The 56,174-nt window shown below is 71.9% G+C and carries 55 protein-coding genes (2 of these 55 only partly in view); 23 read left to right on the top strand and 32 right to left on the bottom strand.

The window, feature by feature from the left end; translation table 11 throughout:
- The 8 genes from ABIC30_RS03960 to ABIC30_RS03925 all read right to left on the bottom strand — a co-directional run.
- A protein-coding gene (locus ABIC30_RS03960) for an alpha/beta hydrolase (RefSeq protein ID WP_020091561.1) crosses the window boundary here: on the bottom strand, positions 1-756 show its 5' portion. It extends 69 nt beyond the left edge of the window; 756 of the gene's 825 nt are visible here — the first part of the coding sequence; its start codon is at positions 754-756; its stop codon lies beyond the left edge, outside the window.
- A gap of 64 nt (positions 757-820) precedes the next feature.
- Positions 821-2,104, bottom strand: a complete 1,284-nt coding sequence (locus ABIC30_RS03955) for a hypothetical protein (RefSeq protein ID WP_020091560.1) — start codon at positions 2,102-2,104, stop codon at positions 821-823.
- A complete protein-coding gene (locus tag ABIC30_RS03950; protein ID WP_354454127.1) occupies positions 2,101-3,885 on the bottom strand; it encodes an alpha/beta fold hydrolase in 1,785 nt (594 codons plus the stop codon). Before ABIC30_RS03950 ends, ABIC30_RS03955 begins: the two co-directional genes overlap by 4 nt.
- Complete coding sequence (locus tag ABIC30_RS03945) at positions 3,875-6,310, bottom strand: glycosyl hydrolase 2 galactose-binding domain-containing protein (RefSeq protein ID WP_354454125.1); 2,436 nt, start codon at positions 6,308-6,310, stop codon at positions 3,875-3,877. The genes ABIC30_RS03950 and ABIC30_RS03945 overlap by 11 nt, the downstream gene beginning before the upstream one ends.
- A gap of 8 nt (positions 6,311-6,318) precedes the next feature.
- Entirely contained in the window at positions 6,319-7,290 is a 972-nt protein-coding gene (locus tag ABIC30_RS03940) for a DUF1839 family protein (protein WP_020091557.1), read from the bottom strand.
- A gap of 4 nt (positions 7,291-7,294) precedes the next feature.
- Positions 7,295-8,251: an amino acid--[acyl-carrier-protein] ligase gene (locus tag ABIC30_RS03935; RefSeq protein WP_020091556.1), complete on the bottom strand. Its 957-nt coding sequence runs from the start codon at positions 8,249-8,251 to the stop codon at positions 7,295-7,297.
- Positions 8,251-9,414, bottom strand: coding sequence for an acyl-CoA dehydrogenase family protein (locus ABIC30_RS03930; RefSeq protein WP_020091555.1), 1,164 nt, complete (start codon positions 9,412-9,414; stop codon positions 8,251-8,253). The genes ABIC30_RS03935 and ABIC30_RS03930 overlap by 1 nt, the downstream gene beginning before the upstream one ends.
- The gene (locus tag ABIC30_RS03925) at positions 9,411-9,665 is read right to left on the bottom strand and encodes an acyl carrier protein (protein ID WP_354454122.1); all 255 of its coding nucleotides are present in this window, start codon (positions 9,663-9,665) and stop codon (positions 9,411-9,413) included. The genes ABIC30_RS03930 and ABIC30_RS03925 overlap by 4 nt, the downstream gene beginning before the upstream one ends.
- A 384-nt stretch (positions 9,666-10,049) precedes the next feature.
- Here ABIC30_RS03925 and ABIC30_RS03920 point away from each other — a divergent pair, with 384 nt between their 5' ends.
- The 9 genes from ABIC30_RS03920 (at position 10,050) to ABIC30_RS03880 (ending at position 22,652) form a co-directional block, all read left to right on the top strand.
- Complete coding sequence (locus ABIC30_RS03920) at positions 10,050-11,138, top strand: acyltransferase family protein (protein WP_020091553.1); 1,089 nt, start codon at positions 10,050-10,052, stop codon at positions 11,136-11,138.
- A gap of 309 nt (positions 11,139-11,447) precedes the next feature.
- On the top strand, positions 11,448-12,617 hold the full coding sequence (locus ABIC30_RS03915; protein ID WP_020091552.1) for a glycosyltransferase: 1,170 nt from the start codon (positions 11,448-11,450) through the stop codon (positions 12,615-12,617).
- Between the two features lie 11 nt (positions 12,618-12,628).
- The gene (locus ABIC30_RS03910; protein ID WP_020091551.1) at positions 12,629-14,824 is read left to right on the top strand and encodes a GumC family protein; all 2,196 of its coding nucleotides are present in this window, start codon (positions 12,629-12,631) and stop codon (positions 14,822-14,824) included.
- Positions 14,821-16,047, top strand: a complete 1,227-nt coding sequence (locus tag ABIC30_RS03905; protein WP_331327092.1) for a glycosyltransferase — start codon at positions 14,821-14,823, stop codon at positions 16,045-16,047. Before ABIC30_RS03910 ends, ABIC30_RS03905 begins: the two co-directional genes overlap by 4 nt.
- Positions 16,048-16,091: 44 nt before the next feature.
- A complete protein-coding gene (locus ABIC30_RS03900; protein ID WP_020091549.1) occupies positions 16,092-17,228 on the top strand; it encodes a glycosyltransferase family 4 protein in 1,137 nt (378 codons plus the stop codon).
- Complete coding sequence (locus ABIC30_RS03895; RefSeq protein WP_020091548.1) at positions 17,209-18,465, top strand: glycosyltransferase family 4 protein; 1,257 nt, start codon at positions 17,209-17,211, stop codon at positions 18,463-18,465. The genes ABIC30_RS03900 and ABIC30_RS03895 overlap by 20 nt, the downstream gene beginning before the upstream one ends.
- 110 nt (positions 18,466-18,575) lie before the next feature.
- A complete protein-coding gene (locus ABIC30_RS03890) occupies positions 18,576-19,799 on the top strand; it encodes a glycosyltransferase family 4 protein (protein WP_026604684.1) in 1,224 nt (407 codons plus the stop codon).
- The gene (locus ABIC30_RS03885) at positions 19,796-21,307 is read left to right on the top strand and encodes a lipopolysaccharide biosynthesis protein (protein WP_020091546.1); all 1,512 of its coding nucleotides are present in this window, start codon (positions 19,796-19,798) and stop codon (positions 21,305-21,307) included. The genes ABIC30_RS03890 and ABIC30_RS03885 overlap by 4 nt, the downstream gene beginning before the upstream one ends.
- Before the next feature lie 100 nt (positions 21,308-21,407).
- On the top strand, positions 21,408-22,652 hold the full coding sequence (locus ABIC30_RS03880; RefSeq protein WP_020091545.1) for an O-antigen ligase family protein: 1,245 nt from the start codon (positions 21,408-21,410) through the stop codon (positions 22,650-22,652).
- Between the two features lie 38 nt (positions 22,653-22,690).
- On the opposite strand, the gene ABIC30_RS03875 is transcribed toward ABIC30_RS03880, so the two are convergent.
- The 8 genes from ABIC30_RS03875 to mdcA form a co-directional block, all read right to left on the bottom strand.
- A complete protein-coding gene (locus tag ABIC30_RS03875) occupies positions 22,691-24,172 on the bottom strand; it encodes an aldehyde dehydrogenase (RefSeq protein WP_020091544.1) in 1,482 nt (493 codons plus the stop codon).
- 68 nt (positions 24,173-24,240) lie between these two features.
- Positions 24,241-25,224 carry a GDP-mannose 4,6-dehydratase gene (gmd, locus tag ABIC30_RS03870; RefSeq protein WP_020091543.1) on the bottom strand — a complete coding sequence of 328 codons (984 nt, stop codon included), beginning with the start codon at positions 25,222-25,224 and terminating at the stop codon, positions 24,241-24,243.
- 176 nt (positions 25,225-25,400) lie between these two features.
- Positions 25,401-26,327, bottom strand: a complete 927-nt coding sequence (locus ABIC30_RS03865) for an acyltransferase domain-containing protein (protein WP_020091542.1) — start codon at positions 26,325-26,327, stop codon at positions 25,401-25,403.
- Positions 26,324-26,983, bottom strand: a complete 660-nt coding sequence (gene mdcG / locus ABIC30_RS03860) for a malonate decarboxylase holo-[acyl-carrier-protein] synthase (protein WP_020091541.1) — start codon at positions 26,981-26,983, stop codon at positions 26,324-26,326. Before mdcG ends, ABIC30_RS03865 begins: the two co-directional genes overlap by 4 nt.
- Complete coding sequence (gene mdcE, locus ABIC30_RS03855; RefSeq protein WP_020091540.1) at positions 26,976-27,692, bottom strand: biotin-independent malonate decarboxylase subunit gamma; 717 nt, start codon at positions 27,690-27,692, stop codon at positions 26,976-26,978. Before mdcE ends, mdcG begins: the two co-directional genes overlap by 8 nt.
- Positions 27,679-28,608 carry a biotin-independent malonate decarboxylase subunit beta gene (locus ABIC30_RS03850; RefSeq protein WP_020091539.1) on the bottom strand — a complete coding sequence of 310 codons (930 nt, stop codon included), beginning with the start codon at positions 28,606-28,608 and terminating at the stop codon, positions 27,679-27,681. Before ABIC30_RS03850 ends, mdcE begins: the two co-directional genes overlap by 14 nt.
- A gap of 2 nt (positions 28,609-28,610) precedes the next feature.
- Positions 28,611-28,919, bottom strand: coding sequence for a malonate decarboxylase acyl carrier protein (gene mdcC, locus ABIC30_RS03845; protein ID WP_042671880.1), 309 nt, complete (start codon positions 28,917-28,919; stop codon positions 28,611-28,613).
- Between the two features lie 38 nt (positions 28,920-28,957).
- On the bottom strand, positions 28,958-30,604 hold the full coding sequence (gene mdcA, locus ABIC30_RS03840) for a malonate decarboxylase subunit alpha (protein ID WP_020091537.1): 1,647 nt from the start codon (positions 30,602-30,604) through the stop codon (positions 28,958-28,960).
- A 227-nt stretch (positions 30,605-30,831) separates the two neighbouring features.
- Here mdcA and madL point away from each other — a divergent pair, with 227 nt between their 5' ends.
- The 3 genes from madL (at position 30,832) to ABIC30_RS03825 (ending at position 32,836) form a co-directional block, all read left to right on the top strand.
- On the top strand, positions 30,832-31,263 hold the full coding sequence (gene madL / locus ABIC30_RS03835; protein WP_042671878.1) for a malonate transporter subunit MadL: 432 nt from the start codon (positions 30,832-30,834) through the stop codon (positions 31,261-31,263).
- A gap of 17 nt (positions 31,264-31,280) precedes the next feature.
- A complete protein-coding gene (gene madM, locus ABIC30_RS03830) occupies positions 31,281-32,045 on the top strand; it encodes a malonate transporter subunit MadM (protein ID WP_026604683.1) in 765 nt (254 codons plus the stop codon).
- Between the two features lie 122 nt (positions 32,046-32,167).
- Positions 32,168-32,836, top strand: coding sequence for a GntR family transcriptional regulator (locus ABIC30_RS03825; RefSeq protein WP_020091534.1), 669 nt, complete (start codon positions 32,168-32,170; stop codon positions 32,834-32,836).
- Positions 32,837-32,851: 15 nt separating this feature from the next.
- Here the strand turns inward: ABIC30_RS03825 and ABIC30_RS03820 are convergent, their stop codons facing one another.
- The gene (locus ABIC30_RS03820) at positions 32,852-33,736 is read right to left on the bottom strand and encodes an NmrA family NAD(P)-binding protein (RefSeq protein WP_020091533.1); all 885 of its coding nucleotides are present in this window, start codon (positions 33,734-33,736) and stop codon (positions 32,852-32,854) included.
- Positions 33,737-33,810: 74 nt separating this feature from the next.
- On the opposite strand from ABIC30_RS03820, the gene ABIC30_RS03815 reads away from it, so the two are divergent.
- Positions 33,811-34,245 (top strand): winged helix-turn-helix transcriptional regulator, encoded by a 435-nt coding sequence (locus tag ABIC30_RS03815; RefSeq protein WP_026604682.1) that lies wholly within the window; start codon positions 33,811-33,813, stop codon positions 34,243-34,245.
- Between the two features lie 72 nt (positions 34,246-34,317).
- Here ABIC30_RS03815 and ABIC30_RS03810 read toward each other — a convergent pair whose 3' ends face one another.
- Positions 34,318-34,689, bottom strand: coding sequence for a cell division protein ZapA (locus ABIC30_RS03810; protein ID WP_020091531.1), 372 nt, complete (start codon positions 34,687-34,689; stop codon positions 34,318-34,320).
- A gap of 42 nt (positions 34,690-34,731) precedes the next feature.
- Complete coding sequence (locus tag ABIC30_RS03805; protein WP_020091530.1) at positions 34,732-35,016, bottom strand: DUF4164 family protein; 285 nt, start codon at positions 35,014-35,016, stop codon at positions 34,732-34,734.
- Between the two features lie 450 nt (positions 35,017-35,466).
- On the opposite strand from ABIC30_RS03805, the gene gap reads away from it, so the two are divergent.
- The 6 genes from gap to ABIC30_RS03775 all read left to right on the top strand — a co-directional run bounded on the left by gap (position 35,467) and on the right by ABIC30_RS03775 (position 41,453).
- Complete coding sequence (gene gap, locus ABIC30_RS03800; protein WP_012317185.1) at positions 35,467-36,471, top strand: type I glyceraldehyde-3-phosphate dehydrogenase; 1,005 nt, start codon at positions 35,467-35,469, stop codon at positions 36,469-36,471.
- Between the two features lie 89 nt (positions 36,472-36,560).
- Entirely contained in the window at positions 36,561-37,055 is a 495-nt protein-coding gene (locus tag ABIC30_RS03795) for a hypothetical protein (protein ID WP_026604681.1), read from the top strand.
- 34 nt (positions 37,056-37,089) lie between these two features.
- Positions 37,090-38,292: a phosphoglycerate kinase gene (locus ABIC30_RS03790; RefSeq protein WP_020091528.1), complete on the top strand. Its 1,203-nt coding sequence runs from the start codon at positions 37,090-37,092 to the stop codon at positions 38,290-38,292.
- Between the two features lie 377 nt (positions 38,293-38,669).
- Positions 38,670-39,740, top strand: coding sequence for a class II fructose-bisphosphate aldolase (fba, locus tag ABIC30_RS03785; RefSeq protein ID WP_020091526.1), 1,071 nt, complete (start codon positions 38,670-38,672; stop codon positions 39,738-39,740).
- A gap of 19 nt (positions 39,741-39,759) precedes the next feature.
- Positions 39,760-40,404, top strand: coding sequence for a thiamine phosphate synthase (locus ABIC30_RS03780; RefSeq protein WP_354454109.1), 645 nt, complete (start codon positions 39,760-39,762; stop codon positions 40,402-40,404).
- A 17-nt stretch (positions 40,405-40,421) separates the two neighbouring features.
- The gene (locus ABIC30_RS03775; protein ID WP_354454107.1) at positions 40,422-41,453 is read left to right on the top strand and encodes a tetratricopeptide repeat protein; all 1,032 of its coding nucleotides are present in this window, start codon (positions 40,422-40,424) and stop codon (positions 41,451-41,453) included.
- A 4-nt stretch (positions 41,454-41,457) separates the two neighbouring features.
- Here the strand turns inward: ABIC30_RS03775 and ABIC30_RS03770 are convergent, their stop codons facing one another.
- The 9 genes from ABIC30_RS03770 to ABIC30_RS03730 form a co-directional block, all read right to left on the bottom strand.
- Positions 41,458-41,898 (bottom strand): cupin domain-containing protein, encoded by a 441-nt coding sequence (locus tag ABIC30_RS03770; RefSeq protein ID WP_354454105.1) that lies wholly within the window; start codon positions 41,896-41,898, stop codon positions 41,458-41,460.
- Positions 41,895-42,308 (bottom strand): carboxymuconolactone decarboxylase family protein, encoded by a 414-nt coding sequence (locus tag ABIC30_RS03765; RefSeq protein WP_354454103.1) that lies wholly within the window; start codon positions 42,306-42,308, stop codon positions 41,895-41,897. Before ABIC30_RS03765 ends, ABIC30_RS03770 begins: the two co-directional genes overlap by 4 nt.
- 28 nt (positions 42,309-42,336) lie before the next feature.
- Positions 42,337-42,762: a DUF779 domain-containing protein gene (locus ABIC30_RS03760; RefSeq protein ID WP_354454101.1), complete on the bottom strand. Its 426-nt coding sequence runs from the start codon at positions 42,760-42,762 to the stop codon at positions 42,337-42,339.
- A 162-nt stretch (positions 42,763-42,924) separates the two neighbouring features.
- Positions 42,925-44,448, bottom strand: a complete 1,524-nt coding sequence (gene adh, locus ABIC30_RS03755) for an aldehyde dehydrogenase (RefSeq protein WP_020091519.1) — start codon at positions 44,446-44,448, stop codon at positions 42,925-42,927.
- Between the two features lie 308 nt (positions 44,449-44,756).
- Positions 44,757-45,104 (bottom strand): DUF3325 domain-containing protein, encoded by a 348-nt coding sequence (locus tag ABIC30_RS03750; RefSeq protein ID WP_020091518.1) that lies wholly within the window; start codon positions 45,102-45,104, stop codon positions 44,757-44,759.
- Positions 45,101-46,594, bottom strand: a complete 1,494-nt coding sequence (locus ABIC30_RS03745) for a PepSY-associated TM helix domain-containing protein (RefSeq protein WP_354454098.1) — start codon at positions 46,592-46,594, stop codon at positions 45,101-45,103. The genes ABIC30_RS03750 and ABIC30_RS03745 overlap by 4 nt, the downstream gene beginning before the upstream one ends.
- Positions 46,595-46,620: 26 nt before the next feature.
- Positions 46,621-46,932, bottom strand: a complete 312-nt coding sequence (locus ABIC30_RS03740; RefSeq protein WP_091677930.1) for an iron transporter — start codon at positions 46,930-46,932, stop codon at positions 46,621-46,623.
- Positions 46,933-47,093: 161 nt separating this feature from the next.
- A complete protein-coding gene (locus ABIC30_RS03735) occupies positions 47,094-47,360 on the bottom strand; it encodes a hypothetical protein (protein ID WP_056521820.1) in 267 nt (88 codons plus the stop codon).
- A gap of 96 nt (positions 47,361-47,456) precedes the next feature.
- On the bottom strand, positions 47,457-48,242 hold the full coding sequence (locus ABIC30_RS03730) for a cold-shock protein (RefSeq protein WP_091978408.1): 786 nt from the start codon (positions 48,240-48,242) through the stop codon (positions 47,457-47,459).
- A gap of 314 nt (positions 48,243-48,556) precedes the next feature.
- Here ABIC30_RS03730 and ABIC30_RS03725 point away from each other — a divergent pair, with 314 nt between their 5' ends.
- The 4 genes from ABIC30_RS03725 (at position 48,557) to ABIC30_RS03710 (ending at position 51,732) form a co-directional block, all read left to right on the top strand.
- On the top strand, positions 48,557-49,030 hold the full coding sequence (locus tag ABIC30_RS03725; RefSeq protein WP_012317168.1) for a response regulator: 474 nt from the start codon (positions 48,557-48,559) through the stop codon (positions 49,028-49,030).
- Positions 49,031-49,140: 110 nt separating this feature from the next.
- Entirely contained in the window at positions 49,141-50,223 is a 1,083-nt protein-coding gene (locus tag ABIC30_RS03720; RefSeq protein ID WP_020091512.1) for a Ppx/GppA phosphatase family protein, read from the top strand.
- A gap of 10 nt (positions 50,224-50,233) precedes the next feature.
- The gene (locus tag ABIC30_RS03715; RefSeq protein WP_020091511.1) at positions 50,234-50,959 is read left to right on the top strand and encodes an RlmE family RNA methyltransferase; all 726 of its coding nucleotides are present in this window, start codon (positions 50,234-50,236) and stop codon (positions 50,957-50,959) included.
- Between the two features lie 11 nt (positions 50,960-50,970).
- Positions 50,971-51,732: a hypothetical protein gene (locus tag ABIC30_RS03710; protein ID WP_234081060.1), complete on the top strand. Its 762-nt coding sequence runs from the start codon at positions 50,971-50,973 to the stop codon at positions 51,730-51,732.
- A 69-nt stretch (positions 51,733-51,801) separates the two neighbouring features.
- Here the strand turns inward: ABIC30_RS03710 and ABIC30_RS03705 are convergent, their stop codons facing one another.
- The 4 genes from ABIC30_RS03705 to ptsP all read right to left on the bottom strand — a co-directional run.
- The gene (locus ABIC30_RS03705) at positions 51,802-52,854 is read right to left on the bottom strand and encodes a DUF4167 domain-containing protein (RefSeq protein WP_354454094.1); all 1,053 of its coding nucleotides are present in this window, start codon (positions 52,852-52,854) and stop codon (positions 51,802-51,804) included.
- Between the two features lie 420 nt (positions 52,855-53,274).
- Positions 53,275-54,174 (bottom strand): peptide chain release factor N(5)-glutamine methyltransferase, encoded by a 900-nt coding sequence (gene prmC, locus ABIC30_RS03700; protein WP_020091508.1) that lies wholly within the window; start codon positions 54,172-54,174, stop codon positions 53,275-53,277.
- A gap of 8 nt (positions 54,175-54,182) precedes the next feature.
- Positions 54,183-55,268: a peptide chain release factor 1 gene (gene prfA, locus ABIC30_RS03695; protein ID WP_020091507.1), complete on the bottom strand. Its 1,086-nt coding sequence runs from the start codon at positions 55,266-55,268 to the stop codon at positions 54,183-54,185.
- 221 nt (positions 55,269-55,489) lie between these two features.
- A protein-coding gene (gene ptsP / locus ABIC30_RS03690) for a phosphoenolpyruvate--protein phosphotransferase (RefSeq protein ID WP_020091506.1) crosses the window boundary here: on the bottom strand, positions 55,490-56,174 show its end. 1,577 nt of this gene lie beyond the right edge of the window; 685 of the gene's 2,262 nt are visible here — the last part of the coding sequence; its start codon lies off the right edge, out of view; its stop codon occupies positions 55,490-55,492.

Here is a 56,174-nt window from a genome sequence, read left to right as displayed (position 1 = left end):
CGGGAAGCTCATCGCGTGGACGATCTGCCCGTGCCCGAGACCCGGGTAGATCTTAATCGTCTCCCTGCCGTCGAAGCCGCGCAGCGCCCGGTCGAGCGACAGGGTTCCGGCGGGGTTGACGTCGAGATCCGCCGCGCCGGTGGCCAGCAGCATCGCCGGATGGGGATCGGCGGCGTGGTTGATCGGCTGCAGGGCCGGATCGCTGCCCGCGAACACCTGGCGATCCAGCGGATCGGTCAGCGCCGAAGTCGCGTAGGGTCCGGCCAGCCCGACGATCCCGGCGAGCTTGGCGGGACTGGAGCCGGCCCGCTGGAGCCAAGTCGCGTCGAGGCCCAGCATCGCGGCGGCCCAGGCCCCCGAGGAGTGCCCCACGACGGTGACGCGGGCGGGATCGCCGCCGTACTCGGCCGCGTGCGCGAGGGTCCAGGCGACGGCGGCGGCGTTGTCCGCGAGGATGTCCTGGAGGCTCGCCGCCGGCACGTGGCGGTACTCGGGGATGACCGCGACGACGCCCCGCCGCGCGAAGGCCGCGCCCACGTAGGCAACCTCGTCCTTCGATCCGGTCCGCCACCCGCCGCCGTACAGGAACACGGCGACCGGACGCGGCTTCCCGGCGGCTGGCCGGTAGATGTCGGCGCGGTGCGCGCTCCCGTCGGCATAGGGGACGCCCTTGTCCACGTGGACTTCGAGCGGCGCCAGCGCGTTCAGGACCGCGAGGGTCAGGCCGACGATCGTGTCACCCAGGTAGCTCAGCATGGATCAGGCCTCCGCGAGAATCGGAGATCGGGCGCGTCACGGAACGACTCCGTCGGCGGCGACCCTAGGTGAGCTCGACGACGCCGAGGCGGTCCGTGACCGGGACCGGCACCCGCCTGTCCGCGGGAAGCTCCACCACGCTCACGGCGCCGTCGTCGTCGAAGCGATGGAGGCGCACCCGCCGGGGCTGCCGTGACAGCCGGAGCTCGGCGGTCTGCGCCGGCAAGTCCGGCCGGGGTGCCCGGCTACGCCGGTCCCAGCCGTCGAGGCCGAGCCAGATCGGGACGAGCGTCGCCCCGTCCCGCCGCGCGAACCGTGCGGTGATGAGATCGGGAACGGGGCTGCCGAGCGTGACGTCGCGATCGGCCGGAACGGCGGCGATCTCCCCGGCGGGGGCGCCGAACAGCCGGACGAGGTTGCGCACCGCCGCGAAGGCGGGTGTGGGGCGACCGTCGTGGGCGAGAAGGCCGAAGCGGCTCTCGGGATCGGCGTCGCCGCGGTCGAAGCTGGAGATCAGCTCGTACAGGTAGGTCCGCCGCACGCTCTGGAGGTAGCTCCAGAGCAGCATCCGCGGGAGGTAGCGGGCGCGCAGTCCCGGCGAGATCGGCAGGTGGGCGCTGCCGGTGGCGAGCGCCGTGTGGTAGCCGTTCTCGGTCGCGATCACGGGCGCGTCGCCGAAGACCGGGCGCGCGGCCGCGACGAAGCGCGCGAGGCTGCCGCCGCCGTCGGTTTCCGGGTGCTCGGCCCCGGGATAGGCGTGGATGTTGGCGAGGTCGACGACCGCCGCGAGGTTCTGCGCCGCCGCGACGTTACCCTGGATGTAGCTCGGTCCGGCCACACGCACGGCCTCGGCCCGCGTGTCCGCCCGCACCGCGCGGAACAGGGCCGCCTGATGATCGGCCGAGAGCCGCGCGAGGCCCGGCCGCGCCGCGACCGGCGGCTCGTTGCCGCCCTCCGCCACGATGAGCCCGTCGCCGGCCCAGCCGGCGATCTCGGCGAAGCGCTCCGGCGGCACCCGCGGCCCCGGCGTGAGCCCGTCGTAGAAGATCAGGCTGAAACGGTAGCCCCGGTCGGCCAGATCGGCGATGCGCTCGAACTGCCCGGCCGGCTCGTCGCCGACGAGCACGATGTCGTCGCGCAGGTGCCGGATCCCGAGTTCGTCGAGCGCCTGGGCGCAGGCGGCGAAGCGGTCGACGTAGGGGGTGCCGCGATGGCCGAGATGCACGTTGACGCCGATCGAGTCGATCAGCGCCTCGCAGCGGTGCAGCGGCTCGGCCGCGGCGGCCCGCCCGGCCGCGAAGACGCCCGCCGCCAGGGCGAGGGCCGACCGGCGCGTGAGACGGGTCACGTCCGGCCCGCCAGGGTGAGACCGCTTCCCGGCGCGGCGGCCTTCGCCGCGACGGTGCGCGTCGCGTGGGCGCGGCGGACGGCGCGCAGGAGGTCCTGCAGCGCCTCCGCGACCCGGGCCTGGGCCTGGCGGGAACCGAAATTGTGGTCCACGCCCGGTACCACCGTCACGGGCGCTCCGACACGGCGGTCGGCCGGTCCGGGCGAGCGTCCCAGATGGCGGCGGACGGCCGCGAGGCCCGGATCGCCCGCGCTGAAGAGCAGGCGGATCTCCGCGCCCCGCCGACGGAGGGCCGCGACCCGCCGGGCGGGCGAGCCCCCGAGCGGACCGGGGCGGAGAGCCCGGCGCAGGCGGCGGATCCCGGCCTCGATGCCGCGCCGGGCGAGGACCGAGGCGATGGCGGCGATCCGGATCTCGCCGCGGATCAGCCGGCGCCAGGTCGCGCCCCGCTTGAGCAGGGCCGCGTAGGTGGACGCGCTTCCGAAGGTCTGCCGGATGACCTGGTCGAGGTCCTGATCCGGGTCCCAGTCGAAGCAGTAGAGGTTGAGCAGGAGCGCGCCGTCGATCCGGCGGTCCCGGCAGAGCGCGTGGAAGGCCGCGTAGGCGCCGCTGCACCCGCCCACCAGCAGGATCGGGCCGCCCGCGCCGGCGATCAGGTCGACCGCCGCCGCGACGTCGGCGAAGCCGTCCCCGGCGAAGAGGGGCTTGCGGCCGTCCGGCCGCTCGTCGCTGTCGCCGATGCCGCGCAGGTCGAACCGGACCGACGCGATCCCCTCCGCGGCGAGGCGCCGGGCGAGATCCGTGGTCTGGCGCCCCCATCCGGAATGCACGCTCATGCCCGTCGAGACGAACAGGATCGTCGGCGCCGCGCTTTCCGCCCGGTCGGGCCGGCAGCGGATGCCGATCAGGCCGCGCCCGAAGCGGACCGGCGCCTCCGCCCAGCCCGGTCCGGTCAGCCCGTTCCGGCGCCCGTCGATGGCGATGCCGCCGGGTCGCGGCCCGGCGGCCGCCATCCCGTCGGTCGCGAAGCCGATGACGCGGGCGAAATCCGCGGTCGGGACATCCGAGAAGATCGGATCGGCGACGAGCGCCGCGAGACCCGGGAACGCTCCCGTCGCCACGTCGCAGCCGAGAGCGCCGAGGTTCGCGGCCAGCGCCTTGGTCTCGGGTGCGAGGAGCAACGCGTGGCGGGCCGGCGCCCGCGCGAGCCGCGCGAGGTTCAGGTCGGCGAGATCGGTGAGGAACGCCGCCTCCATCCGGAAGCCGCCCACGGTGAGGCTGTCCGGCTCCTGCGCCGGGGCGGACCCGTCCGGCAGGCGGCCGATCGTCTGCGCCCGCAGCCGCATCTCGCGCAGATACGCGCGCCCGGTCGTGACCGGCGCCAGCAGGACGAGGCGGTCGACGGCCTCCGCCTCGCCGGCCAGAGCCGCGAAGGTCGCGCCGAGCCGCAGGCCGACGACGACGATCTCCGCGACGCCGGTCGTCGCGCGCAGGTACGCGATGGCCCCACGCACCGCAGCGACGCAGCCAGCGACCCGCGCCTCGTCCAGATCGGCCGAGTCGCCCTCGCCCGGATAGTCGAAGCGCAGCGTCGGGCAGCCCGCCGCGGCGAGGCCCTCGGCCAGGGAGCGCCAGGGCCGATGCGCGGCCATCTGCTCGAAGCCGTAGGCCCCACAGAGGACGACGCCCCGCGTCCCGGCCGCCGGATGAAGCCACCCGAACAGCCCGTCGAAGGTCACCGGCACCGACACCGCGGCCTCGGACCCGACTTCACCCGTCATGACCGAATTCCACGATCTCGTCGCTGTTGATGGCCCGCACGCGCCCGCGCGGGAGCCGGGCGGCCTCCGCGAAGGAGATGATCCGGCTCGACCTCGGGGCGAGGTGGAAGCCGCTGTCGGCCGGCCGTGCCCCCGGGGCCAGCACCTGGACGCCGCGGGCGAAGCGCTCGGTGCTGATCCGCAGACCCGGCCCCGCCTCGGTCGCGACAGCTTCGGCCCGGAGGCCGACGGTCGACCGGTCGAGCGGCCCCGCGCTCAGGACGTGGAAGCTGTCGGCGATCACGCGCCCGTCGGCGTCGGTCAGCCGCGCGTGCGCGAGATCGTGGATCCGGGGCCCGAAGCGGTAGCTGTCGGTGGCGTCGAAGAAGCGCCCGAGAAGGGTCGCGGAGGTGAACGTGAGCGCCGCCCGCGGGCCAACCACGAGATCGCGCTCGGCGCGCGCCGCGACGCGGCCCGCCACATCGCAGAAGATCAGGGACAGCGTCAGCGCCCGGGCCGTCGCCGTCTCGTTGAGGACGTGGACATGGAGGCCGTCGAGGCCCTCATCGGTCAGGAGGACTTGGACCGGGCGGAAGGCGCGCCTCAGCGCGTACCAGGCCGATTTCGGGCGCTGCGTCCAGTCGATCACGCCCCAGCCGGCTCCGGGCGCGAGGTCGCGCATCATCAGGACGAGGCCGCCGGCCGTCGGCGAGCGCGGCCGGCGCCACTCGGAGAAAGTCGCCTCCATGACCTCGGCCACCGCGGCGCGGCCGAGCTCGAGGTAGCGGTCCGGGTCCTCGGCGCGCAGGGACGCCGGATCGACGCCGTAGAGCGCGCCGACGTAGTGGTCGCGCACCGTCTCGAAGTCCCAATCGGTGCCGCGGTCCTGCGGGATGCCGGCCTGCCAGAGCGGGTCGGCCGGTCCGGTCGGGCCCAGCGTGCCGGGTTCGGGCGGGTTGGCGAAGGCGAGGCACTCGCTGGCGAACCCGACCTCGGCCCGGCGGGCATCTTCCAGGGGCCGTCGATAGGCGCCGACGCCGAAATAGTGCGTGCAACCCCCGCGCGGCGAGAACGGCAGGTCGCCGCCGGAGGGCGAGTTCGGCACGACGACGAGATCGGGCCGCCGCGCTGCCACCCGCTCCGCCAGCGTCTCCGCGCAGTAGGCGTCGGCCCAGACGGCGCGCGGCGCCCCGAGCATCGCCGCCTGCTGCCAGACCTCGCTGCCGCCGCAGACCACGCAGAGCGACGGCGCGGTCTGCGTGCGGTCGAGGAATCCGGTCAACTCGCGGTCGAGCGCGGCCGCGAAGGCCGGTTCGACGTGCGGGTAGTCGAAGTTGGCGAGCATCAGGTCCTGCCAGACCAGGATGCCGAGCTCGTCGCAGAGATCGTAGAAGTCCGGGGCCGGATAGAGCGTCGTCCCGGGCACGCGCAGCATGTTCATGCCGGCCTCGCGCGCCAGCTCGTGCGAGGCGCGGGTGCCGTCCGAGCCCAGCCCGACGAGGTCCGGCGGCGTCCAGACGGCGCCTCGGCAGAAGAGCGGCACGCCGTTCACGGCCAGCGCGAGCCCCTCCGCGAACGGTCGCGTGAGCGACAGGGTCCGGAAGCCGACGCGGCCCAGGTCGATTTGCGCCCCGTCGACGCGGACTTCGACCGGGTGGAGGTTCGGTGCGCCGTGGGTATGCGGCCACCAGGGCGCGATGCCGGGCAGCGCCAGCGCGCCCGCGAACAGGCCCGGCTCGACCTCCGCGAGCGGGGCTTCGCCGCCGCCGCATCGGAGGAGGACGATGCCGACCGGACCGTCGACCCGCAGGCGCACGGCCACCCGGCCGACGTCGCCGTCGAGGGTCGTACGCACATCCGCGGCGCTCGCGCGGGGGCGGACCGGCTCGACGGTTATCGGGCGGTAGGGCCCGACGAGGTCGATCTCGGGACACCAGCCCGGCATGAAGCCGAGGACGCTGGTGCGCACATGGCGCAGCGACCCGGGCGTGATCATCCGCGGCCGCCAGCGCCCGCGCTTGGCCGGGCGGTCGAGTTCCGCGCGGAGCGCGCGGAAGCACAGCGCGAGGTCGGAGGCGCCGCCGAGGTCCACGTCGACGACGTGCTCCTCGAACATTGCGCGGGCGCACAGGACTGGGACACCGTCGAGCCAGACCTCGGCGAGGGTGGCGAGGCCCCTGAAACGCAGCCGGGCCGGGCCAGAACCGGAGATGCGTGTCCGATACCAGACGTCGCGGTCGTGGATCGGCTCCGGCGCCGCCTCGCTCCAGCGTCCGGCGGCTCGAAGGGCGTCGGCGGCGGTGCCCGGAACCTCGGCAGCGATCCAGCCGGTGACCTCATCAAGATTGCCGGGACCCGCGCAGGCGCCCGCCGGCGTCGCGGCGAGTCGCCAGGGTCCGAACCGGACCTCCGGCGCGCGGTCGTCGACGCTGCGGATGCGGGCCACGACGCCTCTCAGCGGTCCAGCGCGCGGTCGAGATCCGCGAAGACGCGGTCGTAGGTCGCCGCGAGGCGGTCGAGGCGCGGCGCCAGGCCCTCGGCCGAGCGGCGATGGAACGCGCGGGCGAGCTGGAACTGGAAGGCCTTGGCCTCGCGGCTCAGGTCCGCGGCGGCCGCGGCGGCTGGCCCGAATCCGTCGGCCTCCCGGTCCTCGAGCCACGTGAGATGGCTGGCGAGCATCTCGAAGTTGCCGCCAAGCTGGCGCGTCGTGTTGAAGGCATAGGCGTGGAACACGCTGAGCGGCCGGACGACCAGCTCCGCGGCCGTCGCCGCGAGGGTGTCGCGGAACGCCAGGACGGGGTTGCGCCGGGGCGCCCGGGCGCGATGCCGGACGAGCAGTTCGCGCGCGACCGCCGGCAGATCCGCCGCGCCGAGCGACGGTGCGACGGTCTTCACGAACTCGGCGTAGGGCGGCAGCGTCGCCGGCCCGAAGATCCCGGCGTAATCCTTCCCGGCGAGGCGGAAGCGACCCGCATTGTGCAGGTAATCGAGCTCCTGCGCGGCCGGATCGAGGGCCAAGATCCCGATCGTGGTCTTGCCGTGCTCGCGTCCGTAGGTGGTCCCCTGGGTGTCCGGCAGGTAGATCGCGTCGACCTCGACCAGCACCGGCCGGCCGGCCGCGGCCTGGATCACGGCGTGGTTCTCGAGGCCGCCGTAGACCGCGAGTTCCAGCACCTCCAGACCGTAGAGGCGCTCGATATCACCGGTCGGCGGTTTGAAGAAGGTGAACTGGTCGCCCTCGAAATCCTGCCGCAGGGTGAAGCCCAGCATCGCCTCCGGCACGAGGCCGCGTCCGTGCAGGAGCTCGATCCAGAGGTCGACGTAGCAGTTCGTCTCCGGCCAGTCGCGGCCGGAATCGTGGAGCGGGTGCGGGACGTAGGGTCCCGCGGCTCTGAGACCCTCCGGCAGGCGCAGCGCGGCGGTCACCGCCTCAGCCCCACAGCTCGGCGCGCACGGCGGCCGGCCACGCGGCGAGATCGAGCCCGTGGTGGCGCAGGAGCGCCAGCGTGATCCGCTCCAGGCCGAAACCGACGCAGGCCGTGTGGGCGACCTCGCCGTCGGCCTGGCGCAGCTCCCAGGTGCTGCCGAAATGGTCCTGGTGATAGTTGAAGCTGAGGCAGGCCGTCGGCTTGTCGACGCTGTTGACCGGGACGTTCAGCTCGAACTTCAGTCCCTGCGCCCGCTGGTTGTTGGCGAGCATCCGGCCGGCGCGGCCGAAGAACGGGTCGTTGGCCGCGTCGATCGCGAGCGGGAGACCGAGGGCGCGGATCATGGCCGTGCCGCGCTCGAGCCAGGCTTCGCGGAAGGCCAGGACCTGCTCGGGGCTGCCCATGCGCACGTATTCGCGCATCCGGAACAGCTGCATCCGGGTCGGCTCGAGCGAGGGCTCGCGCCGGAAGCAGTAGGATTGCAGGTCGAACAGGCGGCCTTCGGCCGGCAGCGCGCCCCGCGCGGCGGCGACCGGGTAGACCGGGTAGCAGGCCGCGGGCGTCAGCACGATGTCGGTGGCCTCCTGCTGCCCGGTCCAGTCGGTCCCGGCTTCGAGGCAGGCGAGGATCTCGGCGTGGCCGCGCGCGTCGCCGCAGAAGCTGTGTACGGTGCCGGCGAGGTTCGGGAAGCCCTTCAGGTAGCCGCTGCGCTCGAAGGCCGGGCGGCTCATGGCCGGCGGGAAGCGCAGCACTTCGGCCTCCTCGGCGGCTCCGAGTCGCGTGATCATCCGGTCGAGGGCGTCGACGACGCTCTCGAATCCGCCGCTGCGGCCGTAGAGGCCGTCGACGCCGGTTCGGACGAGCAGGCCGTGGTCGAACAGGCGGTCGAGGAAGGTGGGACCGCCGGCCGGCTCGTCCTCGAGCACGACGTCGCCGGGGGGAGAGGAGATCGATTCCATCACGCGCTCATGAGCTGGCCGCTGCCCTTCTGCACGAGCAGGAGCTTGGCGGTGTTGGCGAGGATGCGGTCATTGCCGATCATCAGCGGCGCGGAGAGGACGTCGCGCAGCGGCCGGCCCAGGCTGAAGGGCGTGTCGTTGCGGTAGCCGGCGAGGCCGACGATCGCGAGCGCCCGCCGGACGATGTCGACCGCCATGTCGGAGACGGTGATCTTCAGGTTGTTGAGCATCACGCAGAAGCCGACGGAGCCGATCGTGTCGGCGTCGCCGTGCGCGTCCTCGAAGCGGCGCAGGGCCGACACGATGGTGCCGCGCATGGCCTGATGCGCGCTGGAGACCTCACCGAGGCGCGTCGCGGTCGGCGGCACCTGCCCGGGCCGGCGCCGCGCCTCGGCCTGCACGAAGGCGCGGGCGCGGTCGACCGCGTAGGTCGCGATCCCGTACCAGACGCTGCTCCACAGGAGGTGCGATGAGGCCAGCATCGACTGGGCGGCGATCTCCGCGAACGGCTTCGGGAGGATCTGCTCGACCGGGACATTCCGCGCCTCCAGGCGGAAGCCGTCGCTGCAGGTCCCGCGCATCCCGAGCGTGTCCCAGTCGCCCGTTCGCGCGAGGGAGATCTGGTCGGCCATCAGCGCGACGAGGACCTGATCGGACGTCGCGGCGTCCGGATGGCGCCGGGCTGTGGCGAGAATCAGGTCGGCGTGGGCGCCGTAGGAGATCACCGACGCGTCCTTGCCGAGGGCGAAGACCTCGCCGGTCGTCTCCACGGCGCAGAGGCTGTTGCGCAGGTCCCCGCCGATGCCCGCCTCCGTGGTCGAGGAGGCGACCAGCAGCTGCTCGCGCGCGATGCGCTCCATCAGGCGCCCGTGCCACGGGCTGTCGATGCCGTGGGTCACGAGGCTGGAGACCTTGATGTGGTGCATCGCGAAGACCATCGCGGCCGCGCTGCAGGCCTGCCCGAGCGTGCTGCACAGCTCGGCGATCTGCGTCAGCCCCGCCCCCTCCCCGCCGAACTGGCCCGGGATCTGGAGGCCGAGCAGCCGCTCGGACCTCATCGCGGCCACGGCCTCCTCGGGAAAGCGGCCTTCGCGGTCGACGGCGTCGGCGTGGTGCGCCGCCACCGCCGCGGCCCGCTCGGCGCGCGCGGCGAGCGTGCTCATGCGGCTTCCTGCTGGATGAGGGTGGAGACGGCCTCGCGGATCGCGCGGATCGACGAGAACGACTTGCGGTTCAGGAGCTCGTCGGGGAACTCGATGCTGAAGCGCTCCTCGAGGCCCAGCATCAGCTGGACGGAACCGAACGAGTCCAGCCCGAGATCGAACAGGCTGTCATCCTCGGAGAGCTGGGCGGCCTTCCCGGCGAAGGCTTCGTTCGCCCCGAGAATCTCACGGATGTCTTGAGCGATGTTCAAGGCGGAACTCCTTATTCCAGTTATCACGACGCTATTGAACGGATCGGCTCGGCGTCAAATTATCTATTGATTAATAGTAAATAGCGGTCCGTAGAGGGCGACACAGGGTTGCGCGCCGTGCAAACAGGAACCGGATGTGGCCGGCGGCTTACATTCGGCGGCGCGACCTTTACGATCACTTTCCAGCTCTTGCTTTCGTGATCGTCCGTCCAGAGATTTCGCGGATTTAGCAACTCATGCGTGTAAATGCCCCGCCTGATCTTAAATTCGAGACCCGGGCCATTTAGGACGTTTCCGGACTCGTCGTGACGCGGCGGGGCCATCTCGGCCATAAGGGCGCGACGTCGCCCTTCCCGGGCGGGCCCAGCGATCAGCCGGCGCGCGATGATCTACAACCTCCAAATCCTGCGCGCCGTCGCCTCGTACCTCGTCTTCCTCACGCATTTCGGCCTCTACATCGGCCCCGTGCTGCCGAGACCGGATCTGCTCGCCTTCGGCGCGAGCGGGGTCGACGTGTTCTTCGTGCTCTCCGGGTTCATCATGTTCGTGAGCACGAGCGGGCGCCGCGAGAGCCCGGGCGAGTTCCTGCTCCGCCGCGCGTCGCGCGTTGTCCCGGTCTACTGGCTCGTCACGCTCGCCCTGGCGCTCATCGCGCTGACGGGCCTGAAGCCCATCGGGATCGTGGAGATCCGGCCAGATTACGTCGTCCAGTCCCTGCTGTTCCTGCCGTTCTCCCGCGGCGGCTTCGTCGAGCCGCTCAACTCCGTGGGCTGGACACTCAATTACGAGATGTTCTTCTACGTGGTCTTCGCGGCGCTGCTCATGGTGCCGAGACCCGCCTTCCGGGCGTTCGGTGCGGCCGCGATCTTCCTGGCGCTGATCCTGCTCGGATTGCTGCCCGCGTCGAATCTCTACTGGGCGTACTACACGAAGCCGATCCTGATCGAGTTCGCCGCCGGCATCGGGCTGGGATACGCCTACCTGCGGCTCCGGGCGCCGGCCGCGGGCTTCCCGGTCCGGCGCGTGGCGTGCGCGGCCGTCGCGGCCGCTCTTGTGCTCATCCTCGGCGGCCAGATCGTGGCCGACGCGCTCGGCGTCAGCCCCGAGCTGTCCGGCTTCGCGCGCCCGCTGATCTGGGGGTCAGCGGCCGTCCTGATCGTCGGTGCGATGCTGCTGCTGGAGCGGGGCGGCATCGCCCTGAAGTCGCGCTGGCTGCTGTCGCAGGGCAATGCCAGCTATTCCTTCTACCTGGTCCACAACCTGCTGCTGCACAGCGCCGCCAAGATCGCGGCGCTCGTCGTCGCGCCCGGCTTCGCGCGCGCCGCCCTGATCTTCGCGATCGCGTTCCCGGCGGCGGTCGCCGCCGGCGAGTTGCTGTTCCGGTATGTCGAGACGCCGGTGATCGCGGCCCTGCGGCGCCGGCTCGACCGGCGGCCCTCGCCCGATCCCCTGCCCGTTCCGGCCGCTTCGTAGGCCGCGCAGCCGGGCCCCCGCCGCCGGTGTGCCGACCCGGCGCAGCGGGCACCCACGGGGAGTCATGCCGAAGATTGCAGGTCTGAGAACACCCTTCGCTTAACGTTAATTATTGGCAAAAATTAAGTTTACACGCCGCGTCTCTCGTCTAAACAGGCGCTATTTTCGACTGTTGCTGCGGCGGTGACCCCTTTTTTACAGATCACGCTGCTATTACCCTCTCGTGTGTGCCTTGGCCCGCTGTCACCGGCGGGACCGGCAGGACGTAATGCATGGTCCAGCGTCCGGCGCACCGACGAGGAAGCTGTGATGCGTGTCGCGATCGTTCACGACTGGTTGTACATCGTCGGTGGCGCCGAGCGTGTCCTCGAGCAGCTGCTGCGGATCTATCCGGACGCGGATGTCTTCGCGCTCTTCGACTTCCTGCCTGAAGCAGACCGGGCGCGGCTGGGCTACACCCAGGCGCATACGAGCTTCATCCAGCGCATGCCCTTCGCGCGGACGCGGCACCGCAACTACCTGCCGCTGATGCCGCTCGCGATCGAGCAGTTCGACCTGTCGGCCTACGATCTCGTCATCTCGAGCAGCTACGCGGTGGCGAAGGGCGTCCTCACCGGGCCCGACCAGCTCCACGTCTCCTACATCCACTCGCCCATGCGCTACGCCTGGGACATGCAGCACACCTACCTGCGGGAGAGCGGCTGCGACGCGGGCATGAAGAGCGTGCTCGCCCGGCTGATCCTGCACCGGATGCGCGTCTGGGATTTTCGCACGGCGGCCGGTCCCAACGCGATCGTGGCCAACTCCGCTTTCGTCGCCCGCCGCATCCACAAGGTCTACGGCCGCACCGCCGAGGTCATCCACCCGCCGATCACGCTGCCGATCCAGCAGTATGACGGGCCGCGCGGCAACCACTTCCTCGTGGCCAGCCGGCTCGTGCCGTACAAGAACGTCGAGGCGGTGATCCGCGCGTTCGCGCTGCTCCCCGACCTCGAACTCGTGGTGGCGGGCACCGGGCCCGATGCCGCGCGGCTGCGCGAGATCGCGGGGCCGAACGTGTCGTTCTCCGGCTTCGTGCCCGACGCGGAGCTGCGCCACCTCATGGCCACGGCCCGCGCCTTCATCTTCGCGGCCGAGGAGGATTTCGGGATCATCGTGGTCGAGGCCACGTCGGAGGGCACGCCGGTCCTCGCGTTGGGCCGCGGGGGCGCCCGCGAGACGGTCCAGACCCGCGGCCCGCAGCGCACCGGGATGTTCTTCGACACGCCCGAGCCCGTGGCGATCGCCGAGTGCGTCCAGCGCTTCCTGCTGCAGGAGAGCCACTTCACCCGCGAGGCCTGCTGGGCGCAGGCCGAGCTGTTCTCGGCCGAGCTGTTCCGCAGCCGGTTCTCGACCTTCGTCGACGACCAGATGGCGATGCACCGGGCCGCCTGCGAGACGCGCCCGCGGATCCTGCCGCGCCTCGAAGCCGTCGGCTGAGGACGCGCCGCATGTCCTTCCTGACTGTCGATCTGGCCGACCGGACGCCGGTTCGCGCCCTCGCCCAGGAGCCGGCGCGCGGCGGTCCGCTGGCCGCGGCCCTCGCCCGGATCTGGCATCGCCGCTACCTGTTCGCGGCGGTGTTCGCCACCGTCCTCGGCCTCGCCGTGACCGCCCTGCTGATGATCCAGCGGCAATACGTGGCGAGCGGCTCGGTCATCGTGGCCGAGGCGGAACCGGGCGCCAATAACGCCTCGATGGCCTGGATCCAGAAGATCGGCGACCCGGCCGACATCGAGAGCCAGATCCTGGTGATCCGCTCGCCGCGGCTCCTGCGCCTCGCGATCGACGACAACCTGGTCGCCGCGGTGCTGGCCGAGTGCCGCTACGCGGCCACAGGGGGGCATCCCGACCGGATCAGCGAGAAGAAGGACGCCGCCTGCACGAAGCTCACGACCGACCGCAACGCGCTCGTCGACTACCTGCAGAAGCGCTACACGGTCCTGAGCTCCGGTCGCTCGCGCATCATCACCATCGGCTACAAGTCGCCGCTGCCCGAGACGGCGCAGACGATGGCCAACGGCCTGATCAACGCCTTCTTGGATGACCAGCGCGAGGCGCAGGCCTCGAGCCGCAAGGCGGCGGCCGACTGGCTGCACACCGAGATCAGCCAGCTGGACGCCTCGATCCGGGCCGACGAGACCCGCATCCAGACCTTCCGGCGCCGCAAGGGCCTGCTGAAGGGCTCGCTCGCCCCGATCAGCGCGGAGCGGCTCACCAGCATCAGCCAGCAGCTCGCCGCGGCCGAGACCGCCAAGGCGGACGCGGCCGCGCGGCTCTCCGAGATCGAGGCCAAGGGTGCCCGCGGCGCCGACAGCGCCCCGGCCGTCCTGGCAAGCCCGACCATCGTCTCGCTGAAGCAGCAGCTCAGCGGCGTCAGCGCGCAGCTCGCCAACCAGAGCACCCTGCTGGGCGCGAACCACCCGGTGATCCGGGCGCTCGAGACCGAGCAGGCGAGCCTGCGCGCTCGGATCGAGCAGGAGATCGGCAACGTCGCCAAGGGCCTGCGCAAGTCCTACGAGGCTTCGAACGCCCTGGCCAAGTCGCTGCGCGCCCAGCTCGAGACGGCGAAGACCGACGCCGCCGCCGCCATGGACGACGAGGCGTCGATCGAGGGCATGGTGCGCAACGCCGAGATCAAGCGCACCCGCTACGCCGATCTGGTCAAGCGGGCGGGCGAGCTGGAGACCGAGCGGCGCATACTCACCGGCAGCACGCGGCTCGTCAGCCTCGCCGAGCTGCCGCAGGAGCCGTTCTCGCCCAAGGCCGTGCCGTTCCTGGCGGGCGGCATCGTGCTGGCGGGCGTGCTCGCGGCCGCCGCCGCGCTGCTGCGCGACTACACCGACCGGCGCGTGCGCACCTCGGCGCAGCTCATGGCCGGCACCGGCGCCCCGGTCTTCGCGCAGCTGCCGAGCCTGGAGCCCGCCGGCCTCGTCGGCCGCTTCTCCGAGCGGCAGCGCGAGCTCGACCTCGCGGAGGCCCTGGCGCGGGCGCGGGTCGACCCGGTGATGCAGAACGTCCTGCGCAACCTGCACGCCCATCTCGTGCTGGCGGGCGCCTGCAAGTCCCGCGTCATCCTGGTGACTTCGGCGAAGCCGCGGGAGGGCAAGTCGTTCACGGCCTTCGCGCTGGCCGGCATCGGCGCCGCGAGCGGCCGCCGGGTGCTGGTGGTCGAGTGCGACCTGCGGCGGCCGAACTTCGAGGCCTCCCTAGGACTCGGCCGCGGCCCCGGCCTCGGCGGCGTGCTCCGCGGCGAGATCGACCCGGCCGACGTGGTGGTCCAGGCCGGACGCTTCGACGTCATCCCCGCGGGAACGCCGACGGCCGACTCGACCGAGCTCCTGATGGGCGACCGGATGGCCGACTTCCTCAAGTGGAGCCGCCGCTACGACCTCGTCCTCTTGGACACCCCGCCGACCAGCCTCCTGATGGATGCGGCGATGCTGGCCCGCCACGTCGACGGCGTGCTCTGCTGCGCCCGCTACGGGCGCTCGCAGCTCTCCGATACGGTCGAGACCGTGGCGAACCTGCGCCGCGCCGGCGGACACGTCCTCGGGATCGCCATGACGATGGTCCGCCCGGGCATCCAGTCGACCTACGACGTGATGCCGCTGCCCGATCCCCGCACGGCCGCGAGCGCGCGATGACCGAAGTGCTCCCCGCCGACGCGCTCGCGAAGCGCGGCCTCCGGGACCGGGCGCAGGCCGCGCGGTCCGTCGTCGCCGCGCGGCCGCGGGTCCTGTTCGTGAGCCATACCGGAACGATGTCCGGTGCCGAGCTGGTGCTCCGCGACGCAGTCCGGCCTTGGGCGGGCTCCAGCGCCTTCCTGTTCGAGGACGGCGCGCTGACCGCGGCCCTCCGCGACGCGGGTCTGGAGATCCGTCTCGCGCGTCGCCAGTCCGCCCTGGCGGGCCTCCGGCGGGACGTGTCACCGCTGAGCGCGCTCCCGGTCCTGGGCCAGCTCGGCGCCCTGGCGCTGGAGATCGCCCGATCGGCCCGGTCCTGCGACGTGGTCTACGCCAACTCGCAGAAGGCCTTCCTGCTCTCGTCTCTGGCCGCGCGCGCCGCCGGGCGCCCCCTGATCTGGCACCTCCACGACATCCTCGACGGGGCGCATTTCGGCCGGGCGCAGCGCATCCTGCAGATCCGGCTCGCCAATCTCTGCGCCGCCCGGGTGATCGTTCCCTCCGAGGCCGCCGCGCGGGCCTTCGTCCAGGCCGGCGGGCGCCGGTCGCTGATCCGCGTCGTGCCGAACGGCCTCGACGTCGATCCGGCACCCTGCTCCGCCGCCGTTCTGCGCGCGGAACTCGGCCTGCCGGACGGCCCCCTCGTCGGCGTCTTCAGCCGCCTCGCGCCCTGGAAGGGGCAGGACGTTCTGATCGAGGCGCTGGCGACCCTGTCCGGCCTCCGCTGCGTCGTGGTCGGGGCGCCGCTATTCGGCGAGGATGCCTACGCGGCGCACCTGCGCGACCTCGCGGCGCGGCGCGGCCTCTCGGACCGGGTGCTGTTCCTCGGACAGCGCGACGACGTCCCCCGGCTGATGCAGGCGGTCGACGCGGTCGTGCACCCCTCGGTCGATCCCGAACCGTTCGGCCGCACCCTGGTCGAGGCGATGCTGGTCGGCGTGCCGGTGATCGCCACCGACGCCGGCGCGTCCACTGAGATCCTCGACGGCGGCGCGGCCGGGACGCTGGTGCCGCCGCGTCGGTCGGATCGCCTCGCGGCGGCCCTGTCGGCGCTGTTCGCCGATCCCGACGCCTTCAGGGCGCGCGCCGCGCTCGCGCGCGAGCGGGCGCTGTCCCGCTACGGCGCGGAGAGCATGCAGCGCGATCTCGCCGACATCATCCTCCAGGTCGCCGGCCGGGCCTGACGGGCCGGCGATCCCCCTTCCCGTTCGGAGCCGCCAGACCCGCCATGCCGCGCGTCCTCGTCAACATGCCGAGCCAGCATGCCGGTCGGCCGTCGGGCGTCGCGCTCGTCGCCTTCCGGGTGATCGCCGGCCTGGTCGCGCGCGGCACCTTCGCGGTGGTGCTCCGCTCCCCGTGGCGCCGCGACCAGCTGCCGGCGTCGATCCGCGACCGCGTCGAGGTCGTGACGGTGCCGCGGCCGCGGATCATGCTGCTCGACGTCCTGCGCCAGTGCCTCGCCGTCCCGCGGCTGTGCCGCGCCCGCGCCATCGACGTCGTGCTGAACATCGACCCGTACGGGGCGGCCTTCGGCGGCCGCGTCCGCGTCAGCGTGGTGCACGACCTGTATTTCCGCACGCTGCCCGAGCGCGTCCGCTCCCGCGAGGCCCTGACCACCGACCCGATCTTCCGCCTGGTCCTCGGCAACAGCGCCCGGGTAATCGCCGTCTCGGACGCGACACGGCGCGATCTGGAGTACCATTACCCGCGGCTCCGCGGCCGGACGCGCACCGTGCCGTCCGCGGCCATGCTGGACCCATCAGTGGCTTGTTCCGTCGCCGAAGTCCCGGCGGGGCCGTACGTGCTGGCCGTCGGCAACGCCCTCTACAACAAGAACTTCGCGACCCTTGCGCGCGCCGTGGTCGCGCTCGGGAGGCCGGGGATCGGGATCGTCCACGTCGGCGAGGATTCCGACGAGGCCGTCGCCGCCGCAATCGGCGACGCGCCGATCCCCCTGACCCGCCTGTCGGGCATCGGCGACGACAGGCTGGCGGCCCTCTATCGCGGCGCGCTGTGCCTGTGCGTCCCGTCCTTCGCCGAGGGATTCTGCCTGCCCGTTCTGGAGGCGCAGGCCCTTGACTGTCCCGTGATCTGCTCGGACCGCTCCGCGACGCCCGAGATCGCGGGAGCCGGCGCCCTCACCTTCGATCCCGCCGACGCGGCGGCGCTGACCGAGTGCCTGCGCCGCCTGCTGGACGAGCCCAATCTCAGGGACACGCTGATCGCCCGCGGCCGCGACAATGTCCGGCGCTACGACTGGGCCGAGACCGCCCGCCGCTACGAGACACTGCTGCTCGACGCGCTTCAAGACGGCGCGGCGGCGCGTTCCGCCCGGGAGGTGCCGCATGCGCATCCTGCACCTTAGCTCCCTCTACGCACCCGAGCAGGTCGGCGGCGCCGAACTGATGGTCGAGACGCTCGCCCGGACCCAGGCGGATCTCGGCCACAGCGTCGCCGTTGCCTGCGCGGCGCGGACCGAGGGCGGACCGGTCCTGCAGGACGGCGTCACGGTTTACCGGATCGGCTACGGGACGCCGTTCCACATCCTCGATTGGCCGCAGCGCGGGCGGGTCGAGCGCCTCCGCTACAAGGTCGCGGCGCAGTGGAACCGCCACGCCGTCGACCGGATGGAGCGGGCGGTCCGGGACTACGCCCCCGACCTCGTGAACACGCATTCCATCTCCGAGCTACCGCCGGCGCTCTGGCCGATGCTCCGGCGGCTCCGGGTGCCGGTCGTGCACACGCTGCACGACTTCACCAGCCTCTGCACCAACGGCGCGATGGTGCGCCACGGGCGTCCCTGCGCCCGGCAGCATCTCAAGTGCCGCCTCTACGCCGCGCCGCACCGGCGCTGCCAGCGCGCCGTGACGGCAGTCGCCGCCGTGGGCTCGGACATCCTCGACCGCCACCTCGCCGCCGGCCTCTTCGCTCATGTGCCGCCGTCGCTGCGCCGGGTGATCTGGAACCCCATCCCGCCCGGCTCGCCGGTGACGCGGGCGAAGCGGGCGCCCGGCGCGCCGGTCCGGTTCGGCTATCTGGGCCGGATCGAGGGCGCAAAGGGCCTCGACGTCCTCCTCGAGGCCTGCCGGCGCCTGCCGGAAACCGGCTGGCACCTCGCCGTCGCGGGCCGTGCCGTGGACGGGCTGGACCGCTACCGTGCCCTGGCCGAGGGCCTGCCCGTCACCTTCCCGGGCTACGCGGAGCGCGACGCCTTCCTCGACGATCTCGACTGCCTCGTGGTCCCGCCGATCTGGCCCGAGCCCTTCGGCCGGACGGTGGCAGAGGCCTACGGGCGCGGCGTCCCGGTGATCGGCACCGCGACCGGCGGCATCGGCGAGCAGGTCGGGTCCGGCCCCTGGCTGGTCCCGCCCGGCGACGCGCCGGCGCTCGCCGCCGCGATGGCCCGGATCATCGCGGAGCCGGCCCGTCTCGCCGAGGGGCTCGCCCGCGCCGCACGCATCCGCGCCGGCACCGATCCGGTCGCTGTGGCGACCGCCTATCTCGATCTCTACGCCGCGACCCGCGACGCGGCCTCCATCGAACCGCTTCCCGAGCCTTCCGCCCGCGCGGAGCGCCCGCACCTCAGCGAGTGCCGTTCATGATGACCCCCACCCTGTCGTCGAGCTACGCCCGGGTCCTCTCGGAGGAACCCCGCGCCCAGGACCGGGACCGCCCGAGGGATCAGGCGGCCGCGCGCGCGGTGACCGGCCCCCTGCGGATCCTGCATCTCAGCGCCCTCTACCCGCCCTACATCGTGGGCGGCGCCGAGCGCTCGGTGGAGCACCTCGCCGAGGAACTCGTCGCGGCCGGCCACACGGTGGCGGCGGCCTGCATCGCCCGGGAGCCCGAGCCCAAGAGCGTGCGGGGCGGCGTCACCGTCTACCGCATGGCCCACCACAACGATTTCTGGCTCGAGGACTGGCCCCAGGCGAGCCGCTTCGGCCGCGCCTGGGCGAAGCTCAAGCAGCAGTGGAATTTCGCCGTCGCGGCCGAGTTCGGCCGCGTCCTCGACGATTTCCGGCCCGACATCGTGAACACGCACTCGCTGCTCGACGTCTCGACTCTCGTCTGGCGCGAGGCGGCCAAGCGCGGGATCCCGATCGTCCACACGGTCTGCGAGTACGACCTGATCTGCGGCAACGCCGCGATGTTCAGGGACGGCAAGCCGTGCGACCGCTGGCACCTGGGCTGCAAGGTGGTCAACGCCGCCAAGCAGATCACGAACCGGTCGGTGGACGCGGTCGTCAGCGTCGGGACCGAGATCCTCAAGACCCATGTCGGCCACGGGTTGTTCGCGCATCTCGCGCCCGAGCGGCGCCGGGTGATCTTCTATTCCTGCACCGTCCCAGAGGGCGACCCGGAGGCCAGGCGCCGGATCGACCGGACCGGCCAGCCGATGACCTTCGGCTATCTCGGCCGGATCAACAACGAGAAGGGGGTCGGCACGATGATCGACGCCTTCCGGCGGATCGGTCCCGGCGATTGGCGCTGCCTCGTCGCCGGCCACGCGATGGACGACTCGATCGAGCGGTTCAAGGCGCAGGCCGAGGGCCTGCCCATCGACTTCGTCGGCTGGGCGAAACCCGCCGAGTTCCTCAGCGCGATCGACGTGCTCATCGTCCCGTCGTTCTGGGCCGAGCCGTCGCCGCGGACGATCTACGAGGCCTACACGATGGGCGTTCCGGTGATCGGGGCGGGCTCGGGCGGCATCCCCGAGCTGATCGGCGAGGACAATGCCGACTGGCTGTTCACGCCGGGCGACGACGCCGACCTCGCCGCACGGCTGCGGACCGTGATCGCCCGCGGCCGCGGTGACCTGCCGGACGAGCGCGCCTTCCAGCACGTCATCCGCGAATCGACCTCGGAGCGCGTCGCCGAGAAGTACCTCGATCTCTACGCCGAACTCGTTGCCGAGCGTCGGGCGAGCCGCCCGTGAGCGCCGCCGCGCCGGTCCTGTCGGAGGCGGCCGCCGCCGAGGAGGAGCCGGGGCTCGCCTCCGGCGCCGCGGTGACGCGGCGCTCGTTCGACGCCGCGCGCTGGGTGGCGGTGGCCTCGGTCGGCAACGTGGTCCTCAGCTTCGGGGTGTTCCTCGTGCTCGCCCGCCTCATCGGGCCCGCCGAGTTCGGGATGGTGGCGATCGCCGCGGTCTTCATCGACATCCTGCAGATCGTCGCGCGCTGCGGCCTGCCCGACGCGGTGGTCCAGCGCGCCGACCTCGACGAGGACTTCGCCGCCACCGCCTTCTGGGTGATGCTCGCCACGGGTGTCCTGTGCGCCGTGGGCCTCGTGGCCCTGGCCGGCCCGATCGCCTGGATCTTCGACCTGCCAGCGCTGCGGCCGGTCCTGTGCGCGCTCTCCGCCTGTTTCGTCATCACCGCAGCGGGTGCGATCCACGAAGCGCGGCTCCAGCGGAGCTTCGGGTTCCGCAAGCTCGCCCTGCGGGCGCTCGGCGCCAACGTGCTCGGCGGCGCCGCGGCCCTCGTGCTGGCCCTCGACGGCTACGGCGTCTGGAGCCTGGTGGTGCAGCGGCTCGTCGCCGCGACCGCGACCACGCTCCTGACCTGGGCGGCGGCCCGCTGGATTCCGCCGCTGCGGCTGCATCTCGCCTCCGTGCGCGAGCAGATCGCGTTCGGCTCGCGGCTGTTCTGCACCTATCTGCTGCTCGTCGCCTCGATCCGGAGCCAGGAAGTCATCGCGGCCTACTTCCTGTCCGCCACCGATGTCGGCTACCTGCGCCTCGCGTGGCGCTGCATCGACCTCGTGAGCCAGGTCGCGGTCATCCCGCTGACCACGGTCGGGCTGACCACCTACGCGCGCCTCCAGGACCGTCCGGGCGAGCTGGCCGCGGCCTTCCACGGATTCACCGAGGCCTCGGCCTTCCTGGCCGTGCCCGCCTTCTTCGGCATGGCGGCCGTCGCCCCGACCCTCATCCCGTTCCTGTTCGGCGACCAGTGGCACGACGCGGCGCCGGTGCTGCGGACGCTCGCGCTCCTCGCCCCGGAATTCGTCGCCACCTCGATGCTGTGGATGATCTTCACGGCCCTGGGCCGCAACGGCACGGCCCTGCGGCTCGCCGGCGCGCAGTTCGGCCTCGGCGCCGCGGCGGCCCTCGTCACCGCGCCCTTCGGCCTCGCCGCACTGGTCGCCGGGCACGTGGTGCGGGCCTACCTGTTCACGCCCGCGATCGTCGCCAGCGTCGGGCGCGTCGTCCCGGTCACGAACGGGCGGCTCGTGCGGCTCCTCGCGCCGATCACGCTCTGCGCCGGCGCGATGGCCGGGCTGGTGCTGCTCGTCCAGGGGCCGATCCACGCCGCCCTCGGGGACCGGGTCGGCCTGTTCGCGGCGGTCGGAATCGGGATCGCGGCCTATCTGGGCCTCGCCTGGATCTTCATGCGCGGCACGCTCCGCACGGCCGTCGGCCTGGTCCTGAGACGCCCCGCCTGATCTGCACCCTCCGCCAACCTTTGTGGGCGACACTGCCCGCTAGAGGCCGCGGCCGGCGGAGCGTTCATCGGCGGCCGATGCGCGGGGACGGTGCAGGGTGATGGCGGGACAGGCGTTGCCGATCGAGACGCGTGCGCCGGCCGCGTCCCTCCTCGCGGACCGCGTCGCCGTGTTCCTGCTCGGCGCCGCCCTGAACTTCAACGTCCTGACCTCGACCTTCGGGCTGCCGTTCCAGCGCCTGTCCGACCTGCTGCCGTTCCTGCTCATCCCCTGGCTCGGGTTGCGCCGCGCCGTCGTCGCGGAGGCACTGCGGCAGGCCGCGCCCCTCGCCGGCATCCTGGCGCTGATCGCGGCCTCGTTGGTGCTGAAGGCCCACAAGCAGGCGGGCGACGTCTACCTGACCCTCGTCCTGCTGCTCTACGTGGTCCAGGCGTTCATCCTGCTGGTGATGTTCCGCGACCGGCGCGTCGAGGACGCATTCTGCGTCGGCCTGCTCGCCGGAATGCTCGCCTCCCTCGCGGTCCTGCTGCTCGCCGCCTCCGGCATGCCGCTCGACCGGTTCGGACTCGCCGTTCCCACGGACGGGCTCGACGAGGAGCTGAAGCTGTTCGTGCAGGACAAGCAGGGCGGCCTCTGGGCCTCCGGCAACGAGACCGGCCACGTCTTCGCCCTGGCCGGGGCCGCGGCCCTGCTGCTCAGCCTGCGCTATCGCCTGAAGATCGTCTATCTCGCCTACTTCGCGGCCCTCCTGGCGAGCTTCCCGTTCACCAACAACCGCGCCGGCCTGTTCATGCCGATCCTGTTCCTCGGCCTGCTGATGCGGCGGAACCTCAAGGCGCCCGCGGTGCTGGCCGCGCTCGGCGTCCTGGGCGTCCTGCTCGTGGCCTGGGCGGTGACGGGGGAGATCCCGCTGCCGGGGACGCTGTCCCAGGCGATCGAGCGGCGCTTCGCCGAGGACCACAACGTCACGGGCAATTTCGACGAGCGGTTCCTGTCCGGCGTGACCGCGCTCCAGCTGGTCCTCGAGTACCCGTTCGGCGTCGGCGAGGTCGCCCGCCGGGAGGAGCTGCAGGCCCTGACCGGGCTCGTGACACCACACAACGGCTTCGTGTCGCTGGCACTCCAGAGCGGCATCGCCGCGGCGCTGCTGCTCGTCGCCGGCCTCGGGCGGATCCTGCTGGCGCCCGCCGCCTTCGGGCCGTTCCTGACCTACAGCGCGGTGTTCCTGATCCCGTCGCTCATGTTCGAGGAACTGTCGGTCAACCAGTACTTCCTCTTCTTCATGGGCTTCGTCCTGGCATCCCTCGCGCTGCCACCGGACCGCGCCCAATCGACCCCGGATTAGGGACCGCGCCGCCACGGATCGCGGCGCGGCCCGCGGGCTCAGCGCATGACGAAGGGGTTCTCCGGGGCGTCGCGGCTCGTGGAGATCCAGACGCTCTTGGTCTCCAGGTACTCGCGGATCGACTCGATGCCGCTCTCGCGGCCGATGCCCGAGCGCTTCATGCCGCCGAACGGCATCATGTAGCTCACCGCCCGGTAAGTGTTCACCCAGACGGTGCCGGCCCGCAGACCCTTCGACATGCGCATCGCGCGGCCGATATCCTGGGTCCAGACACCCGCCGCGAGCCCGTAGATCACGTCGTTGCCGACCCTCAGCGCCTCGGCCTCGTCCTCGAAGCCGATGATCGACAGCACCGGGCCGAACACCTCCTCCTGGGCGATGCGCATGTCGTTGGTGACGCCCGTGAAGATCGTCGGCTCGACGAACTGGCCGCCGAGCACGCCGGGTCCGGAGGCGGGGTTGCCGCCGAAGACGCAGCGCGCGCCCTCGCTCTTGGCGAGCGCGATGTAGTCGAGCACCTTCGTGTACTGGGGCGGCGTCGTGATCGGCCCGATATTGGTGTCGGCCTGCATCGGGTCGCCGAGCTTGGCGGTGCGGGCCAGCTCGATCAGGCGCTCGGTGAATTCCTGGCGGATGCTGTTCTGCACCAGCAGGCGCGAGCCGGCGATGCAGGTCTGCCCGGTGGCCGCGAAGATGCCCGAGATCGCCCCCGCGGCGGCGGCCTTCAGGTCGGCATCGGCGAAGACGATGTTGGGCGATTTCCCGCCTAGCTCCAGGGAGACGCGCTTGATCTGCCGGGCGGCGGCCTCGTAGACTTTCGCGCCGGTGACGTCCGAGCCCGTGAAGGTGATCTTGGCGACGTCGGGATGCTCGACGATGGCGGTGCCGGCCTCGCCGCCGTAGCCGGTGACGACGTTGAACATGCCGTCGGGCAGCCCGGCCTCCTTGGTCAGGCGGGCGAATTCCAGCGTGCTCGCGGAGGCGAACTCGGACGGCTTCACCACGACCGCGCAGCCCGCCGCGAGCGCGGGCGCGCATTTCCAGGCGACGAACAGGAGCGGCGAGTTCCACGCCGTCAGCGCCCCGACCACGCCTACGGGCTCGTGCCGGGTGAACGCGAAGGTCTCGGGCTTGTCGATCGGCACCTGCGCGCCCTCGACCTTGTCGGCGAGCCCCGCGTAGTACCACCACCATTCCGGCTGGTAGCGGGTCTGGCCGTACATCTCGGCGAAGAGCTTGCCGTTGTCGCGGACCTCGATCTCGGCCAGCGCCTTGGCCTCGCGCTCGACGAGATCGCCGATCCGGCGCAGGACCTTGCCGCGGGCCGAGGCCGTCATGATCGCCCAGGGTCCGTCCCACATGGCGCGCTTGGCCGCGGCTACCGCCCGGTCGACGTCGGCGCGCCCAGCGCGCGGGATCCGCGCCCAGGGCTCGCCGCGATAGGGGTCGATGGACTCGAACCACGAGCCCTCGACCGGATCGACGGACTGGCCGTCGATGTAGAGCTGGTAGGTCTTCACGGCGCGCCTCTCCGTCCGGGGATGCGCGCCATATGGATCCGGAGCCCGCTCGCGGCGAGCCCGACGGCTCAGGCGTTGGCGCTGAGGCGCTTGATGTCGGCGTCGACCATCTCGGTGATCAGCGCCTCGAGGCTGGTCTCGGCCTCCCAGCCGAACGTCGCCTTGGCCTTGGCGGGGTTGCCCAGCAGCACCTCGACCTCCGCCGGCCGGAACAGCGCCGGGTCGACGATCAGGTGGTCGTCCACCTTCAGGCCGACATGCTTGAACGCGATCTCGCACATGTCCCGCACGGTCGTGGTCCGGCCGGTGGCGATCACGTAATCGTCCGGGCGGTCCTGCTGCAGCATCAGCCACATCGCCTGCACGTAGTCCCGGGCGTGGCCCCAGTCGCGCTTGGCGTCGATGTTGCCCAACCGCAGCTCCTTCTGCTTCCCGAGCTTGATCCGCGCCACCGCGTCGGTGACCTTGCGGGTGACGAACTCGACGCCGCGCAGCGGGCTCTCGTGGTTGAACAGGATGCCGTTCGACGCGTGCAGCCCGAAGCTCTCGCGGTAGTTGATGGTCATCCAGTGCGCGTACAGCTTGGCCACGCCGTAGGGCGAACGCGGGTAGAACGGCGTCGACTCGCTCTGCTTGGCCTCCTGGATCAGGCCGAACATCTCCGAGGTCGAGGCCTGGTAGTAGCGCGCCTGGGGCGCCGCCGAGCGCAGGCATTCCAGCATGTGCACCGCGCCGAGGCCGGTCACCTGCCCGGTGAGCAGCGGCTGCTGCCAGGACGAGGTCACGAACGACTGGGCGGCGAGGTTGTAGATCTCGTCGGGCTTCGTGGCCTGGACGATGCGCAGCAGGGCGGACTGGTCGAGCAGGTTGCCGTCGACCAGCTCGACGTCGTCGGTGATGCCGAGCCACTTCAACCGGTGGTCGAAGACTCCGGCGTGGCTGGAGCGCCGCACGATGCCGGTGACGGCGTAGCCCTTCTGCAGGAGCAGCTGCGCCAGATACGCGCCGTCCTGGCCCGTCACACCCGTGATCAGCGCTCGCTTGGCCGTCATGAACCCGTCCCGTCCCGAAGATGCCCGGCTGCTACGACCGCAACGGGCCGCGCGTCAAGGCGATGTGTCGACATCAGTATTGCGCCAAGCAAGCGGAGCCGGAGCGGCACATCGCCAGACTAGCGTCGCAACTCGACAGCCATCTGCAATGGTCATGCGGCCCCAGTGCGGCACGGCTAAGGTCGCGCGAGCCAGTCCGCCACGCCGTCGAGCGAGCGGAATTCCTCGACGGCGTGGACGCGCGCCGCCGGGAGGGCGGCCCGGGCCATGGTGGCGAGGGCGTGGCCCGGCCCGAGCTCGAGGACGCGGTCCGCGCCGTACTCGCGGCACGCCTCCAGGCAGGCGGCCCAGTCGATCGTGCGCGAGATCTGGAGGGCCAGCTTCCCGCGACCCTCGGCATCCCGAAACACCGTGCTCCCGTCCAGCCCGCTGAGCAGCCGGGGCGCTCCGGGCGGCGGGCGGCGCGGCGGCACCGCGGCGAGCGCGTCCCGGAATGCGACCGTCGCGGCGTCGAGCAGGGGCGTGTGCGACGGCGTGTGAACGGGCAGGACCACGGCGCGCTGCGCGCCCGCGCCGGTCGCCTCCCGGCACAGCACCTCCAGCGCCGCGCGCGGACCGCCGACGACGCCGCTGTCGGCCGCGTTGCGGATGGCGAGGTGACAGCCGTGGCGCGCCGCGAGATCCGCGAGCCTGTCGAGGCTCAGGCCGCGGACGCCCGCCAGCCCGAACCCCGCGCCGGAGGCGGCATCCATGGCCTCCGCGCGCCGCGCGGCCAGGGCGAGGACGTCCGCAGGATCGAGGCGTCCGGCCACGCCCCAGGCGGCGAGATCGCCGATGCTGTACCCGGCCACGATCGACCGGTCCGGCATCGCCCCGACCAGGGCCCGCCACGCCGCCAGGGCGGCGACGCAGCACAGGATCTGGCCGGTCCGATTGGCGGTCAGGGTGTCGCCGCCGGCGCGCGCCAGGTCGCGCGGGTCGGCGCCGTCGAGGAGCGGTCTGGCGGCCGCGAACACGTCCTGGGCGGCTGGATGATCGGCCGTCAGGTCGAACATCGCCGGGTGCTGGCCGCCCTGGCCGGAGAGGAGGATCGCGAGGGTCATGCCGGGGGCGCGCCCCTCAGGCCCGCGACCGGCCGCAGGACCAGCCGGTCCAGGCTCTTGGCGAGCACCGAGCCGTCCTCCGGCGCGTCGCGCAGCTCGCGCCAGTGCAGGTCGGCGCCGTCCGGCAACTGGATCTCGCCGTCGATGCCCATCGGCGCCGTCTCCGCCGCGGCGGCGATGCCGTCGAGAAGGTTGACCGGCACCGGTGGTGGGCACGGCCAGAGCAGGTCGAGATCGGAGCTGGCGCTCAGGTAGGTTAGGCCGGTGACCGCCTGCCAGAGCAGGCTGCCGAAGGGGCGCGGCACGAGGCCGTGCCGCCGGCCGAGCGCCGTCAGGGCGTCGAGGCTCGGGCCCCAGGCCGCCGGCGCGCGAGTGGCGGCCTGGGCGAGGGTCACCACCGGTGCGGGCGCCAGCGCCGATGCCGGCAGCGCTAGCCCGATCCGCCGCTTGCCGTCCGCGGGCGGCAGCGGCAGGCCGAGCGGCACCGCGTCGCCGGTCTCTCCGGGGACGCGGCGGCGGACGATCAGCGGCCGGCCCGCAGCGGCCCAGCCGTCGAGATGGGGGACGGCGCCGAGGTCGGGCCGGTCCGCGCGCCACGCCGCCCAGGCCGCCGGATCGACCCGGACGAGGTCGTGGCGTCGGAACGGCTCAGCCAAGACGGGCTTGGTCGGCCACGGCCGCCGCGACGGTGCGGGCGACCGGGCGACCGCCTCGCTCGGCGCCCAGCCGGTCGCGGATATCCTCCGCCGGCAGGGTATCGATCACCGCGCGGATCTGGCCCTCCAGGGACAGGTCCGGGTTTAGAACCACGTGGACGGCGCCGGTCGCCACCATGTTGTCGAGGCCGGGCGCGAAGACGGGCGTCGACTTCGCCATGTCCTTCAGCGTGTCGAGCGGCAGCTTGGTCACCCGGGCGACGGACGGCAGGTCCATCACGCTCGGGTTCGCCCCGGGCAGGGCCGCGAGGACCCGCGTCGCGAGGGCCGTGGCGATGAAGGCGCCGGCGGCCGAGTGGCCATAGATCAACCCGATCGTCGGATGGCCCGCCCGGTCCGCGAGGAGCAGCGCCTTGGCGAGATGCGCGAGGCACTCGTTGAGACCCAGCAACTCGTCGCGGCGGCTCATGCGCTGGCTGTCGGAATCCACCGCCACGAGGATCGGCGCGCGGTCGCCAACCCGGACGGCGTCGAGCACGGCGCGCGACAGGACCAGCGCCCCGTCGACGCCCAGGGGCGTGTCGCCGTCGACGCCGACCACGTGCATCCGGCCGTCCGCGAAGGGGCCGGTCCCGGTCACGAGGCCGTCGCGCACCGCCACCGCGTGTCCTCGCGGGAACAGGGAGGCGAGGATCTCAGCGAGCGTCATGGTCGGCCTCCGGGCTCCGGGCCACGGTCTCGTCGAAGGCGGGCGTGTCCATCGCCGGCACCGCGTCGGGATCGTTCACGCCGAGGCGCGCCCAGACCTCGGTGGCGTCGCGGCAATCGCCGAATCGCTCGATCCGGGCCTTCAGGCGCGCCTGCTCGGCGTCCAAGGTCGCCAGATCGAAGGCCGGCGCTCGGCCGACGAGGTCGCGGGCGGCCGCGCGGAAGGCCGCGACCGTGTCGGCGCAGAAGGCGTCGGCGCCCCCGATCAGACGACGGTGCTTGCCACCCATGGTCCGCCAGACCAGAGCGCGGTCGCGGGAATCGAACTCCTCGGCGCCCTTGTTGGTCTCGATCACCTCGGGGCCGGAGACCGAGATGCGCCCGCTCTCCGACACGGCGAGCCGCGAGCAGGTGCCGGCGATGAGGCCGCCGCCGCCGTAGCAGCCGGCCCGCCCGCCGATCAGCCCGACGACCGGGATGCCGGCCGCGCGGACGTCGACGATGGCCCGCATGGTCTCGGCGATGGCCGTCTCGCCGGCATTGGCCTCCTGAAGGCGGACGCCGCCGGTGTCGAACAAGATAAGGACCGCCTTCGGCTTCAGCTCCAGGGCCGCGCGGAGCAGGCCGACCAGCTTGCCGCCGTGCACCTCGCCGAAGGCGCCGCCCATGAAGCGGCCCTCCTGGGCGGCGACCAGGACCGGGTCGCCGTCGAGGCGCGCGCTCCCGACCACGATACCGTCGTCGAAGGCGCGGGGCAGGTCGAAGAGCGGCAGGTGCGGGCTCATCCGCCGCTCGGTTGGCGGCAGGAACTCGCGGAAGCTTCCCGGATCGGTGAGCGCCAGCACGCGCTGGCGGGCGGTGGCCTCGTACCAGCTCAGGGCGTCCGGATCGAAGCGCGCGGCGCGGTCGGCAGCCATGGTCAGGCCTCCATCAGCCGCGCGCCCTGGAGCAGGCGCAGCGACACGGTGTCGGGGCGAGCGCCGCCGTCGTTGATGCTGATGCGGAGGCCGCCCGGCTGCGCCCGGGCAACGAAATCGGCCACCACCGCCTCCCAGACGTCGCCGTAGCCGGCGATCGGGGTCTCGATGGCCACCTCGCAGGCATCCGGCGGCAGCACCCGCTCCAGCAGGATCTCCAGGTTGCCGGAGGCGACGACGCCGGTGATCGCACTCGGCGCCGAGCCGGCCAGCGGCTTCCTGGTGGTGTGGCGGAAGGTCAGGGATTCCATCGCCGGCTCCTCGGGTGCGGATACGTCATCGCGCGACGCTACCAGTTCCGGAAGCGGGCGGGCGGCTCGTAGAGCCCGCCGGACCAGTGCACGAGATCCTTGATCGACTTCGCGGCGAGCAGTGCGCGGTCGGCGTCGAGCGGCTCGATGCCCAGATCCTCCGGGCGTCGGATGACGCCCCGGGCGCGCAGCTCCTCGACCTTCGCCCGGTCTCGACCGCGACCGACCTCGGTGTAGCCGGCCACGCCCCGGATCGCCTGCTCGCGCTCGTCGGCGTCGCGGCAGAGCAGGAGGTTGGCGATGCCTTCCTCGGTGACGATGTGAGTGACGTCGTCCGCATAGATCATGACCGGCGCCAGCTCGAGGCCGATCTTTTTGGCCAGTTCGAGGGCGTCGAGCTTCTCCACGAAGGTCGGCACCAGCTTGTCGCCGAAGGTCTCGACGAGCTGCACGACGAGCTTGCGCCCGCGCATCAGTGCCGGATCGCCGACGATCTGGCCCTCGCGGCCGGCCTTCATCCAGGCGTCGGAGGGGTGGCGTCGTCCGTGCGGGTCCGACCCCATGTTGGGCGCCCCGCCGAAGCCCGCCACCCGCGACTGGGTGATGGTCGAGGAATGGCCCATCAGGTCGATCTGCAGGGTCGCGCCGATGAACATGTCGCAGGCGTAGAGGCCGGCGGTCTGGCAGAAGGCCCGGTTCGAGCGCAGGCTCCCGTCGGCGCCGGTGAAGAAGACGTCCGGCCGCTCGCGGATGTAGCGGTCCATCCCGACCTCGGAGCCGAAGCAGTGAACCTGCTTGACCCATCCGGACTCGATCGCCGGGATCAGGGTCGGGTGCGGATTCAGCGCCCAGTGCGTGGCGATCTTGCCCTTGAGGCCGAGCTTCTCGCCGTAGGTCGGCAGCAGCAGCTCGATCGCGGCCGTGCCGAACCCGATGCCGTGGTTGAGCCGCTTGATGCCGTACTCCGCGTAGATGCCCTTGATCGCCATCATGGCGATCAGGATCTGCGTCTCGGTCATCGCCGCCGGGTCGCGGGTGAAGAGCGGCTCCACGTAGAAGGGCCTGTCGGCCTCGACCACGAAGTCGATCCGGTCGCCCGGGATGTCGACTCGCGGGACCGCGTCGACGATCTCGTTGACCTGCGCGACCACGACGCCGTTCTTGAAGGCGGTCGCCTCCACGACGGTCGGCGTGTCCTCGGTGTTCGGCCCCGTATACAGGTTGCCGTTCCGGTCGGCCGAGACGCCGGCGATCAGCGCCACGTTGGGCGTCAGGTCGACGAAGTAGCGGGCGAACAGCTCCAGGTAGGTGTGCACCGCCCCGAGCTCGATCTGGCCGCCGTAGAGCATCTTGGCGATGCGGGCGCCCTGCGGGCCCGAATACGAGTAGTCGAGCCGCTTCGCGATCCCGGTCTCGAACACGTCGAGGTGCTCGGGCAGCACGATTCCCGACTGGACCATGTGCAGGTCGTGGACCTTCCCGGGATCGCAGGCGCTCAGGCCGCGGGCGAGGCAGTCGGCCTGCTTCTGGTTGTCGCCCTCGAGGCAGACACGGTCGCCGGGCCGCAGGATGGCCTCCAGGAGGTCGACCACGGCTCCGGCCGGCACGACCTTGCCGTCCGCATGGGCGCGCCCCGCCGCGATCCGCGCGTCGCGCGCCTGCCTCTCACCGCGCCACTCGCCCATCCGCGTGCTCCCACCGGTGTACCGAACGTCATATAGCGGGCGCTCTGGTATTCTCAAACCCTTCTCTATCACAGTTTCGTATACGGGATTGCGCACCTGTCAATATCTTGCATACTTTCACCAACGGCCCCCGAGGCCGATCCGGGAGGGCAACGCGCTATGTCGCACGCGTCCATACGGCCGTCGGATGCGGCCGGAAGAGCCGCTTCCTGGAAGGGGCAACGCCGATGATCGTCCTCGGTGTCGCCCTGCTCGCCGCCTGCACGCTGGTCGGCGTGTATCTCGGCGATCTCCTCGGCCTGGCCCTCGGCGTGAAGGCCAATGTCGGCGGCGTCGGCATCGCCATGATCCTGCTCATCGCCGCGCGCCTGTGGCTGTCCCGCCGGGGCCGCCTGACGAAGGGCGTTCAGTTCGGCGTCGAGTTCTGGGCGGGGATGTACATCCCGATCGTGGTCGCCATGGCGGCCCAGCAGAACGTCGTCGCCGCCGTGAGCGGCGGCCCGATCGTGCTGATCGCCGCGACCGGCTCCCTGGTCCTGTGCTTCGGCGCGGTCGCCCTGCTGAGCCGGATCGGCCGGCGCGATCCCGGCGGCGGCCCCGTCGAGCACGGCGGATCCGTGATCGACGGCGACGCCGACCCCATCGCCAGGAAGGGATGATCGCCATGGGACCCGACATCTGGCACGGCATCGAGCACGTCTTCGTCGAGCAGAGCCTCGTGGCCGCCTTCGCGGTGGTCGGCGCGCTGATCCTGGTCTCGAACTTCGCCGCCAAGCACCTGACCAACGGCCGGGTCCACGGCTCCGCGATCGCGATCGTGCTCGGTCTGGTGCTCGCCTATGTCGGCGGGCTCTACACGGGCGGGAAGAAGGGCCTCGCCGACATCCCGGCGCTCGCCGGGATCGGCCTCATGGGCGGGGCGATGCTGCGCGACTTCGCCATCGTCGCCACCGCCTTCGAGGTGGACGTGATCGAGGCGCGGCGCGCGGGCCTGCTGGGTGTCCTGGCGCTGGCGCTGGGCACGATCCTGCCGTTCATCGTCGGCACCCTGACCGCCGTGGCTTTCGGCTATCACGACGCGGTCTCGATCACGACGATCGGCGCCGGGGCGATCACCTACATCGTCGGGCCCGTCACCGGCGCGGCGATCGGCGCGGATTCCACCGTGATGGCGCTGTCCATCGCCACCGGAGTGACCAAGGCGGTGATGGTGATGGTCGGAACGCCCCTGGTCGCCCGGCTGATCGGCCTCGACAACCCGCGCTCGGCCATGGCGTATGGCGGCCTGATGGGTACGGTCAGCGGAGTCGCCGGGGGCCTCGCGGCGACGGATCCGAAGCTCGTCCCCTACGGCGCACTGACGGCGACGTTCCACACCGGCATCGGTTGCCTCGTCGGACCGTCGATCCTGTTCCTGACGGTGCGGGCCCTGGTCGGCTGACGCGTCGGCTCACCGGCTTCCCGGCCGAACAGCGGATCCGCACGCGCGGATTAGGGTATGGTCCCGCATCGTCTTCCCGAGGACGGGCAGGCGCCGCTCAGGGGACGATCGAGGAACGGCGGATGCACGGCGACTTCCAGAAGATCGACAGCGGGCTGCTCTCGGACCGGATCCGCGACGCGCTCACCGACGCCATCGCGTCGGGGACGATCGCGGCCGGTACGGCCCTCGACGAGCAGAACCTCGCCGATCGCTACGGCGCATCGCGCACGCCCGTCCGTGAGGCGCTGCGCCAGCTCGCGGCCTCGGGCCTCGTGGAGATCCGGCCCCGGCGGGGCGTGGTGGTGGCGCGCCTGACGCCGCAGCGGATCGCCGACATGTTCGAGACGACCGCCGAGATCGAGGCGATGTGCGCCCGGCTGGCCACCTACCGGATGACGCCCCTCGAGCGCGGGGAGCTGATGGAGCTCCACGAGGAATCCGCCAAGGCGGTCGAGGCGGGCGACGTCGACGCCTACGACCGATTCAACCGCGCCTTCCACGAGGCACTCTACACGGCGACGCACAACGGCTTCATGGCCGAGCAGGCCCTGGCGATCCGCGAGCGGCTGGCCGCGTTCCGGCGCACGCAGCTCCGCCACGCCGACCGGATCCGCCGCTCGCGGGAGGAGCACGGCGAGATCCTGTCGGCCATCGCAGAGGGGGACGGCGAGACGGCCGCCCGTCGCATGCGCGCCCACATGCTCAGGGCCGCGGCGGCGCTGGGGCGCTACATCGCCGAGACGGAGTGACGGGCCGGCGCGGGTTCAGAGCCGCGCGACGGCGTCGCGCACCGTGGACCGGTAGGGCGTCGTCGGCCTGCCGATCAGCGCGCTCAGCTGACGCGTGTCGTCGTTGAGGGCGCCGCGGGCCGCGGCCGCGTCCGAGTCGGCGAGCAGCGCCGCGAAGTCCGCCGGCATCCCGGCGCCGACCAGCGCCGCGCGGTATTCGGCCTGCGGCAGATCGCGGTACGTGACCGGCTTGCCGGCGGCCGCAGCGATCGCCGCGGCGAACTCGGTCAGCGTGTAGGCCTCGTCGCCCGCCAGCTCGTAGACGCGGCCGCCCTGCCCGTCGCCGGTGAGAACCGCCGCCGCCGCCGCGGCGTAATCCGCCCGCGCCGCCGAAGCGATCCGCGCGTCGCCCGCGCAGCCGAGGACGGCCCCATGGGCGAGCGCCGGCGCGATGCCGGCGGCGTAGTTCTCCGTGTACCAGCCGTTGCGCAACACCACGAACGGCACGCCGGAGGCTTCGAGCAGATGCTCGGTCCGACGATGCTCCTCGGCCAGGGCGAGGGCCGACGTGTCGGCGCGCAAAACACTCGTGTAAGCGATCAGGCCGGCACCGACCCGCTTGGCGCTGTCGATGACGTTGCGATGCTGCGCCACGCGCCGGCCGATCTCGCTGGACGAGATCAGCAGGAGACGCTGGATGCCCTCGAGCGCCGCGTCCAGGCTCGTCGGGTCCGCGTAGTCGGCCCGTCGGACCGCGACGCCGAGGCTTCGCAGGCTCCGTGCAGCCTCGCCCTCGGTGTCGCGCGCGCCGGCCATCACCGCGCTGGCCGGTACGCGATGCAGAAGCGCCGCGACGACTTGGCGGCCGAGTTGGCCCGTGGCGCCGGTCACGAAGTAGGTCGGCTGACTGGTCGAGCTCATGCTGGCTCCTCATGGTTCAATATCGGAGCAAGGTCACTAGATGAGACCGTCAGCGCGGTGAAGGAGGCAGGATTTTGGGACCAGGTTACTCGAAGGAAACCGCGGTGCCGCTCGCCCGCGCCGAGCTGGCGGCCAAGTACGCGGCCTGGCAGGCCGGCACCCTCGATCCGGCGGCGTGCCCGGTGCGGGACGTGCTGGATCGGGTCGGCGACAAGTGGTCGATGCTGCTCCTCATCGCCCTGGCCGACGGGCCGCACCGGTTCAGCGCCCTCCTCCGGACGCTGCCCGACATCTCGAAGCGGATGCTGACGCAGACGCTCCGGGACCTGGAGCGGGACGGTTTCGTCGCGCGGACGGTGTTCCCGACGAAGCCGCCCAGCGTCGAGTACCGGCTCACGGATCTCGGGGCCGCCTTGCTCGAGCCGCTGGCGCGCCTCGTGCAATGGGCGGAGGAGCGTCACGGCGCGATCCGGGCGGCGCGGACCCGGTTCGACGCAGCGCCCCTCTAGGAGCGTCGCGCGCGGCCTGCCACGGCTTCTTGGGGACGTCGGACCTCGCGCTGTCCGCCCGCGCGAAGAGGGTCAGGCCCGCGGCGCCGATCCGCCGAGGGCGTCGGCGAGCCGCCCGATATGCTCGGCCGCCCGGCCGATCCCGAACGCCGCCCGCTCGGCATCGTCGACCCGCCCACGCTCGGCGGTCTCGGCGGCAGCGCGCAGCTCCGCGACGCTGCTCTCCAGCGACGCGATCCGCGACCGCAGCTCCGCGAGTTCGTCGGCGATGGTCAGCGCCGCCATGACCTGCAGGCGCATGTCGCCGATCTCGCCGAAGCTCTTGCGCATCTCGCCGATGCGCCCGTCGAGGAGGGCAGCGAGACCGGTGAGATGCGCCTCCTCACCCTCGCCGCAGGCCATGCGGTAGCTGCGGCCGTCGATGGTCACGTTGATCTGCGGCAAGGATCGCTCCGGTGGTCGCTCCGACAGGCTTGAGCGGTGGCGTCAGGCGCGTCCGAGCACATCCTGAACGGTCTCGATGGCCCGGTCGAGCCGGTGGCCGACCTCCCCGGTCGTCGCCGAGACCGTGGCGAGGCGGGCGCTCGCCGCGTCCAGGGCGGCGGCGAGCCGGGCCCGGTCCTCGTCCATCAGGGCGAGTTCCGCGTCCCGGTCGTCGGGCTGCGCGTCGGTCTCGAGGTGATGCTGGACGACGGCGTCGAGGCGGTTGATCGCCGCTTCGAGCCGGTTGAGGGCGTCGTCGATGGAACGGGTCTCGGTCTCGTCGGCCATGGTTCTTCGTCTATCCCGACGCGAAGCTTTCCGTCGAATGCAGGCGAAATTCCAGCGCGAAAACGCGTTCGATCCCCGATCCGGTCGCTGATCGAATGGATCGTCGCGATCCCTGTTTATTGGTCGGTGGATCGAAGGTCTTTGTCACAGCCACGCGTTTGACAGGTCGAGGCTCCATGCTAGACAGCCGCGCGATCCCGAGAGGGACCGCGCGAGACATGCCGGAGGGCCGGTCCGCGACAGTTCCGAGGCCTCAGCCAGCACCGTCCGAATTGACGGTCACGGGCGTGGAAGCCCGGCCTCTCCCGGTCCGGTTCATCGCAGGTTCAAACCCGCCCGCCCAGATCCCGCCCGGCCCGGCCCGGACGGTATGGCGGGCCGCCGAGACCGCTCCGCGGACCGCCCCCCTGAGGTCCGGCGCGGCGAGCCGCATCAGGAAGGAGTCACGCCGTGACGAAGGTTGCCATCAACGGGTTCGGGCGCATCGGCCGCAACGTCCTGCGCGCGATCGCGGAAGCCGGCCGCAGCGACATCGAGGTCGTGGCGATCAACGATCTCGGCCCGGTGGAGACCAACGCCCACCTGCTCCGCTACGATTCCGTGCACGGCCGCTTCCCCGGCGAGGTCGCGGTCGACGGCGAGTTCCTCGTGGTCAACGGCAAGCGCATCAAGGTCACGGCCGTGCGCAACCCGGCCGAGCTGCCGCACCGCGACCTCGGCGTCGACATCGCCCTGGAATGCACCGGCATCTTCACCTCGAAGGACAAGGCGAAGGCCCATCTCGACGCCGGCGCCAAGCGCGTTCTCGTCTCGGCCCCGGCCGACGGCGCCGACCTGACGGTGGTCTACGGCGTCAATCACGACAAGCTCACGGGCGAGCACCACGTGGTGTCGAACGCCTCCTGCACCACGAACTGCCTCGCCCCGGTGGCGAAGGTGCTGGACGAGGCCGTCGGCATCGAGCGCGGCTTCATGACCACGATCCACTCCTACACCAACGACCAGCCCTCGCTGGACCAGATGCACAAGGATCTGTACCGGGCCCGCGCCGCGGCGCTCTCGATGATCCCGACCTCGACCGGCGCGGCCAAGGCCGTCGGCCTCGTGCTCCCGGAGCTCAAGGGCAAGCTCGACGGCACCGCGATCCGCGTGCCGACCCCGAACGTCTCGGCGGTCGACCTCGTGTTCACGGCCAAGCGCGCGACCACGGTCCAGGAGATCAACGACGCCATCAAGGCGGCCGCCTCCGGCCCACTCAAGGGCGTCCTCGGCGTCACCGACCGGCCGAACGTCTCGATCGACTTCAACCACGATCCGCACTCGTCGACCTTCCACCTCGACCAGACCAAGGTCATGGACGGCGTGCTGGTGCGCATCCTGACCTGGTACGACAACGAGTGGGGCTTCTCGAACCGCATGGCCGACACGGCCGTGGCGATGGCCAAGCTCATCTGAGCCGGACTTCAGCGGTCGCCGCCTCCCTTGAGGCCGGCGGCCGCACCTCTCTTCGGACGGCCTTTCTTCGAACCAGGGACTCTCCAGGGATGACCGACGCTTCGCAGGGCACGTCGAGCGGGCCGGCTGCCGTGCCGCCCGCCCCCAGGCCGGCTCCGCCGCCGCCCACCACCCAGACCGCACCACCTCCCGTGGCGACCGCCGCGCCCGCCGCCTCCGCGCTCCCGTCCCACGCGCTCCCGGCCAACCAGCTCTTCGATCAGCTCGCGCGCATCGAGGACAAGTGCTCGCGCATCGAGGACAAGTACGCCCGCTCCGAGGCGCTGCTGTCCCGCGTCGAGGACAAGGTCGAGAACGCGGCGAACCGGATGAACGAGTCCGCCCGCCAGTCCGACCTCGCCGCGCTCCGCACGGAGATGCGCGGCCTCGCCGAGCGCACCCGGCGCCTGCCCGGGACCGGCGCCCTCGTCCTCACCGCCGTGATCACCGCCATCCTGACCGTGGTCCTGATGGTCGCCGTCCAGCGGCTCAACCTCGACCGCCTGCTGCCGCAGCGGGCCACCATCGGCACCACCGCGCAGTAACCGCCCCGCCCCGAACAGGACCGCACCAGACCGCATGAGCGCCTTCCGCACCCTCGACGATGCCGGCTCCCTCAAGGGCAAGCGGGTCCTCATGCGCGTCGACCTGAACGTGCCCATGGAGAACGGGCGGGTGACCGACGCGACCCGCATCGAGCGTGTCGCGCCGACGATCCGCGAGGTCGCCGAGCAGGGTGCCAAGGTGATCCTGCTCGCCCATTTCGGCCGCCCGAAGGGCAAGCGCGAGCCGAAGGATTCGCTGGAGCCGGTGGTCCCCGCCCTCGGCGCGGCCCTCGGGCGCAGCGTCGCGTTCGCGGCGGACTGCGTCGGCGACGCGGCCGCGCAGGCGGTGGCGGCCCTGAAGGACGGCGATGTCCTCCTGCTCGAGAACACCCGCTACCACGCGGGCGAGGAGAAGAACGACGCGGCCTTCGCGGACGCCCTGGCGGCGAACGGCGACGTCTACGTCAACGAGGCCTTCTCGGCGGCTCACCGCGCGCACGCCTCCACCGAGGGTCTGGCGCACCGGCTGCCGGCCTACGCGGGCCGCGAGATGCAGGCCGAACTCGACGCGCTGACCAAGGGCCTGGAATCGCCCCAGCGCCCGGTGATCGCGCTGGTCGGCGGTGCCAAGGTCTCCTCAAAGATCGACCTCCTCGAGAACCTCGTCGCCAAGGTCGACATGCTGGTGATCGGCGGCGGCATGGCCAACACCTTCCTGCACGCGCAGGGCAAGGCGGTGGGCAAGTCCCTCTGCGAGAAGGATCTCGCAGAGACCGCCACGCGCATCCTGGCGGCGGCCGAGAAGGCCGGCTGCCGGATCATCCTGCCGGTCGATGCCGTCGCCGCGACCGAATTCAAGGCGCAGGCCCCGCACGAGACCGTGCCGGTCGATGCCGTGCCGGACGCGAGCATGATCCTCGACGCCGGTCCGCGCTCGGTCGCCGAGATCAACGCCGCCATCGACGGGGCAAAGACCCTGGTGTGGAACGGCCCGCTGGGCGCCTTCGAGCTCGCCCCGTTCGACGCCGCGACCGTGGCCGCCGCCAAGCACGCGGCGTCCCGGACCGAGGCCGGCCAGCTCGTCTCGGTGGCGGGCGGCGGCGACACGGTGGCCGCACTCAACCACGCCGGCGTGGCGCAGGACTTCACCTACGTCTCGACCGCCGGCGGTGCCTTCCTCGAGTGGCTGGAAGGCAAGGCCCTCCCGGGCGTCGAGGCGCTGCGGGCGAAGGGCTGAGACGGCCGCCTTGCTCTCCTCCCCCTTCGACCGAGCCCTATCTACGGTACCGGCCTCCATCGGCTGGGGGGCCGAGTCGATCGGTGACGACGTGGCGAACGCGACCTTCGAGATCCTGAAGGGCATCCGGGCGCGTGGCGATGCCGGCTATGGCGGGCGGCTTCGACGCGCGTGTCAGCGCGATCGCGGAGGCCGTCGTAGCCCTGGAGAACCGGTCCGGGTGCCGATCATCCGCCGAAAGAATGCCCTGCGCCGCGTCGGAGATTGACCGAAAGCAAGGCACTCGGCAGAGCGACACGATACAGCTCAGCTGAGGGCCTGACGGCAACTCCAGCGATCGGGCGGACGACGAAACGGGAAACGGGAAGACACGCACGATGGCACGCATCACCCTCCGGCAGCTCCTCGATCACGCCGCTGAGTACGAGTACGGCGTGCCCGCCTTCAACCTGAACAACATGGAGCAGGGGCTCGCCATCATGGCGGCCGCCGACGCCACCGACTCGCCGGTGATCCTCCAGGCGAGCCGCGGCGCCCGCGCGTACGCCAACGACGTCGTGCTCGCGAAGCTGATCGACGGCCTCGTCGAGATCTACCCGCACATCCCGGTCTGCATGCATCTCGACCACGGCAACAACGAAGCCACCTGCGCCACCGCCATTCAGTACGGCTTCACCTCGGTGATGATGGACGGCTCGCTGAAGGCCGACGGCAAGACCCCGGCCGATTACAACTACAACGTCGAGATCACCCGCAACGTCACCAAGATGGCCCATTGGGCCGGCGTCTCGGTCGAGGGCGAGCTGGGCGTGCTCGGCTCGCTGGAGAGCGGCCAGGGCGAGGCCGAGGACGGCCACGGCGCCGAGGGCACCCTCAGCCACGACCAGCTCCTGACCGACCCGGACGAGGCGGTGAAGTTCGTTGAGGCGACCAAGGTGGACGCGCTGGCGGTCGCCATGGGCACGAGCCACGGCGCCTACAAGTTCACCCGCAAGCCCGACGGCGAGGTGCTGGCGATGAACGTGATCGAGGAGATCCACCGCCGCCTGCCGACGACCCACCTCGTCATGCACGGCTCCTCCTCGGTGCCGCAGGACCTGCAGGACATCATCAACCAGTACGGCGGCCAGATGAAGCCGACCTGGGGCGTCCCGGTCGAGGAGATCCAGCGCGGCATCAAGCACGGTGTGCGCAAGATCAACATCGACACCGACAACCGCATGGCGATGACCGGCCAGATCCGGAAGGTGCTCACCGAGAACCCCTCCGAGTTCGACCCGCGCAAGTACCTGAAGCCCGCCATGGAGGCGATGACGAAGCTCTGCAAGCAGCGCTTCGAGGAGTTCAACACCGCCGGGAAAGGCTCGAAGCTCCGCCCGATCTCCGTCGCCGAGATGGCCAAGCGCTACGCCAGCGGCGCCCTCGACCCGAAGATCGGCCCGCAGTAGGCGCGGGTTCTCGGCTTCCATGAGCAACAGCGCCCGTCTCGCCCTGCTCGGACCGCACGGTCTAGACGCGGAGGGCATCGCGGACTTCGTGACGGTCCTGAAGGCCGCCTGCGAAGCCGGCGATGTCGCCGCCGTGATCCTGCGGCTCGCCGCCACCGACGAGCGCGAGCTGACGGCCCGCGTCAAGTCGGTCGCCCCGATCGTGCAGGAGCGCGGCGCGGCGCTGGTCGTCGCCTGCCCGGGCTTCGCCGGCGACCTCGCCACGGTGGCGATCCGCGGCGGGGCCGACGGCATCCACGTCGACAAGCCGCGCGACCTGAAGGACCTGCGCGGCCGGCTCCGGGACGGCCGCATCCTCGGCGCGGGCGGCTTGGAGACCAAGCACGGCGCGATGGAGGCCGGCGAGGCCGGCATCGACTACCTGATGTTCGGCGGCCTGTACCCGGACGGCGTCGCGCCTGATGCGGAGACGGTCCGGGCCCGCGCCGCGTGGTGGGCCGAGATCTTCGAGACGCCCTGCATCGCGGTGGCCGCCGCCGCCGACGAGATCGCGCCGCTCGCCGCGACGGGTGCGGAGTTTGTCGGCCTCGAGAGCGGCCTCTGGCTGCAGGATTCCGGCGCGGTCGAGCGGGCCCAGCGTGCCGTCCGGGAGATCGAGGCGTGAGGGGCCGCGACGTTCGCTTGGCGGCTGCTCTCGCCGGGGCCGCGCTGCTGGCGGCGCCGGCCTGGGCGGCCTCGGGGCCGGCCGATCCGGCCCGGACCGCGGCGCCCGGCTCGCTCGGACCCGCGGCGCAGACCGGCAAGGCGTCGATGCCGGAGCTGCCGAGCCCCTACACGCCGAACTACGCGCGGGGCGCCGTGCCGCCGCCGGGCAGCCAGCCGCCGGATTTCGCCTACGGCGCCTACCAGAAGGGCCAGTACGTCACCGCCTTCCGCGAGGCGACGAAGCGCATCGAGGCGAATCCCAAGGACGCCGCCGCCATGACGCTGCTCGGGGAGCTGTACAATCAGGGCCTCGGCGTGAAGCAGGATCCAGTGAAGGCGGCCGACTGGTACCGCCTGGCCGCGGCGCAGAACGACGCCTCCGCCATGGCGTCCCTCGGGTTGATGGCCCTTGACGGCCGCGGCATGCCGAAGGACCCGAAGGGCGGGCGGCGCTGGCTCGAGCGGGCGACGGCCCAAGGTTCGCCGACCGCGGCCTACAATCTCGGACTGATCCTGATCGGCACCGGCGCCACCGCCGACGAGGCGGCGGCGGCGGCGCAGTTCCGCAAGGCGGCCGACGCCGAGATCGGCCCGGCCCAGCACGATTTGGGCGTGCTCTACCTGCAGGGCCGCGGCGTGCCAAAGGACCCGTCGAAGGCCGCGGAGCTGTTCCGGCGCGGCGCCGACAACGGCGATCTCGCCAGCGAGGTCGAGTACGCGATCCTGCTGTTCAACGGCACCGGCGTCACCAAGGACGAGCGCGCGGCCGCGCGGTACTTCTTGCATGCGGCCTCGCGCGGCAACGCCATCGCGCAGAACCGCGTCGCGCGGCTCTACGCCGTGGGTCGCGGCGTCGCCAAGAATCCCGTGGAGGCGGCCGCCTGGAACCTCGCGGCGGCCGGACAGGGCCTGTCCGACGCGTGGCTGGATCAGACCCTCTCCGGTCTCTCGGCCGACGAGCGCACCAGGGCGGAGCGTCTCGCCAACGAGCGGATCGAGCAGCGCTGAGCCGCTAGACCTCGGCCTTCGACCAGTCGACGCCGGCCTCGAGGTGCGGCAGCAGGACGACGCTCTCCTGCTCGTTCGGGTCCGTCCGGGCGATCACCGCGGTGACGGGCTCCGTCTGGCTGCGGTTGTAGGGCAGGTGCGGCACGTCGGCGGCTATGTAGACGAACTCGCCGGCGCCCGCGATCGCGTGGTTCTCCAGCCGCTCGCCCCAGAAGCAGCCGGACACGCCCGACAGCACGTAGATCGCCGTCTCGTGGGATTCGTGCTTGTGAGCGTGGGCCCGCTCCCCGGGCGGGATCTCCAGGAGCTGCATGTGCAGCGCCTTCGAATCCACGGACTCGGCCGAGACGGCCGGTCGGTAGATGTGCCCCTGCTTGCCGCGGAACGGCGCACTCTCGTGCACCACCCGGAACCCCTTCTTCTCCGTGCCGGACGCGGAACTCATGGACCTTCCTCCACTCTGAAGGCGGGATCGACGGGGATCTGCATGCCGTTGACCAGCGCGTTCGTCTGGTTGGCCATCCCGACGACCGCCAGGAACTCGCCGTGCTGGGCCTCCGTCAAGCCCTTGGCCCGCGCCGCCGCGGTGTGGGAATGGATGCAATAGGGGCAGCCATTCGCGATCGAGACCGCGATGTAGACCAGTTCCTTGGTCAGCGGATCGAGGGTACCCGGGCCCATGACGGTCTTGAGCGTCGACCAGGTCCGCTCCAGCAGTGCCGGATCGTTGGCCAGGCCCCGCCAGAAGTTGTTGACGAAGTCGGATCCGCGGGTCGCCCGGATGTCGGCGAAGACCGCGCGGACCCGCGGGTCGGCCTCGACCTCGGAATCGGACCAGAGTTTCACGGTCGCCATCGCAGTCCCTTCCTCGAAGCTCGCGCCGTCAGAGCCTGCACGCCTCCTCGAGCGCCCGGTTCTCCGCCTCGGAGAACAGGCGCGAGCGGATGTGGAAGCGCTTCTCCCGACCGTTCTCCAGCGAGAACATGCCACCGCGGCCCGGCACCACGTCGAGGATCAGGTGCGTGTGCTTCCAGACCTCGAACTGCGACCGGCTGATGTAGAATTCGGCGCCGCCGACGGTGCCGAGATGGACGTCGCCGTCACTCACCAGGAAATCGCCGACGGGATAGCACATGGGAGACGAGCCGTCGCAGCAGCCACCCGACTGGTGGAACATGACCGGACCGTACTCGCCCCGCAGCTCGTCGATCAGCGCGAGGGCCGCCGGGGTTGCGGTGACCCTCAGCGGCGTCCCGTCGGCGCCGGCCTGCTCGGCGACGTTGGCGTCCACACTCTGCTCCGTACTCATGCGATCCTCCCGGTCGATGCCTGAATATGCGTGCGCGCCGGCCGGTTTCCACCACGCCGCCCTCCGGAGCGCGGAGTGCATGGTCACCGGATCCGGGATCGAAAAAGCCCCGGCCTTGCGGCCGGGGCTGAAGTTGTCTCGGGGGTTGACCCGGGAAGAAACTCAGAAGAACCCGAGCTTCTTGGCCGAGTAGCTGACCAGCATGTTCTTGGTCTGCTGGTAGTGATCGAGCATCATCTTGTGGGTCTCGCGGCCGATTCCGGACTGCTTGTAGCCGCCGAAGGCCGCGTGGGCCGGGTAGGCGTGGTAGCAGTTCGTCCAGACGCGGCCGGCCTGGATCGCCCGGCCGAAGCGGTAGGCGCGGGTCCCGTCGCGGGTCCAGACGCCGGCGCCGAGGCCGTAGAGCGTGTCGTTGGCGATGGAGAGCGCCTCGGCATCGTCCTTGAAGGTCGTGACCGACAGGACCGGCCCGAAGATCTCCTCCTGGAAGATGCGCATCTTGTTGTGGCCGCGGAACACGGTCGGCTTCACGTAGAAGCCCTCGGCGAACTCGCCGTCCTTGACGTTCCGCTCGCCGCCCGTGAGCAGCTGCGCGCCCTCCTGCCGGCCGATGTCGATGTAGGAGAGGATCTTCTCCATCTGCTCGCCCGAGGCCTGGGCGCCGATCATCGTGGCCGGATCCAGCGGCGAGCCCTGGGTGATCGCCTCGACGCGCTTCACCGCGCGCTCCATGAACCGGTCGTAGATCGACTCGTGCACGAGCGCGCGGCTCGGGCAGGTGCAGACCTCGCCCTGGTTGAGGGCGAACATCGTGAAGCCCTCGAGGGCCTTGTCGAGGAAGTCGTCGTCCTCGTTCGCCACGTCGGCGAAGAAGATGTTCGGCGACTTGCCGCCGAGTTCCAGCGTCACCGGGATCAGGTTCTGCGACGCGTACTGCATGATGAGGCGGCCGGTGGTCGTCTCACCCGTGAAGGCGATCTTGGCGATCCGCGGCGACGAGGCGAGCGGCTTGCCGGCCTCGAGGCCGAAGCCGTTGACGATGTTCAGCACGCCCGGGGGCAGCAGGTCGCCGACGATCTCGGCCAGCACCAGCACCGAGGCGGGGGTCTGCTCGGCGGGCTTCAGGACCACGCAGTTGCCGGCGGCGAGCGCCGGGGCGAGCTTCCACACCGCCATCAGGATCGGGAAGTTCCACGGGATGATCTGGCCGACGACGCCCAGCGGCTCGTGGAAGTGGTAGGCGACCGTGTCGTGGTCGATCTCGGAGATCGAGCCTTCCTGCGCCCGCACGCAGCCGGCGAAGTAGCGGAAGTGGTCGATCGCCAGCGGGATGTCCGCGTGGGTCGTCTCGCGGATCGGCTTGCCGTTGTCCCAGGTCTCCGCCAGGGCGAGCAGATCGAGGTTCTCCTCCATCCGGTCGGCCATCTTGAGGAGGATGCGGGCGCGCTCGGCCGGCGCCGTCTGGCCCCAGGCCTCCCGGGCGGCGTGGGCGGCGTCGAGAGCCTTCTCGACGTCCTGGGCGTCGGAGCGGGCGACCTCGCACACCACCTTGCCGGTGATCGGCGAGGTGTTCTCGAAGTAGCGGCCGGCCGCGGGGGCGACCCACTGGCCGCCGATGAAGTTGTCGTAGCGGGCCGAGAAGGGCGACTTGACCTTCGAGTCGCCGAGGAATTCCGGCTTGTTCATCGCTGTGTTCCCTCCGTGGGCCCCGGCCTCGCGAACCGCGGCTCTTGGGCTTAAGCTGGCGCTCGGGCGACCGATCCTGGGGGCCGCATCCGCTTCAGCTCTGTTCGCAGCCAATGGCTTTTGGCCTGCCGAATCAAGGTGGACTTTTGGCCAGTGCGCGAGTGCGCCGATCCTACGCGCTTCCCGGCATCACCGCGAGCGGGCAAAAGAGCCTCGTTTCCGGCACCGCTCGGCCGGCCGCCGCGCGTCGATCGGCCGGACCCGGCGACCGGCCGAATCGATGATGTGCCGAATCGGCGCGCCGTTCCTCAGCCGAGCAGGGCCAGCGGAACGGACGCCGCCGCGAGCGGGAGCGCCGCCAGGGCCGCGTTCCGCAGCCACGTGGGCCGGTACGCGACGATCGCCACCACGGCGAGGGCGGAGCCCGTCAGCGATCCGACCCACTGCACCGGGCCGAAATTCCAGCCCCCCGCCGCGACGGCCGCCGCGAACGAGAGGCCGAGCCCGCACCAGCCCGCCATCCGCAGGCTGCCGACCCGCGCCTTCGGCACGCCGACGCGGTAGGCGGCCCGGTGGTGCCGGTCGAGGCTGAGGGCCAGGGCCGCGAAGCCCGAGAAGCTCAGGAGCAGGCTGAGGATCAGCGCGGCGGCTGTCATGCTTCGACCGTCCGGGACAGGGTTACCTTGGCCGGACGGGCCGCGGCCACGCCCCGCCGCGTGGCCAGCCGGGCCGCGAGGCCGAGCGCGAGGCCGACGGCCGCCATGGCGGCGTCGAAGGCGAGGAAGCGCTGCTGGCCGATGAGGATCACGTCCACCAGCGGGATCGCCAGGAAGGCGCAGGCCGGCACCGCCAGGGCGAGCGACCACGCGCGCCGTCGCGGGTACAGGGACGCCGCGAGGGCGGCCACGAGCCAGGCGGCGAAGAAGGCGCGCACCTCCCAGTCCGCCCGGGCCCCGAGCCCGTCGGGCAGTAGCCGGTTCGCCAGGAAATACGCGGCGAGGCCCACCGGCAGACCCGCGATGGTGCCGAGGTTGAGGAACCGCACGAGACGCAGGCCGAAACCCTCGGGATCCGCGCCCTTCGGCGCCCGGGCCACGGTCCAGAGCACGAGGCCGCTGGCGACCGTGGCGGCACCCATCACGCCGCAGAGGAAGAACAGGAGGCGCAGAGGGGCGGCGGCGAAGTGCGCCTCGTGCAGCCCCACCATCACGGCCCCGGTCCGGGTCGCCGCGCCGGCCTCGCCGACCCGGGCGATCTCCGAACCGGTATCGGCCGCGTAGGCGATCTGCGGGTGCAGGTGCGCGAGCCCGTGCGGCTCCTCGAAATACGCTGTCACGGTGGCGCCGGCGTCGCCCGGCCGCGTCACCAGCACCACCTCGGGCACCTCGCCCCCGGCGGCCGTCGCGCGGGCGACGATCTCGCCGAGCGGCAGCGGCGTGCCGGGGTGCCCGACCGGGGCCGCGCCCGGGATCGCCAGGCCGGCCTCGGCGTAGTAGCGCAGCATGTCGTCGCCGTAGACGGCCTTCATGCCCCAGGGCATCAGCATCGCCGACAGGGTGACGAGGCCCGTGTAGACGATCATCAGGTGGAACGGCAGCGCCAGGACGCCGACCACGTTGTGGGCGTCGAGCCAGCCGCGCTGCGCAGAGCGGTCGCGCCGGAAGGTGAAGAAGTCGGCGAAGATGCGCCGGTGCGTCACGATCCCGGAGATCAGCGCGATCAGCAGGACCATGGCGCAGGCCGAGACGATCCAGCGACCCCAGATCGGCGGCAGGCTCAGCTCGAAGTGGAATCGGTAGAGGAAGTCGCCGCCGCGCGTGTCGCGGATGCGCGCGGGCTCGCCCGTGGCGGGATCGAGGAGCGCGTGGTGGAACGGGCCACCCGGACGCGGCCACCAGTAGACCTCGACGGCCGGGGTCTCGGCATTCGGCAGCTTGACCGACCATCCGGCCGCGTCCGGCATGGTCCGGCGCAGGAACGCCCCGGCCCGCGTCGCCGCTGCGGCGGGATCCGGTGCGGTCGCGGACAGTTCGGGCCGCATCCAGTGCGAGATGTCGGTGCGGTAATAGCTGGCGGTGCCGGTGACGAAGATCGCGAACAGCACCCAGCCGACCACGAGGCCGGACCACGTGTGCAGCCACGCCATCGCCTGGCGGACACTCCGCGCCGGGCTCAAGCGGCCGCCCCGTGAGCGAAGGCGCCGGCGAGCCACAGGGCACCGGTCAGCAGGAGCGCCGTCAGGCCCAGGACGACGGCCGCCCGGCCGAGCGTGCGGGCCGCGAACACCCAGATCGCCGCCGCCGCCATGATGGCGAAGCTCGCCAGCGTCCCGGCCGAGACCGCCTCGGCCCGCGGGAAGGGAAGAACCAGGGCCAGCAGCGCGCTCGACAGGGCGGCGACCCCGTAGCCGCCGAGGATCGCGAGCAGTACCCGGCCGGCGACCGCCGCGCGGTTTGCCAGCGTCGGCATGGCGCGGGCGCTCATGGCGCCATCCCTCGTTCCCGTGAGACCATGGCGCGACGTACCAGCGGTCCGGGCCGCCGCGCAACGCCTATGTTCCGGAACGATTCCAGTGTGAAAAGAGGCGTTTAGGACGCCGGAAAGCGGCGCGCTCCGAGGTCGGATCCGACGCTCGCCGCCCCGCGCTACGGGCCGGCGGTTCCCGACGCGCCGTCGCGGCTCGGCCTGCGGATCGCCACGGCCGCATTCCGCGCGCTCGGCGGCAGATCGGCGCCGGGATCGGGTTTGCTGAACGCCGCGGCCGATCCGGACGCCGGGCCGACCGCGCGGCCGTCGCGCGCGTGTCCCCAGCCGTAGCCGGCGTTGATCCCCGCGTAGAAGCCCGTGAAGTCCTCCGCTCGCGCAGTTCCCGCGAGCAGCACCAGGGCCGTGGACAGCACAAGGCGGCGCATCGATCGTCCCCGAACGAGAAAGGCGGCGGCCCCGCTCGGAGCCGCCGCCTCATGATCTTCGCGGAACGCGGCGGCAAAGAGACCGCCGCGGGATCCTCAATCCTCGACGTTGATGCTCTGGGCCTCACGACCCTTCTGGCCCTCGACCACGCCGAGCGTGACCTGCTGGCCCTCGGCGAGCGAATCGAGACCGGCGCGGGACAGCGCGGAGCGGTGCACGAACACGTCCTTGCCGCCGTCGTTGACCGAGACGAAGCCGAAGCCCTTGGCGGGATCGTACCACTTCACGGTGCCGCTCATCTCGACCGACGGGCCGCTGGCGAAACGGCCACCGCCGCCACCACCGCCGCCGCCGTAGCCGCCGCCGCCGCCGCCGTAACCACCGCGATCGCGGTCGCCGTAGCCGCCGCCGGCCCCGGCGCCGAAGCCGCCGGTGCGCGGACGGAACTCACGCCGGGGCGCGGGCGCCTCGGCCGTGGAGGTGTCGACGCTGGTGACGCTCGTGACCTGCGGGCCCTTCTGACCCTGGGCCGTCGTGACCGTCAGCCGGGTGCCCGGCATCAGATCGTCGTGCCCGGCCGCCTCGACAGCGCGGATGTGGAGGAAGGCATCGCCCGAACCGTCGCCGAGTTCGACGAAGCCGAAGCCCTTCTCCTTGTTGAACCACTTGACCGTCGCATCGCGCTCCGGTCCGGACGCGACGGGAGCCGCGCCACGCGACGGGCCGCGATCGAAACCGCCCCCGCCGAAACCACCGCCGCCACCGCCGAAACCGCCGCCGCCGTATCCGCCGCTGGGGGGAGCCTGATCAGGCCATCTCGGCTCGCCACTCTCGTCGAAGCCGCGCTTCTGCGGCCCTCTGAAATCACGACCACGTCCCATAGAAAGCTCGCAAAAACCGTCCGCCGCCCTTGTCTCGAATACCGCGTGCGCGCCATCCCAGACAGCCCACGCCCCGCACTATCATTACCCCAGGTCGCGGTAACCAAGAATAACGCCCCAGTCCTGACGCAATCGGGCCTTGACCGCAAGGACCTTCTTGGCTCAGAGGCGCCCGTTTCGTTACTTTCTTGCGGCAAACAACGGAGTCCGCCCCCGCTCCCGGGCCGGCCCTTTCTCATTCGAGGGAAGGCGTTAGCGAAACGCAAAGGCTGTCCGGCTAGACTCGGCCCCGCGCCCCGCAGGACCGGCCGGCCATGATCGCGACACCGACTTTCCCCGATCTCTCCGCTCTTGTGGTCGACGAGAGTCTCTACATCCGCCGAATCGTGCGCGACATGCTGATGCGCGTGGGCATCAAGCGCGTGCTGGAGGCGCCGGACGGGGCCGAGGCGCTGGGCGTGCTCGCCGAGAGCAAGCCCGACATCAGCATCATCGACTGGGACCTGTCGATCCTGTCGGGCGAGGAGTTCATCCGGCTCGCGCGGACCCCGACCACCTCCCCCTGCCCCACGATCCCGATCATCCTGATGCTGGCCCAGCCCCGCCGGAACGTGGTCGACCGGGCGGTGGCGCTCGGCGTCAACGAGATCATCGCCAAGCCGTTCTCGCCCAAGACCCTGTGGTCGCGGCTGGACGAGGTGATCAACCGGCCCCGCCCCTACTCGCAGGTGAAGAGCCTCCTGCGGCCGATCCCGCGCCGGGCCAGCGCGATGAAGGCCGTCGCCTGAGCGCGACCGCGATGGGGCGTTGCAGTTCCCCGCCGAGCCTGTAGGGTCGCAGTTCAACAGAGTCCGAGCGCGCTGCTCAGGGCCGACCCGAAGGATCGACGGCCGCGCCGATGAGGGACGAGACCGCCGCGGCCGCGCCGTCCCGAATCCAGACCGGCGCGGTGCCGCTCCAGACGCAAGCCCCCGTGCCGGGCCGCGAGCGTCGCCGCGCCGCCTACGCGGCGCTCGACCTCGGCACCAACAATTGCCGCCTGCTGGTCGCGGAGCCGACCTTCAGCGGCTTCCGCGTGATCGACGCGTTCTCGCGGATCGTGCGCCTCGGCGAGGGCCTCGGCACGTCCGACCGCCTGAGCGAGGCGGCGATCGAGCGGACCGTGGAGGCCCTGCGGATCTGCCGGGCCAAGATGCAGGCCCGCGGAGTGCAGCGGGCCAAGATCATCGCCACGGAGGCCTGCCGCCTCGCGGTGAACGGCGCCGCCTTCGTGGAGCGCGTCCGCCGCGGCGTGGGCCTCGACCTCGAGATCGTCGACCGGCAGACGGAGGCGTATCTCGCGGTCACCGGCTGCGCGGCGCTCGCGGACCCGCTGGCCGAATCGGTCATCATCTTCGACATCGGCGGCGGCTCGACCGAGATCGCGTGGCTGGACGGGGCGGCCGCCAACCCGTCGACCGACCCGACGCTGCGGATCCGGGCCTGGGATTCGCTGCCGGTCGGCGTGGTCACGCTCGCCGAGCGGCACGGCGGCGCCGAGGTCACCCGGCGCATGTTCGAGGGCATGGTCGAGGAGGTGGCCGAGAAGCTCTCGGCCTTCGCGCTCCGCGCCGCGCCCGCGGCGACGGCGCCGCATTTTCACCTGCTCGGCACCTCCGGGACCGTGACGACCATCGCGGCGATGCATCTGCGGCTCGCCCGCTACGAGCGGCGGCGCGTGGACGGATTGTGGATGAGCGACGACGCGGTCTCGACCGCGATCGACGACCTGCTCGACACGCGCCTGGAGCAGCGCGCCGACAACCCCTGCATCGGCCGCGACCGCGCCGATCTCGTGCTCGCGGGCTGCGCGATCCTCGAGGCGATTCGCAGGGCGTTCCCCTCGGAGCGCCTGCGCATCGCCGATCGCGGCCTGCGCGAAGGATTGCTGATGAACATGATGCGCGAGGACGGGGTCTGGAACCGGAAGGCGGTCCGATGAGGGCGGCGCGATGAGCGACCGGCGCGGCGGCGCGAGTTCCGGCGGCGGTGTCCGAGGCGAACTGAAGCAGCGGGTGAAGACCGGCCGCGGACGGACCCTGTCCCAGAAGCGCTGGCTCGAGCGCCAGCTCAACGATCCCTACGTGGCCCGCGCCAAGCGCGAGGGCTACCGGTCGCGGGCGGCCTACAAGCTCCTGGAGATCGACGAGCGCTACAAGCTCCTGCGGCCCGGCCAGAAGATCGTGGACCTCGGCGCCGCGCCGGGGGGCTGGTCGCAGGTGGCCGCGCGGGTGGTCGGGCCGACGGGCCGCGTCGTGGGCATCGATCTCCTGGAGATCGAGCCGATGGCCGGGGTCGAGTTCATCACCCTGGACTTCCTCGATCCCGAGGCGCCTGACCGGCTGACCGGCATGCTCGGCGGCCCCGCCGACCTCGTCATGTCCGACATGGCCGCCAACGCCACCGGCCACAAGAAGACCGACCACCTGCGGATCATCGGCCTCGCCGAGACGGCGGCGGAGTTCGCCCGCGAGATCCTGGGCCCCGGGGGCGCCTACCTCGCCAAGGTGCTCCAGGGCGGCACCGAGGGCGCGCTGCTCACCGACCTGAAGCGCGACTTCGCCACGGTCCGGCACGTCAAGCCCGCCGCGAGCCGGGCCGATTCGAGCGAGCTCTACGTCCTGGCGACCGGCTACCGGGGCGCGCCGGGCCGGGCGGCGTCCGCCGACGAGGGCTGAGCCGCCCGGCGATGCTCCTCGCCTGGACCCTGTCCGTCCTCAACCCGGCGCCGCTGCCCCTGCGCCGGCTCGGCTATGTCCGACAGAGCGGCCTGCTCCACGCCCGCTCACGCCGCTGCCGGGCGGCCTGGGCGCCGCACCTCGCGCGGGCCCGGTCCGTGATCGCGGCGGCGGCCGAAGCGACCCGGCAGCGCCGGCACGCGGTGGTGCTGGGCTCGGGCCTGCTCGACGACGTGCCGCTCGACGCCCTCGCCCGCCGGTTCGACCGGGTCAGCCTCGTGGACGCCGTCCATCCCTGGCCGGCGCGCCTCGCCGCCCGCCGCGTCCCGAACGTCGCGCTGGCGACCGCGGAGATCAGCGCCGGTCTCGCGGGGGCCTGGGCCGACCTCTGCGCGGACGCCGATCTGATCGTCTCGGCGAACCTGCTGTCGCAGATCCCGCTCGTCCCGATCGACGCCCACGAGGCGCGGGGCCACGAGGCACCGCCGCGGCTCGGCGCGCACCTCGTCGCGACCCATCTGGCGGCCCTGGATACCCTCGCGGCGCGCGTCGAGCGTGTCTGTCTCATCACCGACACGGTGCAGCGCGAGGAGGATCGGGCCGGCCGGACCGTCGACAGCGCCGACCTCCTGTTCGGGATCGCGGTCCCGCCCGCGCCGGAGACCTGGGACTGGGAGATCGCGCCGTTCGGCGAGATCGCGCGGCGTCGCCGCCTGATCCACCGGATGCACGGCTATCCGGACTGGAAGGCCGCGCGACAGCCGGTGCGCTGAGCCGCGAATGAAGAAGGCCGTCCCGGTTCCCCGGAACGGCCTCGCTTCGACGTCATCCGCGATGTCGGATCACTCGGTCGGCACGTCCGCCGCCGGCGTGGTGGCGCCGCCCTCGTCCGCGGCGCTCTCGAAGCGCGGGCGCCGACGGCGGCGGGGCTTGGCGGCCGGAGCCTCGTCGGCCGCCGCCTCGGGCTCGGGAGCGCTCGACGGCTCGACCGCGGGCGCGGGGCGCGCAGGGGCCATCAGGAAGGCCGGCAGGCCCGTGGGCTCCTCGGCCTCCGCGGCGGGCGCGGCCTCGCGGCGGCGCTCGCGGCGCGGCGCGGCCTCGGCGCGGGGGGCCCGCTCCGGGCGAGCCTCGGGACGGGCCTCCTGCCGGGCCCCGGCGCGCGGGGCATCGCCGCGCCCGTTCTCGTAGCGGCCCTGGTCGCCGCGATTGTCCTGACGGTTGTCCGGACGCGCGTCCTGGCGGCCATCCTGCCGATTGTCCGGACGGTCCTGGCGATCCGGCCGGCCCTCGTGCCGCTCCTGGCGGTAGTCCGGACGGCCGTAATCCTGGCGGTCCTGACGATCCTGCCGGTTCTCCTGGCGATAATCCTGCCGCTGGTAGTCCTGGCGCTGATAATCCTGACGCGGCTGGTCCTGGCGCCGGTAGTCCGGACGGCCGTTGTTGTCGAACCGGCGCTGGTCGCGGTTCTGGAACCGGTCGCGGCCCTGGCGGCCGTCCTGATTCCCCTCCGGACGGCTCTCGTAGGGCTGCGGCTGCTGGCCGGGATCGTTGTCGTCGTAGCCGTTATAGGCGTGACCGTTCTGCGACCCGCCATTGCCCTGGGCGTCGTCGTCGCCCTCGTCCATGTCGTCGTCGTAGGGACGACTGGCATAGCCACCGGTGTTAGCCGGTCGATTCTGGTCCTGCGCACCGGAGACAATACGGAAGTAGTGCTCGCCGTGCTGAAAGTAGTTTTCGGCGGCGACCGGATCGCCGGCGGCAAGGGCATCCCGCGCGAGCTGCGCGTACTTGTCGGCGATGTGCTGCGCGGTGCCGCGGATTTTGACGTCGGGACCGTTGGATTCGTAGGAGCGCGTCAGCGGATTCGGACCCTTCGGCCGGTTCCGGCCGCGCATCCGTCGATTCTGGTTTGGTCTCATCGGTCTGTTATGACCCTCGTTCACGCAAACGACTGTCTACGGAGGCGCCCGGGCGGATCTCGTGGCGCGAACCGGCCAAGCGCATCCGGCGGCGCCGCGCGTGGGACCGCTCTTCGGTCCGCGCGTCTGCCTGACCACCCTTCGAACCGGGCGCCCGGTGAAGGCCGCCGATCCTCAGTCGATTGTCAGGTTCGAATGTGTCGTACCGCCGCGCTGGCACCGGCGCGTTCTGGTTCGACGAGTTAGGGGGATCAGCGAACCAATCGGCGACCCATGGTCACCACCGACCTTACAGCCGTCCGTCTTAACGGACGGTTCGCGATCTTCAAGCCGACTCTAGCGTTCCCCGGTTGATGCAACAAGCAATTTTTCGGTGCCGGGATGGTCGACCCAGACTTAGGCATCCCTGTGGCCGGATAAAAGACCCTCCGGCCGGTCGAAACACAGGACTCGGTCATGACCGGCAAGATCGCGGGTCAGCCCGCGCTCGCGATAGCCGGCGGCGCGCGCGAGCTCCGTGACGGCCGCCGCCTGATCGTAGCCGATCTCGAGCACGAGCAGGCCGCCCGGGGCGAGACGCGCGCCCGCGCCGTCCAAGATCCGCCGGTAGGCGTCGAGTCCGTCGGTGCCGCCGTCGAGGGCGGCCTCCGGGTCGTGGCCGCGGACCTCGCGCTCCAGGGTCGCGATCACGGCGCGGGCGATGTAGGGCGGGTTCGAGACCACGAGGTCGAAGCGGCCTCGCAGGGCGTCGCACCAGTCGCCGGCGACGAAGCGCGCCCGGTCGTCGACGGCGTTCAAGACGGCGTTGTCCCGGGCGACGCGCAGGGCCCCCTCGGAGCGGTCGAGCCCGACGCCGGTGGCCCGCGGCCGCTCGGACAGGAGGGCCGTCAGGATGCAGCCCGTCCCGGTCCCGAGGTCCAGGCAGCGGAGCGGCGCGGCGCGCTCGGGCCGCACCGCCAGCGCGACCTCGACCAGGATCTCGGTGTCCGGGCGCGGCACGAGCGTGTCGGGGCCCAGCCGGAACGGCAGGCCCCAGAACTCCCAGGCGCCGAGGATGCGGGCGACCGGCTCGCCGGCGAGCCGCCGGGTCAGCGCCGCCGCGAGGGCGGCCGCACCCGCCGCGCCGACGCGGCGATCTCCCTCGATCAGCAGGTCGCGGGTCTCCAGGCCGAGGAGGCCGAGCAGCAGGAACCGGGCATCGCCCGTCGCCTCGGCGACGCCACCGGCGTGCAGGCGCGCCGTCAGCGCGCGCAGCGCCTCGCGGCGGGTCAGGTCCTGCATCACGTCCGGCGTCACGGCGCGGATCAGGCCATGCCCTCGGCGGCCAGCAATTCCGCCTGGTGCTCGGTGATGAGGGCGTCCACCACCTCGTCGAGGGCGGTCCCGGCCATCACCTCCTCGAGCTTGTAGAGGGTCAGGTTGATCCGGTGGTCGGTCACGCGGCCCTGCGGGAAGTTGTAGGTCCGGATCCGCTCGCTGCGGTCGCCGGAGCCGACCTGCGCCTTACGGTCGGCCGCCCGGGCCGAATCCTTGGCGCTGCGCTCGGCGTCGTAGAGCCGCGCCCGCAGGAGCGCCATGGCACGGGCCCGGTTCTTGTGCTGCGACCGCTCCTCCTGGACGAAGACCACGATGCCGGTCGGCAGGTGCGTGATCCGGATCGCCGATTCCGTCTTGTTGACGTGCTGGCCGCCCGCGCCCTGGGCCCGCATCGTGTCGATCTTCAGGTCCGCGTCGTTGACGTGGATGTCGACCTCCTCGGCCTCCGGGAGCACCGCGACGGTGGCGGCGGAGGTGTGGATCCGGCCCTGCGTCTCGGTGTCGGGCACGCGCTGGACCCGGTGGGCGCCGCTCTCGAACTTGAGGCGGGCGAACACGCCCCGGCCCTTCACCTCGGCCACGACCTCGCGGAAGCCGCCGACCGTGCCCTCGCTCTCGGAGATCACCTCGACCCGCCAGCCCTTCGACTCGGCGTACTTCGCGTACATCCGGAACAGGTCGCCGGCGAACAGCGCGGCCTCGTCGCCGCCGGTCCCGGCGCGGACCTCCAGGATCGCGCTCTTCTCGTCGGCGGCGTCCTTGGGCAGGAGCAGCAGCTGGAGGCCCCGGTGGGCGGCCTCGAGCGCCTCCTGCGCCTCCGGCTTCTCCTCGGCGGCGAGGGCCCGCATCTCCGGATCCGTGCCGGGCTCGTCGATCAGGGCCTCGACGCCCGCGAGGTTCTCCAGGGCGGCGCGGTAGGCGCGGATCGCCGCCACGACCGGGTCGAGGTCGGACAGCTCGCGGGAGAGCTGGACCACCGTCTCGGGATCGATCTCGCCGGAGGCGAGCTGCGCGGTGACGATGTCGTGCCGCGCCAGGATGGCGTCGAGGCGCTCGGTGGGAAAGGGGATCATCGCCCGTGTTTCTGCAGGTCTGCGCGTGCGGTTGCGGGCCGGGCGCGCGTCTCGTCCTGCGGGACGGAGCTGCGTGGCTTGGAGGGTGTAGGACCCGGCAGGACGTCCCCCAAATCCACGCCTCGTCCGTCCGAGAGCGGAAGCCGCGGCGCGTCGACCGAAATCGTCGTGGCGTTGCCGTACAACCCCGGCCGAATGTTCGGCAAGGGTCGCGTTCGCGCTTAGATAGGGATGCCGTGCGCGTGCGCGAAGGCCGTCAGCGCCGGGCGCAGGGAATCGCCGTCGTGCATCCGCGCCATCTCGGCGTCGATCAGCGCGGCGATCGCGGCCGCGTCGAGGCTCAGCACCATCGCCTTGACCGGGCCGATGGCGGCCGGCGACATCGACAGCTGTCGGTAGCCGAGGCCGATCAGCGCCATGGCGTCGAGGGGCCGGCCGCCGATCTCGCCGCACACCGTCACCGGGCAGGAGGCTGCGTTGGCCCGCTCGGCGATCAGGCGGAACGCGCGCAGCGCCGCGACGCTCAGCGGATCGAACCGGTCGGCGACCCGCCGATTCTCGCGGTCCACCGCGAACAGGAACTGCATCAGGTCGTTCGAGCCGACCGAGAGGAAGTCGGCCTCCTTGGCGATCTCGTCGATCTGGAACAGGAGCGACGGCACCTCGATCATCGCGCCGAGGCGGCAATCGGTCGGGAGCCGGTAGCCGTGGCGCTTGAGGTAGGCCTTCTCGCGCTCGACGATGCCGCGAGCGCGCACGAACTCGTCCACCGTGGCGACCATCGGGAACATGATCTTGAGCGGGTCGCCGTCGGCGGCCTTCAGGAGGGCGCGCAGCTGCATGCGCAGCAGCGCCGGCCGGTCGAGGCCGATGCGGATCGCCCGCCAGCCCAGCGCCGGGTTCTCC

Source organism: Methylobacterium sp. 1030, from assembly GCF_040544715.1.
In the GTDB taxonomy this organism is placed as follows: Bacteria; Pseudomonadota; Alphaproteobacteria; order Rhizobiales; family Beijerinckiaceae; genus Methylobacterium.
The sequence above is the reverse complement of the archived record's forward strand: the minus strand, read 5'-3'. Positions and strand labels throughout refer to the sequence as shown.

Coding starts and splice junctions, on each gene's coding strand:
- ABIC30_RS03950 (WP_354454127.1), bottom strand. CDS start 3,885: ATGACGGGTGAAGTCGGGTCCGAGGCCGCGGTGTCGGTGCCGGTGACC.
- ABIC30_RS03935 (WP_020091556.1), bottom strand. CDS start 8,251: ATGGAATCGATCTCCTCTCCCCCCGGCGACGTCGTGCTCGAGGACGAG.
- ABIC30_RS03930 (WP_020091555.1), bottom strand. CDS start 9,414: ATGAGCACGCTCGCCGCGCGCGCCGAGCGGGCCGCGGCGGTGGCGGCG.
- ABIC30_RS03920 (WP_020091553.1), top strand. CDS start 10,050: ATGATCTACAACCTCCAAATCCTGCGCGCCGTCGCCTCGTACCTCGTC.
- ABIC30_RS03915 (WP_020091552.1), top strand. CDS start 11,448: ATGCGTGTCGCGATCGTTCACGACTGGTTGTACATCGTCGGTGGCGCC.
- ABIC30_RS03910 (WP_020091551.1), top strand. CDS start 12,629: ATGTCCTTCCTGACTGTCGATCTGGCCGACCGGACGCCGGTTCGCGCC.
- ABIC30_RS03905 (WP_331327092.1), top strand. CDS start 14,821: ATGACCGAAGTGCTCCCCGCCGACGCGCTCGCGAAGCGCGGCCTCCGG.
- ABIC30_RS03900 (WP_020091549.1), top strand. CDS start 16,092: ATGCCGCGCGTCCTCGTCAACATGCCGAGCCAGCATGCCGGTCGGCCG.
- ABIC30_RS03895 (WP_020091548.1), top strand. CDS start 17,209: ATGCGCATCCTGCACCTTAGCTCCCTCTACGCACCCGAGCAGGTCGGC.
- ABIC30_RS03880 (WP_020091545.1), top strand. CDS start 21,408: ATGGCGGGACAGGCGTTGCCGATCGAGACGCGTGCGCCGGCCGCGTCC.
- gmd (WP_020091543.1), bottom strand. CDS start 25,224: ATGACGGCCAAGCGAGCGCTGATCACGGGTGTGACGGGCCAGGACGGC.
- ABIC30_RS03865 (WP_020091542.1), bottom strand. CDS start 26,327: ATGACCCTCGCGATCCTCCTCTCCGGCCAGGGCGGCCAGCACCCGGCG.
- mdcE (WP_020091540.1), bottom strand. CDS start 27,692: ATGACGCTCGCTGAGATCCTCGCCTCCCTGTTCCCGCGAGGACACGCG.
- ABIC30_RS03850 (WP_020091539.1), bottom strand. CDS start 28,608: ATGGCTGCCGACCGCGCCGCGCGCTTCGATCCGGACGCCCTGAGCTGG.
- mdcC (WP_042671880.1), bottom strand. CDS start 28,919: ATGGAATCCCTGACCTTCCGCCACACCACCAGGAAGCCGCTGGCCGGC.
- mdcA (WP_020091537.1), bottom strand. CDS start 30,604: ATGGGCGAGTGGCGCGGTGAGAGGCAGGCGCGCGACGCGCGGATCGCG.
- madL (WP_042671878.1), top strand. CDS start 30,832: ATGATCGTCCTCGGTGTCGCCCTGCTCGCCGCCTGCACGCTGGTCGGC.
- ABIC30_RS03825 (WP_020091534.1), top strand. CDS start 32,168: ATGCACGGCGACTTCCAGAAGATCGACAGCGGGCTGCTCTCGGACCGG.
- ABIC30_RS03820 (WP_020091533.1), bottom strand. CDS start 33,736: ATGAGCTCGACCAGTCAGCCGACCTACTTCGTGACCGGCGCCACGGGC.
- ABIC30_RS03805 (WP_020091530.1), bottom strand. CDS start 35,016: ATGGCCGACGAGACCGAGACCCGTTCCATCGACGACGCCCTCAACCGG.
- ABIC30_RS03795 (WP_026604681.1), top strand. CDS start 36,561: ATGACCGACGCTTCGCAGGGCACGTCGAGCGGGCCGGCTGCCGTGCCG.
- ABIC30_RS03790 (WP_020091528.1), top strand. CDS start 37,090: ATGAGCGCCTTCCGCACCCTCGACGATGCCGGCTCCCTCAAGGGCAAG.
- fba (WP_020091526.1), top strand. CDS start 38,670: ATGGCACGCATCACCCTCCGGCAGCTCCTCGATCACGCCGCTGAGTAC.
- ABIC30_RS03780 (WP_354454109.1), top strand. CDS start 39,760: ATGAGCAACAGCGCCCGTCTCGCCCTGCTCGGACCGCACGGTCTAGAC.
- ABIC30_RS03770 (WP_354454105.1), bottom strand. CDS start 41,898: ATGAGTTCCGCGTCCGGCACGGAGAAGAAGGGGTTCCGGGTGGTGCAC.
- ABIC30_RS03765 (WP_354454103.1), bottom strand. CDS start 42,308: ATGGCGACCGTGAAACTCTGGTCCGATTCCGAGGTCGAGGCCGACCCG.
- ABIC30_RS03760 (WP_354454101.1), bottom strand. CDS start 42,762: ATGAGTACGGAGCAGAGTGTGGACGCCAACGTCGCCGAGCAGGCCGGC.
- adh (WP_020091519.1), bottom strand. CDS start 44,448: ATGAACAAGCCGGAATTCCTCGGCGACTCGAAGGTCAAGTCGCCCTTC.
- ABIC30_RS03750 (WP_020091518.1), bottom strand. CDS start 45,104: ATGACAGCCGCCGCGCTGATCCTCAGCCTGCTCCTGAGCTTCTCGGGC.
- ABIC30_RS03745 (WP_354454098.1), bottom strand. CDS start 46,594: ATGGCGTGGCTGCACACGTGGTCCGGCCTCGTGGTCGGCTGGGTGCTG.
- ABIC30_RS03740 (WP_091677930.1), bottom strand. CDS start 46,932: ATGAGCGCCCGCGCCATGCCGACGCTGGCAAACCGCGCGGCGGTCGCC.
- ABIC30_RS03735 (WP_056521820.1), bottom strand. CDS start 47,360: ATGCGCCGCCTTGTGCTGTCCACGGCCCTGGTGCTGCTCGCGGGAACT.
- ABIC30_RS03730 (WP_091978408.1), bottom strand. CDS start 48,242: ATGGGACGTGGTCGTGATTTCAGAGGGCCGCAGAAGCGCGGCTTCGAC.
- ABIC30_RS03725 (WP_012317168.1), top strand. CDS start 48,557: ATGATCGCGACACCGACTTTCCCCGATCTCTCCGCTCTTGTGGTCGAC.
- ABIC30_RS03720 (WP_020091512.1), top strand. CDS start 49,141: ATGAGGGACGAGACCGCCGCGGCCGCGCCGTCCCGAATCCAGACCGGC.
- ABIC30_RS03715 (WP_020091511.1), top strand. CDS start 50,234: ATGAGCGACCGGCGCGGCGGCGCGAGTTCCGGCGGCGGTGTCCGAGGC.
- ABIC30_RS03710 (WP_234081060.1), top strand. CDS start 50,971: ATGCTCCTCGCCTGGACCCTGTCCGTCCTCAACCCGGCGCCGCTGCCC.
- ABIC30_RS03705 (WP_354454094.1), bottom strand. CDS start 52,854: ATGCGCGGCCGGAACCGGCCGAAGGGTCCGAATCCGCTGACGCGCTCC.
- prfA (WP_020091507.1), bottom strand. CDS start 55,268: ATGATCCCCTTTCCCACCGAGCGCCTCGACGCCATCCTGGCGCGGCAC.